A 42,788-nucleotide genomic window follows, 5' to 3' on the forward strand; every position below is an offset into this window, starting at 1 on the left:
GAGCGTCGCATCAGCGGGAGGGACCGGGCGGTCCTGGGCGGTCGGAGGGCCGGGGACGGCGTGAACAAGAGCCCCCGGCGGGGCGGCAGTAGGTGAATATATCCCCGGACTACATGTGCGTATACCCCCTGTATACCGAGGTACGGCGAAAGCGGGGTCTTCTCCGCCCCGCGATACATGTCAGCGCTTCGGCAGGAAGTGAAGAGCGGCGAACGCGTGCGGGAAGAAATTTCTCCGCCCCACGGTACAGGCTCCCAGATGAAGGGCAAAAAACGGATTTTCACCTGCGGGAGGCGGAAAGGGTTCAGCGCGCGTGGCGGGACAGGTATGCCTGGCGGAAGCGTTCGAGGCTCATGCTGTCCAGGTCGTTCTTGATCTCGTTCAGGCGGCGTCTTGCTTTTTCCAGTTCCTTGTATCTCTCCCCGTAGATGAGTTTCTGGCGCCGAAAGTCCCAGACCTCCACCAGGAACCCCTCACCGAAGGCGGCGTCAATAAACCCCTTGCTTATACGGACCTTGAGGGAGCTGTTCGCCGCCTCGCTGCCGTTGCCCCTGAACGGCGACTCACGCCTGTGCAACCTTCACCTTCCTTTCCTCTCGAGTCCCTCGAGGTTCCCGAGACCACAAGGGATATTTTAACACCTGGCGCAAGTTTTAGTGAACATAAATTTAATATGTGTATGATAAGGATGCGTAGCGGGAGCCGCTCTATCGGAGGTGGATTATAATGTTTGGGTCAATGTCCCCGAGTCGCCGGATAGGAGCAAGGGACGGAAAGGCGCATGCATAGCCGTGGTGCGGAATTGAGGCGCATACCCAGGAAACGCCGGTACCTGGCGCTCCTCCTGCCCGTGGCCGCCTTATGTCTCGTGTCGGCCATGCTCGGCTCCGGATGCGGGAAGAAGGGGGAGACGTTGAGCGTTCCCGACTACAGGAAGCGCGTTTCCGAGATACACGACGGTGTGGCCTGGGACCTCAGCTACGTCCTCGAATCACTGACGGAGGTGTCCGGAGACGAGTATTATCACCTCCAGGCGATAGGTGAGGTCTTCTCGCAGGCCCAGGAGATATTTTCCGGCGCGTACCGGTCCCTTGACGCCCTAAACCCTCCTGAGGAAGCCCTCGATCTGCACCTGGAACTTATGCGCTTCTACGCCGACGGAGAGCGGGAGACCGGCGTGGTCATAAATTCCCTGGGGCTGTTCCAGATCCTTCTCCCCATGCTGGTGGACGTCGACAACCTGGCCCTCCCCTCCCTCGGGGAGCAGCCTCAACCCCAGGACATAAGGGCGGCCGCCGAGGAGGACGGCAGGACCATGGAGGAGTACCTCCGTGAACTGGAGGGCATCTCCCCTCCGGAGGAACTGCAGGACTATCTGGAAAGGGCGCGGGGATTGTTCCGGGCGGTAAAGGATATGGTGTCCGGAGTCCTTCAGGCGGCGCCGACGAAGGAACCGGAGTCCCTGGCGGATTTTCGCCAGAGGTTCGCCCCCGTGGCCGGAGAGGCGGCGGACCTTAGGAACACCGTGCAGGCCTACCTGGAGGGGGTGGGGGGGCGGATAGACGAGCTCATCGAACGCGGGAGGGAACTTGCCGCCCGCATAAAGGGGCTTTGAGCGTGGGAGGGCCGGTGCGGCCCCCGGGAAAGGCAAGAACTAAAGACCTTGGCCGGGTGGCCGAGTGGGGAGGAGGAAAGCATGTCCTTGTCCTCGGCGTGTATCCTCGCCCGTTCGCGTGAGTCGTCAGATCAAGCAAAGCAGGCGATATGCTCAGAACGACTGGGAGAGGGAGGAGAGATGAGATCCGGTGAAGCGGTAGAAGCCCTTTTCAACCCCCGGAGCATGGCCGTGGTGGGAGCTTCGAGCAACCCCGCCAAGTGGGGGCATATAATCCCCTCCAACATTCTTCGCGATGCCTATCGCGGCCGGCTGTACCTGGTCAATCCCCGGGGAGGGAGGATTCACGGCCTCCCGGTCCGCCGCAGCCTCACCGAGATAGGCGAGCCGGTGGACCTGGCCATGATCACCATTCCCGCGGAGAGCGTGCGGGAGGTGCTGGACGACTGCGCCGCGGCCGGGGTCAAGGCGGCCATCGTCATCTCCGGGGGGTTCAGCGAGTCCTCACCCCAGGGGAGGGAGATGGAGAGGGAGCTGGTGGAGGCGGCCCATGAGCGCGGCATCCGCATCGTGGGCCCCAATACCATGGGCATCTACTCTGCCCCCTGGAGCCTGACCGCGCTCATGCCTCCGGTACGCCCCCGTCCCGGACACATCGCCTTCGCCGCCCAGAGCGGGAACCTGGGGACCCAGATGCTGGGCTGGGGGTCATATCGCGGCATCGGCTTTTCCCGTTTCGTGTGCGTGGGCAACGAGTGCGACCTGGACTTCGCCGATTATCTGGAATATTTTGCCAATGACGAACTGACCCGGGTGATCCTGCTCTACGTGGAGGGGTTCAAACGGCCGCGGCGCATCCTCGAGCTGGCCCGGGAGATAACCCCCCGCAAGCCCATCGTCATCTACAAGGCGGGAGGCACGGAGGCCGGTAGGAGGGCCGCGGCTTCCCACAGCGCGGCGATGGCCGGCTCGCAGGACATATACCGTGGGATGATCAGGCAGGCGGGCATGATCCAGGCGGAGACCACCGAGGAGATGCTGGACTTCTCGGATGCCCTGGTAAAACTTCCCATTCCCCGGGGTAGGCGGCTGGCCATCCTCTCCTGGGGAGGCGGATGGGGGGTCGTGGAGGCCGACCTCTGTGAGCGACACGGGCTGCAGGTCGCCTCACTGCCCGGCGAGGTGAAGGAGAGGCTCTCCTCCATACTCCCCTCCTACTGGAGCAAGGGGAACCCCGTGGACCTGGTGGGAATCGTGAACCTGGAGGATCACGCGCGGTGCCTGGAGATACTGGCCTCGCATCCCGATTTCGACCTCCTCATCTCCCTGGGGACGGTGAACGCCGCCGCCGCCTTCGGGATGGCGGAGAGGCCGGAGGAGGTCCCTCCCGAGGAGAGGGAGATAATCGCCGTGCGGCGCCGATACGTGAGGGAGGGCAGCAGCCGCTTCGCGGAGAAGGTGGTGGAGCTCATGGAGAGGCACGGCAAGCCCATCGTCACCGTGGGCATGCCTCAGAGGGACGCGGAGACGGCTGAGGTGGCCGACATGCCCCGGGATCGTCTGTGCATCTACACCAACCCGGAACGCGCGGCCCGGGTGGCGGCCATGCTGGCGGAACGGGGCGAGTTCCTGAGGTCCTCGGGGATGAGCCGGGGGATCCGCGATCGGGGGCGGGCATGGGCATAGGGGCGGCTTTGCTTCTGGGGCTGGTGCAGGGTGTCACCGAGTTATGGCCCGTGTCCAGCTCCGCGCACCTTGCCCTCCTCATCCACCTCTTCGGCTGGGGCAAGCCGGACCTCTCCTTCACCGTGGCCCTTCACCTCGGGACCTGGCTGGCGGTGGTATGGTATTACCGCCGCCGCCTCACGTCCATCGTCCACGCGTGCTGGCGTGAGGCACGGGGGAGGGAACGCGGGGGGGACGAAGCCCGCCTGGGCCGGCTCCTCCTGCTGGCCACGCTGCCCGGTGTCTTCCTAGGAGCCGTGTTCGCCGAGTCCTCGGAGGCCATGGAGGGGATGCCCTTGCTCATGCTCGTGGCCCTGGCCCTCTTCGGCCTGGTGCTGTGGGCGGCGGATGCCTGGGGCGGGCGGAGCAGGGGCTGGCGGGAGGCGGGATGGAGGGAATCCCTGGCCGTGGGCGTTGCCCAGGGGCTGGCCCTCATGCCCGGGGTGTCGCGTTCGGGCATCACCATCTCCGTGGCCCGCGCCGCGGGCATTGAGAGGAAGGAGGCGGCGGATTTCGCTTTCCTCCTCTCCATCCCCATCATCGGGGCCGCGGCGGCCTACGAAGGGCTCAAGCTGGCGAGAGAGGGGATACCCCAGGGAGGGATGTGGCCCATGGCCGTGGGTTGCGCGGCGGCGGCGGTCTCCGGTTACCTGGCCATCGGCTTCCTGCTCTCGCGCCTGAAGAGCCGCTCCTTCGCGCCCTATGCCGTTTACCGCCTCCTCCTGGCGGTGGTCCTGTTGCTCCTGCTGGTCATACTGTGATGCGCTTGCGGGGCGTGTGGCGGAGGATACCCCTGCTGAGGAGAGGGTCGAAGTGACGGTGAAAAAAGAGCGGGGGCTTTGGTTCGCACGAGAGCGCCGGAGTAGGGTCTCGGGACGTAGGCGGACGATTCCGGGAGGAGAGGAGAGGCCGGTCGGGGGATGGCACCCGTGGCGCCGGTCGACGTGTTCCCACTCCTACACTCATATATCCGCGAACGGCCGAAGTGCGCCGAAAATTCTATCTGAAGGCCTACGTCTCGACCTCGTATCCCGCCTCGCCCATTTGCCGGCTCTTAAAGAATACAGCCGCTCACTTTCGGTTTGCCCTTGGCGGTCTCATCTCCCGGGTGCCGGTACGGTCAGCCCTTCTTCGCCGCTCTGTTCCTCAACCAGTCTGCCCAGGCCTGGAGGCCCTCACCGGTCCGGCAACTGATCTCGAAGACCACCATCTCCGGGTTCATGCGGCGGACGGTCTCGCGCAGCTCGCCGAGGTCGAAGTCGCTCAGGCCCAGGAGGTCTATCTTGTTCACCAGCAGCACGTGCGACTGGCTGAACATGAGGGGGTACTTGAGCGGTTTGTCGTGACCCTCGGCCACGGAGAGGATCATAGCCCGCAGACCCTCGCCGAGGTTGAACTCCGCCGGGCAGACCAGGTTGCCCACGTTCTCGATGATCAGGAGGTCCAGGGAGGAGAGGTCCAGGTGGCCGAGCGCCTCCCGTATCATGGAGGCGTCCAGATGACAGGCACCCCCGGTGTTGATCTGCACCACGGGGACGCCGTAGGACTTGATCTTCTCCGCGTCCACGCTGGAGGCGATGTCCCCCTCGATGACCCCGATGTTCATCTCCCTCGCGAGCAGCTCCAGGGTGCGGGAGACCAGGGAGGTCTTGCCCGCGCCGGGAGAGGCCATGAGGTTGACGGCCAGCACGCCGTTCTCCCTGAAGAGGGCCTCGTTCTCCCGGGCTATCCTCTCGTTGGCGTCGAAGACGCCTTCCAGAATCTGGATGTCCATTGGTCACCCTCGCCTTCCGACGTTCCTCTCCTTCCCGGGGACGCGGCTCACGGATGGTGCATGAAAGGCCGCTATGCCCCGCTCCTTCCGGGAAGAGTCCACCGCGTCCCGATCATCATTCTATCTCGATGGACTCCACCATGAATTCCCTGCCGGAGATTATATCCGAGGCCACCTCGCCGCACCGCGGGCAGGTGAGGTCGTATTCCTGGATGCGGAATTCCTCACGGCAGTTCTGGCAGTAGGCCACCACGGGGACTTTGTCGAAGTTCAGCTCCGCCCCCTGGGCGATGGTGTCCCTGGTCACCAGGTCCCAGTAGAAACTGACGTAGTGGTCCACTATCCCCGTCAGTTCCCCCAGCTTGATGTTCACCTTTATTACCCGCCGGGCTCCGTTCATCTCCGCGTGTCGAAGGACGATGCCGGCGATGCTCTCCGTGACCCCCAGTTCGTGCATCAGGAGCTCCTTTCCCCTCTCGCCGCTCTCCCCGCCTGCCAGCGCGGGATATGGGGCTTCTCGCGTAGGGCGCGTGCGCCCGCGCAACTTACATGTTACACCCTCCGGACCGTCCGGACGTTGAGGTCGGTCAGAAAGGGCATGTTCCCTTCGGGCGGGCGTTTCGGGTTGCAGAGTGGCCGAAAGGCAACCCTGTCGGCAGGGCGGGGAAAGGTGTTTTGTCGTATCCTTCGGCGCTTTCCGGTTTGGGGTTGTGATGTCGTTTGAGCAGGCGTTTTCGGGTTTGGATAGATGTTTGCGCGCCGCGTCCTTTGGTGGTAAAAATATTAAGGTTATAGATACTGCAGTAGATCTGAAACAGGATTCGCGCTCTGGACGAGGAAACAGATGGAGCAGGGTAAGGAGCAAGCCGGGCGGTCTCACCCCACCACGGGACCGCCTCACCCCCCCGGCTTGAAGGCCTCCGATTTCCCCTACCGTCGCTTGGATCAGACCGGGAGGTAACAGGATGAGCCACGCCAACGACCGACTCTTCGACCACAAACTGGCCCGGGAATGGAAGCTCAAGAAGTCCCGCGCCGAGAAGGACAAGCGCATGACCCTCCAGGAGGCCATCGCCACCCTGGTGGAGGACGGCGATTCCATCGTGGAGACCGGTTTCGCCTACGTGCGCGGTCCCATGGCCGCTTACTGGGAGATAGGCCGCCAGCGCAAGAAGAACCTGGTGGGCATCTTCACTCCCGGCGGCATGAACACCGCCTGGCACGAGTTCGGCGGCCTTGAGGGGGCCCACGTGGCCTACGTGGGGGTGGAGATGCGGGGCCTGATCTCCCCCTTCCGCCGCGGGGTGGAGGCGGGGACCCTCAAGGTCTATTCCGAGTGGAGCCACGGGGCCCTTTCCCTGGCCCTGCGCGCCGCGGAACAGGGGGTGAACTACGTGGCCTGCAAGTCCATGCTGGGCACGGACCTCATGCGCACCAACCCCTACGTGAGAGAGGCCAAAGACCCCTGGACCGGCGAGCCGGTATGCCTGGTGCCGGCCATGTACCCCGACGTGGCCATCTTCCACGTCCACCACGCGGACAAGTACGGGAACAGCCGGATCTGGGGCCCCTCGGTCAACGACACGGCTATCGCCATAGCCGCCCGCAAGGTCATCGTCACCTGCGAGCGCATAGTGAGCCCCGAGGACATCCGCTCCAATCCCTACCAGGTGATCATCCCCCACTACTGCGTGGACGCCGTGTGCGAGGTCCCTTACGGGGCCTATCCCGGGGATATGCCGGGCATGTACTACTTCGACCGCCGGCTGCAGGAGAGAGTGGTTCGCGTGGAGTGGAAGACCAGGGAATCGACCAAGGAGTGGTACGAGAAGTACATCCTGGGCACCAAGGACCATTACGAGATGATCCAGCTCATCGCCGAGGAGGAGGGCATGAACGTCCTGGAATACATGAAGCGCTTGGAACAGCTCTCCTGCGACGCCAGTTACTTCGGGTTGGGGTACTGGGGAGTCGGCGGCGAGAGGGACTGGAAATACGAGGAAGTGGCCAAGCGGGCCATTTAAGGAGGGTTGTGAGATGAGCGAGATTCAATATACTCCCAGGGAGCTCCTGGCCTGCGTGGCGGCCAGGCTTATAAAGGACGGGGAGAGCGTCTTCGTGGGCACCGGCCTGCCCCTGGTGGGCGCGCTCCTGGCCAAGAAGATGCACGCCCCCAACATGATGGCCATATACGAGTGCGGTGCGGTGGACCCCGAACCCCGGGTGCTCCCCTGGTCGGTGTCCTGTTCCTGGACCACCTACAAGGCCCCCATCATCCTCTCCATGTCCTCGGTATTCGGGCACAGCCGGGCGGGCTATGCCGACGTGGGCTTCCTCGGCGGGGCCCAGATAGACATGTACGGGAACATCAACGCCACCTGCATCGGGGATTATGAACACCCGAGAGTCCGCCTCACCGGCTCCGGAGGGGCCAACGACATCGCCTCCCTGTGCGAGCGGGTCATCTTCATGGGACTCCACCTGCCGGAGCGACTCCCGGAGAGGGTGGACTACATAACCACCCCTGGGTACCTCGACGGGCCGGGGGCAAGGGAGCGCGCCGGCTTGGTGGGCGGTGGTCCCTGGAGGGTCATCACCCACCTGGGGGTCATGGGCTTCGACGAGGAGACCTGCCGCATGAAGCTCATCTCCTACCACCCGGGGGTCACGCCGGAGGTCATCCAGCAGTTCACCGGCTTCGAGCTCATCATCCCCGACGACGTGACCGAGACCCCCAAGCCCACAGAGGAGGAGCTGCGCATCCTGCGCGAGGAAGTGGACCCCTGCCAGCTCTTCTGCTTCTGAACCCTTCTCGGGAGAGGGAAGGGGCAGGGACGGTGCCTTGACGAGGGACCCGGATGTTTACCCGTCCCGCGTCCCGGTGAGAGGGGAGGGAATGCGGTCACCGTCGAGAGGCGGCCTAAGCCTCAGGGAGCTTTCCATATCACTTCCACCGTGACCCGGTCCACGGCGACCAGGCGTCGGGGCGGAAGGAGGAGATCGCTGAGGTCCACCCCCTTGGCGGCCAGGGACATCCAGTCCCCCTGCAGGAGCAGGAGCAGCTGCTCGTAGTTCATCTTCTGCAGGGCTTTAACCACCTCTGCCGGGTTCCCCTGCGCTGCCACATCCCTTAGAAAGGCCTGGAATTCCTCCTCGGAAGGGACTGCAGGGTTTTCCTCCCCTCCTTGCCTCGCTCTACCGGTGTCGTCCCCCTGCCTCTCGGAGAGCTCCGCTTCCCGGGGTACCCCTTCCGGGCATGCCGCCGGGGCTGGGAGCTCCCCACCCCGGGGGATGAGGCGGGCGGCAAGCTCCTGGAGGATCGACTGACTAAACTTGAGGCTCTCCTGGCCACCCCGGGTGGCCAGGTGCAGTGCGGCCGGCACCTGGGGGTCGGGGAAGAGCAGATAGTCTTCGGGGCCGCTGAAGGAGAGCAGCCATACCTCCCTCCCCAGCACCCTGGCCAGTTCCGCTCGGCAGGGGAGGAGAACACTCCCGCTCTCGGCCGGGCCGGCGGCGATGGCTCTCCTGAGCTCGTCCGGGTTCAACCCGGCGCGCTCGGCCTGCCGGGCGAGGTCGGCGACCAGCTGTTCCTGCAGTCGTTGTATGAAGGGCGACTGCGTGTCTCCGGCGACGGGATACCAGTATGCGGAGTAGAAGGCCATGCGCGGCCCGATGTCCTCATCGTAGGCCTGGAGCTCCCCGGGGGAATATTCCCTCCCCGAGAGGACCAGCGCGGGCCGCACCACCAGCTCTTCCGCGCTCCCGGGGTAGATCTCCTGCAGTGAGAGGGCTGAGGCCTCCGTAGTTCCCCCGGAAACGGTCTCTAAAGAAGCGGTCTGTTTCTCCGCGGTTTCCACCGCTTTGGGGGTTCTCCTCCCGGAGAGGAAAGTCCAGGTGAAAGCGGCGGCGACTACCGCCGCCAGGCTCGCTGCAGCGGCGGCCCAGCGCAAGGGAAACCTCGATGCACGGTCCGGGTGGGAGGACATCGCTTCCCTGAGATGGGCCTGGAGCCGGGCGGTCTCCGCTTCAGTCGGCCTAACCTGCGGCATCCGGGAGAGCTCGCGGACCAATTCCTTGAGGGATTGAAACCTCCTGGCGCAATCCGGGCATCCCTTCAGGTGGCCCTCGACCCCGGCGGCTGCCTCATGCCCCAGTTCCCCTTCCAGGAGGGGATTCAAGAGTTTTCTGGCCTGCCGGCATCTCATGTCCATGGAACCTCTCTTCTTCTCGCCAAGTTTTAGATGATGCCGTTTCCGACCCTGTTCCCGGGTGCCTCTTTCATCCTTCTTTCACCCTTCACCCCTTCCCCCGTTCCTGCGGCGCGGGGCAAGGGGCCGACGTCAAGCCCGCTTTTCGTTCTCCTCCCACCCATCCGTCGGTTTCCCTCCTTCTCGCCGGAGGCGTGGAAGGCGGTTCAGCGACTTTGTTCCCAGTAGTCCTCGAGTTCCGCGGCCAGACGGTTTCGAGCCCTGTTCAGTCGGGATTTCACCGTTCCCAGGTTGATGCCCAGTATCTCCGCCACCTCCTTGTAATCGTACCCGCTTATGTCGTGGAGGTAGATGACCTCACGGAACTTGAAGGGCAGGCGGGCGATGGCCTCCTGCACCCGCCGGCGCATCTCCTCCCTCTCCATGCTGGACTCCGGGGAATCGGCTCCCTCGTCGGGGAGGCGCTGTTCCATCTCCGGCATCTCGTCGTCCGGGGAATCGGCCAGGGAGACGTGGCGGCGGCTGCGGCGGGCGTGATCGTGGCAGGCGTTCATGGCCACCCTGTAGAGCCAGGTGGAGAACTTGGCCTCTCCGCGGAAGGAATGCAGCTTACGCAGGAGAAGGAGGAATACCTCCTGGCAGACGTCTGCCGCGTCGGTGCGGTTGCCCAACATTCGGTAGGCGAGGTTCATGACCGTGGGCTGATAGCGGTGGACGAGTTCCTCGAATGCCGCCTGGTCTCCGTCCAGGAAGGACATGACCAGCTCCTCGTCGGAGCGTCTGTCATGTTGTCCTTCCTCTTCCCCTCGTCCGGCCATTGCGGAGACCCTCTTTTCGCGCCTCGTCCAGCGCCTAATTCGGTGTAATTTTAGCACAGGGGAGCAGGTGGCCTTCGTGTTATAATGCCCTAAAATCGATGCCGGAAGCGGGGCGCAAGGCCAAGGGGAATCCCGTTTCGGGGGTGGAAGAAAACGGCGGAGGCGGCCTGAAAGGCACGGGCAGCGGGACGGTTGAGGGCATCGGTCTTCCCCGGAAGTTCGAGAGTCACGGCGGGAACGGCTCGAAGGAGGTCCCGGTGCGGTCGGTACGGAGGAGAGAGCTTCTTTCGGGGAACGAGGCCGTGGCCCGGGGGGCTTATGCCGCCGGGGTCCGCGTGGCCTGTGCTTACCCGGGGACTCCCAGCACGGAGATCCTGGAGGAGCTTTCCCGTCTCCCCGGCGTCTACTGTGAGTGGTCTCCCAACGAGAAGGTGGCCCTGGAGGTGGGCATCGGGGCCTGCCTGGGTGGAGCACGGACCCTCGTGGCCATGAAGCACGTGGGCCTCAACGTGGCCGCCGACCCGTGGATGACCCTCCCCTACATCGGGGTGAACGCCGGGCTTGTCCTGGTGGTGGCGGACGACCCGGGCATGCATTCCTCCCAGAACGAACAGGACAGCCGCTATTACGCCCGCATGGCCGGGGTCCCGCTCCTCGAGCCCTCGGACAGCCTGGAGGCTTACCGCATGGTGGGCGCGGCCCTCGAGCTCTCGGAACGCTACGACACGCCGGTCCTCCTGCGCCTGGAGACGCGGGTCAGCCATTCCCGGTCGGTGGTGGAATACGACGAGGAGAGGATGGAGGTGGACCTTCCCTACCGGAAGGACGCCGCCAAGAGGGTGATGATACCCGGACACGCTCGCCTGCGCCACCCGGTTCTCCTGCGTCGCCTGGAGGAGCTGGCCAGGGAAGCGGAGAGCTTTCCCTTCAACCGGGTGGAGATGCGGTCCGACCGGGTGGGCATAGTGACCTCCGGCGTGTGCTACCACTACGTGCGGGAGGCTTTCCCCCAGGCCTCCGTGCTCAAACTGGGGTTCGTCCATCCGCTCCCGGAGAGGACGGTGCGCGACTTCGCCTCCCATTTCCGCCGCCTTTACGTGGTGGAGGAACTGGAACCCTTCCTGGAGGAATCCCTCAAAGCCATGGGTCTGGACGTCATGGGTAAGGCGAGGATTCCCCGGGACGGAGAGCTGGACCCGGACCGCGTGGGGAGATGCCTGGCGGAGATCATAGAGGTGGACACGGGTGTCAAAGGCGGGGGTTGGGAAAAGCCGGAACTCATCACCGTATCCCTCCCCGGCGAGCTCCCGGCGCGTCCGCCGGTCATGTGTCCCGGGTGCCCGCACCGCGGCCTCTTCTACGTCCTCTCCCGGCTGAAGCTGGTGGTCTCCAGCGACATCGGCTGTTACACTCTCAGCGTGCTGCCTCCCATCGAGGGCATCGACTGCCAGGTGTGCATGGGGGCGGGGGTGGGAATGGCCCTGGGGCTGGAGAAGGCCTTTTCCGGGAGCCGGGTGAACGCGGATCTCCGCGGCAGGGTGGTGGGCGCCCTGGGAGATTCCACCTTCATCCACGGGGGCATCACCGGCCTCATAGACATGGTCTACAACCGCACCCCGTGCACCATCATCATCCTGGACAACCGGACCACGGCTATGACCGGTTTCCAGGATCACCCCGGAACGGGAAGGACCCTCATGGGGGAGTCGACCCACGCCCTGGATCTGGAGGCGCTCTGTCGGGCCATTGGAGTGGACTCCGTGCGCGTGGTCGACCCCTGGGACCTGAAGGCGACGGAGGAGGTCCTGCGTGAGGAGGTGGGATCCGACCGCACCTCTGTGGTAATCTCGCGTCGCGCCTGTACGCTCATGACCCGTTCCCGGCACGCCGTCTTCAGGGTGGTCGACGAGGAGTGCACCGGCTGCCGGCGCTGCCTGCGGCTGGGATGTCCGGCTATTGTCTTGCGGGGGGATAAGGCGTGGGTGGACGAGGACCTGTGTGCCGGCTGTTCCATGTGCGCGCAGCTCTGCCGACCGGGTGCCCTGCGGGAGGTGGGGGACCTTGACTGACGTGATACTGGCCGGGGTGGGGGGACAGGGAAACGTGCTCTCGGCTCGCATCCTGGCCGAGACGGCCATGCGCGCGGGATATAGCGTCAAGACCTCCGAGGTGCACGGGATGGCCCAGAGAGGCGGTAGCGTGGTGTGCATGGTTCGCTGGGGGAGGGAGGTGTATTCCCCCCTCATCCCCCGGGGGCGTGCGGATTTCCTGCTGGCCTACGAACTCCTGGAGGGGCTCCGCTTCCTCGAATACCTCCGCCCCGGCGGGACGGTACTGGTCAACGAATACCGCCTCGATCCCCTTCCCGTGTTGAGGGGCGATGCAGCGTATCCCGAGGAGTCCCTGGAGCTCCTCCGGGAGGCGGCGGGAAACTGCGTGGTGCTCCGGGCCCGCGACCTGGCCACGGAAGCGGGCAGCACCAGGGCGGTGGGAACGGTGATGCTGGGAGCGCTCTCCGCGTTCCTCGAGTTTCCGGATAATGCCTGGGAGGAATCCCTGCGGGAAAGGATCCCCCCAAAAGCGCTGGAGGCCAACTTAAGGGCCTTCGTCCTGGGAAGGAAGGCCACCGGAGAACGGTCCGGTAGGTGAGGGGTTGGGAGAATCGGCGGCGGAAGGATGGGGAGAGGGCAGCGAATGCGGGATCTTGTCCGGGTGAGGCGCAGCCGTTCGCCTCGGGTTTTCCGGTGAGAGGACTCAAGGGGGTAGGGCATGGGAAGGAGGCTGGAGACCTGCGCGTGGTCCGAGGGGAACACCTTCCACCACTGCCAGTTCGAGGACCTGGATCGACTGATGGAGCACAAACGCCGGGCGGAAAAGACGGTGAGCGTGTGCCTTCCCAGCCTGAACGAGGCCTCAACCATAGGCCCCATACTGGAGACCATCGTCGAGGAGCTCATGACCCGCGTCCCCCTGGTAGACCAGCTCTGTGTTGTGGACGGGGGGAGCAGGGACGGCACCCCGGAGCTGGCCCGCGAGATGGGGGCGGAGGTCTACCGGCAGGAGGAGATCCTTCCCGGCTTATATTACCCCCAGGGCAAGGGAGACGCCCTCTGGAGGAGCATGTACTGCCTGCGCGGGGACATCATCATCTGGATGGACTCCGACATCCGCAACTTCCATCCCCGCTTCGTCTACGGCATCCTGGGGCCCCTGCTGACCAGGGAGGATATACTTTTCGTCAAGGGGTTCTACCAGCGCCCCTTCCGGGCGGAGCACAGGCTTCTGCCCACCGGCGGGGGAAGAGTGACCGAACTGGTGGCCCGCCCGCTTTTAAGCCTCTTCTACCCCGAGCTCACCGCCCTCATCCAGCCCCTTTCCGGCGAATACGGAGGGAAGAGGTCCCTTCTGGAGAGCATCCCCTTCTTCTCCGGTTATGGGGTGGAGATAGGCATGCTCATCGACATCTATTCCCGCTACGGAATGGGGGTCATCGCCCAAGTGGACCTGGAGGAGAGGCAGCACCGCAACCAGACTTTGCCGGCTCTGGGAAGGATGGCCTTCCAGGTCATGCAGGCGGTGCTGGTACGCCTGCAGGAGGAGGGAAGGCTCACCTTTTCGGAAGGTTTCCGGACGGAGATAACTCAGGTGGATTACCGGAACGGGGAATACATCCTGGACAGCAGGCGGCTGCCGGTGGAGGAGAGGCCCCCCATCGGCCAGCTCGAGGAATACCGGGCCCTGTTCGGAGGTCGAGGATAGGTGGAGAAAGGCGCATCCCCCGGGGATAGCCTCCTGGAGCGCGCCCTCAGGGAATACGGGCCGCAGGCGCGTTGGCCGTCCCTTAAGGAAAAGATGGGGCGGGTAAAGGTGGTCTACACCGACCTGGACGGGACCATGATGGGGCCGGGAGGATGTTTCTTCCGCAACCTGGGAGGAGGTTACACCCTCCGTCCGGCGCGAGCCCTGGTGGAGGCCCTGCGCAGGGGGGTGGACGTGGTCCCGGTCTCCGGGAGGAGCGCCCGCCAGCTGCGGGAAGACGCTCGCCTGCTCGGCCTGCGTAACTACATCGCCGAGCTTGGGGTGGAGCTGGTGTACGACCTGGGAGAGGAGGTGGTCCTCAACACCGGGGGCCTGGAGGGGGCATGCGGGGACCTATACAGGGCGATAATGGACAGCGGGGCCGTCGATTTCCTCCTGCAGGCCCATAAGGGAAGGCTGGAGTTTCACACCCCCTGGTCCAATTACCGTGATTGCACCCCCATCTTCCGCGGCCTGGTGGACCTGGCGGAGGTGAACGGCGTTCTGGAGGAGAGGTATCCGGGGCTGGAGCTGGTGGACAACGGCGTCATCCCCAGGAGCTATCCCGGCCTGGAGGTGTCCGAGGTGAGGGCCTACCACCTGGTGCCCAAGGGTGTGAGCAAGGAGAAGGCGGTGGCCGAGGACATGAGGAGGCGCGGTTTCCGGCGCCGGGAGGCCGTCGCCGTAGGGGATTCGGAGGCCGATCTGGCCCAGAGCGAGGTGGTGGGCGTCTTTTTCCTGGTCCGAAACGGCCTTCTGGGCAATCCGCACCTCGAACCGCGCATCGCCGTTACCCCCAACGTGGTGGTCACCGAGGGCTTCCTCAACGAGGGTTGGGCCGAGGCCCTGGAGCTGGCCGTCCTGGAGGATTGAAAGGGGCTCTCCCACATCTTCCATGTATCTGACCCGTAGCGCCGTTGCTTTATTGGCATGTTGGTTCTGTTCTGTGGACCCGTTGCTTTACTGGCAAACCGGGGGTTCTTTGCGCGCGGTGTTTCGGGGCTTCGACCTGAGCTGGAGGCGCTTGCGGCTTTCCCCTCCCCGCCTTTGAACCCCGAATCGCTACCGCATACTGGCCGTTAATCGCCGTTCAAGGAAATCCTTTAGGTAAAGGCCCCTTTAGACGATAAATTAAAAGATTAATGAGAACCACAAGAGCACGGGACACGCGCTATCCCTCTTCGGAGGGTTGTGCGGTAGCGGTGTTTTCAAGAATAAATCAGAGCAGACGCAGGACGGCCTCGGTCACAAAGACGGGACATCGAGGGGTGCGGCCTTGGACCTAAAACGCAAGATCGTCCTCTTCACCAGGATCATCCGCATCGTCGTATATCTCTACGTGCTCGTCCAGCTACTCATCTCCAGACAGAGATTCGACCAGTCCATCGTGATCCCCGTGGTGGCTGGGATGGGCGTCTTTTACGTGATCGTCGACCAGATCGTCTTCCGCGTTCCCGAAAAGAGGTTTCGCCTGGCCTGCCTGAGCTTGATGCCCTTCGAGATGCTCCTCATCTCCCTCCTCATCTATTACACCCGCTCCGCCCCCATCCCGGAGTTCGATTTCCTTTATGCCCTGCCGGTGGTGAATATGGCCCTCTGGTTCGGCCTCCGGGAAGGCATCGGCTTCGGCGTCCTGGGCAGCCTCCTCTTCGTGCTAACCGCGGGGCTCTCCGGCCGCCTGTCCGGGCTGGAATCGGCGGGCATGGTCCTTTTCCGCTGCGGTTTCAACCTCCTTAGCGCCCTCGTCACGGGATTCATGTCCGAGTTTGCCGAGAGTGAGAGCCGGGAGAAGGCCAGGAGGATGGTGGAGCTCACCGCCCTGTCCGGCTTCGCCACCCTCTTCGACTCCACGCTGAGCGAGGAGAAGGTCTACGAGAACCTCTGTGAGGCCGTCTCGCGGAGCATCAACCCCGACGTTGCGCTGGTCTTCAGGCTGGACTCCGAGGGGGAGCGCCTGTGCGTGGTGGCCTCGGAGGGGGTGAGTTCAGGCGAGGCGGCCATCGTCCTTCCCCGGGATTACGGTCTGGTGGGAAGGGTTTTAGAGTCCCGGGAGCCCATGATGGTCAGGGACACGGACTTAGAATGGGGTTACCGGCAGTTCCTGGAAACGCATCGCATTCGCTCCGCCATCTATTCGCCCCTCAAGTGGAGGGATGAGGTATACGGGGTGGTCTTCGCCGGGAACCATCTAAAGGACAGTTTCACCGACAACGACCTCAACCTGATGTCCGCCCTCTCCGTTCAGGCGGCGGTGGCGGTGCACAACTCGCGGCTCTACGCCGACCTGCAGAACCGCATCGGAGAGCTGCATGCCATATTCGAGATCGATAAAGCCATCACCTCGGCCATTGACCTGGAGACCGTCCTGCAGCAGATAGTCCAGATGAGCCTGGTGCTACTGAACGCCAAGACCAGCTCCATCATGCTCTTGGACGAGGAGAGCCAGGAGCTGGTCGTGGCCGCCGCGCACGGCCTTTCCGAGGATTACCTGAGCAAGGGTTCCATCAAAGTGGGGGAGAGCGTGGCCGGAAGGGTCATCCAGGAGGGAAGGCCGATCGCGGTGCGGGACATAAGGACCGACTCCCTCCACGCCTATCCGGAGTATGCCCGACGGGAAGGGCTGTGCTCCCTGCTTTCCGTGCCCCTCAGCCTGAAGGACCGGGTCATAGGGGTCTTGAACCTCTATACCGAGGAACCGCGCAATTTCACTCCCCACGAGATAAACCTCTTCACCAGCCTGGCCAGCCAGGCGGCCATCGCCATCGAGAACGCCCGCCTCTTCGAGAGCCTTGAGGAGATATACATCGAGGTGATAACCGCCCTGGCCAACGCCATCGACGCCCGGGATGCCTATACCCACGGCCATTCCAACCGGGTCATGGAATACTCGGTGGCCCTGGCGGAGGGGATGGGGCTCTCCCCCGAGGAGGTGGACGTCATCCGTCACGCCTCCATCCTGCACGACGTGGGCAAGATCGGTATCCGGGAGAAGATACTGAAAAAGCCCGGCCTGCTCACCGAGGACGAGCGGAGGGAGATGGAATACCACCCCTTCATAGGCACACGCATACTGCAGTCGGTGAAGCTGCTCGAACCGGTGATGCCCCTGGTCTACCACCATCACGAGAGGTACGATGGCACGGGGTATCCGGACGGGCTGAAGGGGGAAGAGATCCCTTTGGGTTCCCGCATCATCGCCGTGGCCGACGCCTTCGAGTCCATGACCTCCGACCGCCCCTACCGCAAGGCCCTCCCCCTGGAGGAAGCCCTTGCTGAGCTGAGGAGGGGAGCCGGGAGGCAGTTCGACCCGCGGGTGGTGGAGGTGTTCCTCCGTCTGGTGGAGGAGGGGAAGATCCGGGTGAGATGGAGCGACGGCCGGGTGATCCCCATCACCGAGCACCTCGGGAAGGCGGGCATGAGCTGAACCCGACCAGCTTCCGCCCCTCCCTTGAGTCCTCCTTTGCTGCTCGTCCCCATGGGGCAGACCACGGGATCACAGCGGTCCCTCCCTCTGGGCTTGTGAAGACGCTCAAGGGCGGGTCATGTTGATGGACAGCCGGCCTTCCTTTTCGGGGCCTGCACCGGCGGCTACCTCGCCAGCTCCCGTGGACACGGAAAGCCTTGTCCTTCCGTTTCCCGTTTCCGTGCACGCAGGGATAAGCGCATGGCACCGAGCCGGGTGAGCGTATGCATTCTCGAGGTTCTCGCGAGTCCGGTGCATACCGATCCCCGGTCGATGGGAGCACGAATCCCGCCTCATTTCGTACACGTCCGGGTGGAGGGCAGGATTCAAGCCCGAGAGATATGCAACCGTAGAAGTCGCCGGATGCTGCACCGGGATCGGGAATTCTCGGTCCAGGGCTCCAATTACCATATCCTGCCGTATTTACCGTGTTCTTCGCGAGAAGTTCGCAATGTGGCGCACATGCGCCGCGTTCGCCTCCCTCATGCGGGACGGCGGGGAAGGTGAGGGGCGTGTAGATGAGGATAAAAGACGCGCCTCTCGAAGGAAAAGTCAAGATGAGGGCGGCTCAGGCCGACTTTGAATAGGTGTGAGCGCGTCGAGGCCATAGTGACGGGAGCAAACCGGCGGACGCGCTTCACCGGTTTGGCGGAAGCCGTGTTTAGGCCCGCCCATGCCCATGTCGGGGAGTTGGGAGGGGTTGCCAAGGAGCGGTTGGGGTGAAGGTTTTTGGGGTTAAGGCGCTGGGCAATGGAATCATGGAAAATAAGGAACGGGGGAAGTTGACGAGGGGAAGAAGCCGGGCCTCCGGGAACTCCAGGAGTGCGGCGAGGTCAACGGGGTGAGCGGCGTGCATCATACCCGGGGCGAAGGAGAAATGGTATCCGGCGCGGACATCCTGGTGGTGGATGACGAGCCGGAGGTGGCCCGGATCATGGCCATGAACCTGGAGTTCGAGGGCCACAGGGTCCGTGTGGCCCACGACGGCTTGGAGGCCCTGCGGGAGGTGGAGGAGAAGAAGCCGGACTGCATCCTCCTGGACATCATGATGCCCAAAATGGACGGTTTCGAGGTCCTGAAGCGCCTGAAGAAGGACCCGGAGACCTCGGACATCCCGGTCATCGTGGTCACCGCCAGGGACACGGACATGGACCGCCTGAAAGGCTTGGGCGGCGGTGCTGTGGAGTACGTGGCCAAGCCCTTCGATCTCGGAGAGCTCAAGGCGCACGTCTCCCGCGCCCTCTCCGTGAAGGACAGAGGCCTGGAGGAGCAGGCCAGGCAGGAGCGGATACGCCGGCTGCAGCTCTCCACCCTGCGGGACATAACGGAGAAGCTCATCTCCACCCTGGAGCTGGAGGAGGTCCTGGAGACCATCGGGGAGAAACTACGCCATCTCTTCGAACTGGACGTCTGCGCCATCACCCTCCTGGATGCCGCCGGCAGGCGCTTCTACCCCGCTTCCGTGTGTTCCCGCTTGCCGCTGGGGGAGAGGGAGCGGAACAAGTTCCACATCCCCTATGAGCGGCTTCGGGAATGGACCGAACAGGAGGGCGCGTACGATTCCGGTGTCCAGCCTCTGCCCGCTTCCGTCCTCTCCGGAGATGAGGTGGCCGGGGTCCTTGCCGGGCTGCGCTCCCTTTACCTTCTGCCCTTGAGGGCGAAGGGAAGGTTCATCGGGGTGATCTTCCTGGGCAGGGTGAAGGAAATGGAGCTGAGCCCCCAGGAGGTCGAGCTACTGGCCGCCGTGGGCAACCAGGCGGCTCTGGCCATCGAGAACGCCCGCCTCTACGAGGAACTGCGCTACGACGAGGAAATACACCGCCAGCTCCTGCAGCGGGTGATCAACGCCCAGGAGGACGAGCGGAGGAGGGTAGCCATGGAGCTGCACGACGGTGTCATCCAGAACCTGGTAAGCGCGGTTTTCCGGGTGCAGTTCGGGGAGGCGCGCCTGGAGAGCGACCCGCAAGGGGCCCGCCGCGCCCTGCGCGAGTCGCAGGAGATAATCAACCAGGGCATCGACGAGATGCGCCGTATAATCGCAGGGCTGCGCCCCACCATGCTGGACGACATGGGGCTTGTGCCCGCCCTGCAGAAGTACATCCGCCGCGTGCAGGAGGAAGCCCCCTGGGAGTTGAAGATTGAACTGAAGGAAGGAGAAGTGCCCCAGCTCACCCCGGAGGCGGAGACGGCCCTTTACCGCATATGCCAGGAAGCCCTGCACAACGTGGTCAAGCATTCCCGGTGCCGCCGGGCGGAGGTGGAACTGAGCAGCGAGGGAGAGGAGTTGGTGCTCCGGGTGGAGGACGACGGCGTGGGCTTCGAGTTCCCGCCCTCTCAGAGGAGGCAATCGCGGGGATTCGGGCTGGCGGGGATGCGGGAAAGGGCCGAGTCGCTGGGGGGTAGGCTGAGGGTGAAGAGCGCGCCGGGGGAGGGAACACTCGTCGAGGCCAGGTTCCCCCTCTACGCGGTGAGCAAGGAGGGTTGAGGATGGCTCGTGAGCCTTTGAAGGTCCTGGTGGTGGACGACCACCGCCTGGTCCGGGAGGGGCTGGTGAGTCTCTTGCGCTTGAACCCGGAGATCGAGGTGGTGGGAGAGGCCTCGGGGGGAGACGAGGCGGTGGCCAAGGCTCGAAGCCTCAAACCCGACGTGGTCCTCATGGACATCAGCATGCCGGGCATGAACGGCATCACGGCGACCAGGCTGATAAAGAAGGACCTCCCGGAGACCAAGGTCATAATGCTCACCATGCTGGACCAGGAGGGTTACGTCTACGAGGCGGTCAAGGCGGGAGCCACCGGGTACCTCCTCAAGAACACGGGCATGGAGGAACTGGTGAAGGCCATAAAGGAGGTACACAAGGGGGGCGCCACTCTGCATCCCGAGGCCCAGGCGCAGCTGCTCAAGGAGTACGTCTACCTGGCCCAGAGCAACCGGGAGACATACGGCCTGAGCGAGAGGGAGTTGGAGATACTGCAACTCCTAGGGGACGGGCTCTCCAACAAGGAGATTTCGGACAGGCTTTTCATCAGCATCCAGACGGTGAAGACCCACATCACCCACATCTTCGAGAAGCTGGGGGTGAAGGACCGCACCGAGGCCGTGGCCACCGCCCTGCGGCGCGGCCTCATCTCCTGAGGGCGGGCGTGCCCTTCCGGCCTTCGATCACGTTCCCGCGGAAGGCCGTTTCGACTCATGCCGCCGGCACCGGCCGGTCCGGTTCGTATCCGCGGCTGAAAAGGAAAGCTCTATGGGTAGGAGGGATGCGCTGCCGCGTATCCTCTCAAGACCATGGATGGGGTTCCGTCGGGGGCGCCCCCTCATGCCCGATGCGCCGAAGGCTTCGCGCGCGGCGAAGGGGGGCCGCATACGTACGCCCCGCCGTCTTCCCCGCCATCACATCATGGTAAGATGTCCCCATGAGTATCTGGGAGAGGATAAAGAGATTCTTCCGGGGCACGCGCTTCCTGTGCGACACATGCGCCTACGATTACCCCGCGGCCTGCTCCCGCCCCGAGAGGCCCAATGCCACCTCCTGCCCGGATTACCGCAGGAGGTTCTAAACCGCCCCCATGGATGGGTTATAGGCGAGGCGGAAACGGCGGGAAGGTGGTCGGAACCGGGCGCGCAACAAGGGACGGGGCCGGTCCCCGAAGCGGCGTCATTTCAGCCGATGGGCTTTAAGGCCGGGAGTGGATCCGGAGATCCGGGTCAAAGACTGGTAAGGTAGCGTGGCCCGAGGTATAAGTCCGCCTTCTCCAGGGCCGTCTCCACGGCGGCGAGCATCTTCTCCCGGTCCTCCGGCAGGTGGCCGTAGATGGGCACGTAGTTGGAAACGTGATCGGAGAGGAACCAGGCGCCCTCCACCTCCAGCCGGTTGAGGAGCACCTGCAGCTCGCGCATGACCGTCTCCCCGGAGGCCTCCCGGAAGCGTCCCTCCTGGGCGTCCCGGTAGAGGGGTGTTCCCGGAAGCAGGTATAGGGTGCGGGGGCGGATGTATTTGGGCCGCATGGCGTTGAGCGCCCGGGCGGTGTTCTCCGCGTGCTGCTCCCAGCGGTCCTCGCCCCCCAGCCCCAGGAGGATGTACACGGAGAGCTCGATCCCCGCCTCCCTCACCCTGCGGGCAGCTTCGATCATCCCCTTGGAGTCCACACCCTTGTTCACCATGGACAGTATCTCGTCGTCCCCGCTCTCCAGCCCGAAGTAGATGATGTCCAGCCCGGCCTCTTTCAAGGCGCGCAGGGACTCCACGGATTTTCCCTTCAGGAAGCGCCCTCCGCCGTAAGAGGAGATGCGTTCGACCTCCGGGAAGAGCCTGCGGATGTAGCGTATGATCTCCGCCAGCTTGTCGGAGTTCATGGCCACCGTGTTCCCGTCGGCCAGGAAGACCGAGCTCACGTGGCGGTAGAAGAGGCGGGCCCGCCGCAGGTCGGCCTTCACCTCCTCGGGGTCGCGCACCCGGTATCTCTTCGTCTTGTACATGCCGCAGAAAGAGCACCGGTTGTGCGGGCAGCCCAGAGTGACCTGCACGATGAGGCTTTCCGCCTCGCAGGGTGGGCGGAAGAGAGGCTCCTCGTAGCGCATCACCTGGAACATACCTTTATTATAGCCGGAGTGTCACAGGGTTTTTCCTCCGCGGCCCGGCCGGGTGTTGATGCGGCCCTGCCTGCTCCCGGGCTATTTCGAGTCATATGTGGCGGCCGGTTCTCAGGAGTCCGTCCCCTATGCCGAGACTTTCACCCGGAGGCCGCCCCCTTCCCCGGCCTCCCACTCCACCCGGGAGTCCACCCCGTGGAGCGCCTCGAAGAGGCCCTGGGCCAGCCCGGCGAGCACCGGGTGGAGGCAGGCGTTCTCCATCTCCAGGAGCAGCCCTTCCGGCCCCAGCTCCAGGTGCTGTAGACCGCCTAGGCCGCGCAGGGAGAGCACGGTCCGCAGCTCCTCCGTAAGGTCCCCTCCTGCGAGGGAATAGAACCCGTCCCGGGTCAGCCTCCGCTGTGCCTCCACCACCGCCCCCGGTATGGCCTCGCCCAGCTCACGTTCCAGTTCCCCGAAGATGGCCTCCAGGACGGAGGGGGCGAAGAAGACCATCCTGCGCCCCGTCTCCCGATGCAGGATGAGCCCCTCCTCCAGCCGCCATTCGTATTCCCCCAGGAGAAGCGGGGCCTCGCATCGGGGGCAAGCCTCCAGCTGGATATTGCCTTCGGGGTAAGCGTACCTCCTCATGGTCAGCCTGCCCTTGAACTCCTCGGGATGGGGGGAGGGGAAAGCGCGGATCTCGTAGGTATCCGGGCCCGCCGCATCGTAGGAGAGCCCCATCTCCCTGCCCACCAGCGCCTCGAAGGCGGCCACCGGGTCAACGCAGCCAAGGGTTATGGAGTAGGGGCGGTGCACCCGCACCAGCAGGTAGTCCTGGTCGTCCCCTTCCAGTCGGGAGTCCAGCACCTCGAACCTCCCGTAACCCAGGACATGGCCTATCCCCACCATGCCCTGGACCACCGGGCCCACGTCCAGGTTTCCGCTCCTGACCTGCTCTTTGAGGGACTCGGGAATCACGCGGTCCATGTAGGCCTTGGCGGCGCGGCGCCGGGTGTCGACCACGATGCGCTCGATGGACACCCCCAGTATTCCCTCCAACTCGCGGAGCAGGAAGTCCAGGTTTTCGCTCTCCATGAAGATGAGGATGTGCCGCGCGTCCCTGCGCTGGACGATGAAACCGCTCGGGTGCCAGAGGTGTTCCGCGGTTATGTAGGCGGGCACGCCGCAACGAGGACAGGTTTCAATCCCTTCCATCGAGACCCCCTTTACCGAATATTCCCATCCCTTAAGGGCCAATACGCCCTTTCGGTTAGTATTTTTCGGAAAAAATCCCCTTGGACTGAAGGGAACTGCTGCCGGAGCAGAAAATCCGCTTCGACTCGCCATGCACGGCCGTATGGCGCGGTCAGGGCGGATCGACTCAAGGGCCGTGGCGGGAAGGGCGAGTCCGGAGGCCCTGATCTCGACCCCTCGCTCCGGGAAGGGATAGGCGGATCCGCGGGACGACGGTTCGGAGGCGCGCGCTCTTGCTCTTCTTGGGCGGAGATTGCAGGTCGATGACCGGACGGGGTGGAGGCCGTCTGGAAGCTCGTGATTGCTAAAACGTTCCAATGTAAAAGGTGCTGCAAAACCGGCCGGCGGGCTCGTTCATACGGAGGCGCGGAGCTTCTTTATCTCCTCCACCGAGGCGTCGTGCAGGGCTACGCGGTAGGCGAAAAGCCCCATTCCCGTGGCCAGCAGTCTCTCGCGGATCGGCCCCTGGAGCTCCTCGAGGGTTATCCACCTGGCCTCCCTTATCTCGTCCTCGTCCAGCTGCCCAATCCGCCCGCTCTCCATGAGGGCGGTGAAGACCAGGCTTCTCCAGTCCTCCACCACCGGCCCGCAGGTGAAACGGGCATGGATATGGAGGATGAAACGGTCCAGGCTTATCTCCAAGCCGGTCTCCTCACGCGCCTCCCGGAGGGCCGCTTCCTCCAGGGGCTCCCCTGGATTGGCGGCCCCGGAAGGAGCCCGGTAAGCGCCCACGGGGAACATGTGTTTGGCGATGGCCGCGAATTCCCGGTATCCTCGGTCGCGAAAGATGAAGATAGTGAGGTCGTGGTTGCGGTCGTGCTTCTTTGAGCTCTGGAGCATGTTCATCTCCGGAGGCCCTATCTCGAAGGAGAGGTGTAGGTGGCGCGGCCTTCCGTATTTCCTCTCCATCTCGCGTATCATCTCATCGGACACATAGGCCATGGCCTTATCTCCGTTTCCGGCCGCCGGGGCTCCGATTGAGCCTGTCCGCCGGCTCCGGTGACGTCCCATATGCTTCCTTTTCTTCGGCGGCGAGCCCCTCGCGGGGAGAGGTGCGGGACGGGACTCTCCGCGGCCATCATCCTCCCTCCTTCACGGTCTCCCCGCGGGAAGCTCCTCGCATCGCCGCCCCGAATGAGGGGCCGCATCGCGGTAGACCCGCGCGGCGATCCCTCACCGTGCCTTTGTCCAGCCGAGTCCCTTTTCCGGCTGCCCGGATCCTGCCAACATCTTAAACCCTGTTGCCCGCGAGTTGAAACCCAGAAGCCCGGGGGCTCCTGCCTGCCGTGCATCCGGGCTTTCCAAGGCGGCAGGAGGCGTCCGCCGTCCCCCGGCGGACGGGTGGTCTGGTATATAATCCATGACATGAGAAGGATATATATGGATCATGCCGCCACCACCCCGCTCCATCCGGCGGTCACCGAGGCCATGCTCCCTTACCTCGGGGAACGTTTCGGCAACCCCTCCAGCGTGTATACGGAGGGGCGGGAAGCGCGCAGGGCCGTGGAGGAAGCCCGCGCCAGAGTGGCCGGGGCGCTGGGGGCGGACCCCTCGGAGGTCTTCTTCACCAGCGGGGGGACGGAGGCCGACAACCTGGCCATAATCGGGGTGGCGCGCGCCCTTCGGGAAAGGGGAGACCACGTCGTCACCACGGCCGTGGAGCACCACGCCGTGCTCGAGCCCTGCCGCTATCTGGAAAAAAACGGCTATCGGGTGACTTATCTTCCGGTGGACGGGACGGGTATGGTGGACCCGGACGAGGTGCGCAGAGCCATCACCCCGGGGACCATCCTGGTCTCGGTGATGCACGCCAACAACGAGGTGGGCACCATCCAGCCCGTGGAGGAGATATCGACCATATGCCGGGAGGCCGGGGTGTACTTTCACTGCGACGCCGTGCAGACGGTGGGCGCTCTGGAGGTGAACGTGGACCGGCTGGGAGCGGACCTGCTCTCGGTGTCCGCGCACAAGCTCTACGGGCCCAAGGGGGTGGGCTGCCTCTACGTCAGGCGGGGAACGGAGATCACGAGCCTCCTCCTGGGAGGGGGACAGGAAAAGGGGATGCGTTCGGGAACGGAGAACGTGGCCGGCATAGTGGGCTTCGGGGTGGCCATGGAGCTGGCCGCCGCGGAGTGGAGGGAGCGCTCGGAGCACGTGCGACCCCTGCGGGACCGACTCGTGGAGGGAATACTCGGCAGCATACCTCGCTCCAGCCTCAACGGTCATCCGGAGAGGCGGCTACCCAACAACGCCAATTTCATCTTCGACTTCATCGAGGGGGAGGCCATCTGCCTGCGGCTGGATTTTCTGGGAATTGCCGCCTCCACGGGTTCCGCTTGCAGCTCGGAGAGGGGGGAAGCCTCCCATGTCCTCCTGGCCCTGGGGATTCCTCCGGAGCGTGCGCACGGCAGCCTGCGCCTCACCCTGGGGAGGGAGAACACGGAGGAGGACGTGGATTACCTCCTGGAAAACCTGCCCAGAGTGGTGGAGGACCTCCGGGCCATGTCCCCACTGGCCTGAGCCCCTTTCTTATTGGCAAAATATGGCTTTTTGATAGAATAGCGTGCGGAGGGGATGGGGATCAGGCCTTACGCTTGCCCTTGAGGCGTTTCAGCCGGTCGAGGGCTTCCCGGCTGTCCGGGTTCAGGCGCAGGGCGCGGCGATAGTCCTCCCGGGCCGATGCGAAGTCCCCCTCGTCGTAGTGAAGGTCTCCCCGGAAGATGTAGGTGACCGCGGAGCGAGGCTCCAGGGCTATGGCCCGGTTGAAATCCTGCCTGGCCTTCTCCCGCTCGCCCTTGCAGTGGTATAGCTTGCCGCGGTTCAGATAACACAGGAAGAGGTCGGGATCGAACTCCAGCACCTTGGTGTATTCCTCGATGGCCGCGTCTATCCTGCCCTCCGCGGCGTGGATGGAGGCCATGCTCAACCGAGTGATGGCCAGGCCGGCGTTGAACAGCTCTATGTCGAACAGGTCATAATCCTCGTCCATGTGCATCTATCGTCTCCCGCCTCACGTGTTTCTTCTAGAATCCAGTATAGATTCCATCCCCTGCCGAAGAAAAGCGGCGGAATGGCCCGGCTGAGAGGCCGCGAGCTCCCCCGGCCGTTTCCAGGCATGCCTCGGCGGCCGGCCTCGCGATGAGCCGACCGAGCCGCTTATCCCCTCTTTGGGAAAGGAAAATCGGATGATACGCCGGTCGTGGTCGTGTTATAATTCACTCGCTTCGGAGGGAAAGAGCACGGTGTGAGGCCTCGTCCGCTTGTGTGCGTGGAAAAGGGGGTGATGCACCGGAAGGCGAAGGCGTGCTCTGGATTCGGCGGCGTCGGACCTACAAGTCCATGGATGCAGGGAAGGAGGTAAACTCATGGACGAACACTGGAAGCTCGAGTACAACCTCATGCGCCGCATGAACATCGGCGACCTCCCCAAGCGCACCGCGGCCCGCTGTCCCGACAAGGTGGCCCTGGTGTATAAGGACCGCAGTATAACCTTCCGGGAGCTCAACGAGAACTGCTGCCGCATGGCCCACGTCTTCGAACGGTTGGGCGCCCGCAAGGGGGACCGCATCACCTTCATGACCCACAATTGCCTGCAGTACATCTATTCCTGGCTGGGAGCCTGCAAGATCGGATGCGTCATCAACCCCCTCAATTTCATGCTCAAACCTCACGAGATAGAGTATATCGTCAACGATGCCGAGTCCCGGCTCTTCTTCGTGGAGGACATCCTCATACCCCAGGTGCAGGCGGCTGCGCCCAACCTGAAGACGGTAGAGAAGTACGGGGTCATCCACATCAACGCAACGGACACGGAGATTCCCGAGGGCTGGGTGAGCCTGGACCGGCTCTTCGAGGAGACGGAAGACACCTCCGAACCCTTGGTGGAGACGGACGACGAGGACATGTGCTCCCTCATGTATACCAGCGGTACCGAGTCTCTCCCCAAGGGGGTCATGAACACCCACCGCAACTTCTTCCACACCCTCATGAGCGGCATCGCCGATCTGAACATACGCAAGGACGACGTGGCCCTGCTCTCCATCCCCCTCTACCACGTGGCGGGGAAGTACCTGCTCCTGGAGTTCATCAACGTGGGGGCCAAGCTGGTCCTGGAGTACGCCCCCAACCCGCTGGAGATACTGGAACTTACCCAGAAGGAGAAGGTGACCTACTGGGTTTATCCGCCCACTCTTTACCAGGTCCTTCCATCCATGCCCGATTTCGGGAAGTACGACCTCTCCTCGCTCAAGAAGTTCATCTCCTTCGGAGCGGTCATGCCCGTGCCCCTGCTGAAGCAGTGGAAGGAGATGTTCCCGGACTCGGAATGGAGGAATTATTACGGACAGACGGAGTCCACTCCCCTGGGCTCCACCCTGCAGCCGGAGGACTTCGAGGCCAAGATCGATTCCATCGGCACCCCGCACACCGGCGTGGAGATCAAGATATTCGACGACGACGACAACGAGCTGCCCGTGGGTGAGGTGGGGGAGATCGTGATGCGCAGCCCCTCGGTGATGAAGGGGTATTACAAGATGGAGGAGAAGACCGCTGAGACCCTGCGGGGAGGCTGGCTGCACACCGGGGACCTCGGCCGCTTCGACGAGGACGGCTTCCTCTACTTCGTGGACCGCAAGAAGGACATGATCAAGTCCGGCGGCGAGAACGTGGCCTCCAAGGAGGTGGAGGACACCATCATCGCCCACGAGAAGGTGATGCAGGTGGCGGTGATCGGCCTGCCCGACGAGTACTGGATGGAGGCGGTAACCGCCGTGGTAGTCCCCTATCCGGGAGTGGAGGTCTCCGAGGTGGAGATCATCTCCTACTGCAAGGAGAGGCTTGCCGGATACAAGGTCCCCAAGCGGGTCTTCGTCATGGCCATGGAGGACCTGCCGGTGCTCCCCAGCGGTAAGATCCTGAAGCGCGAGTTGCGCAGGATGCTCTCCGAGAAGAAGGAATAGCCGGATTCACGCTACTGGGAAGGCCTGTTGCCACGGCCGGGACCACGCGTCCCGGCCGTTTTTCATCCCCCGGTTCCGCGACCTCCTCAGAGCAGGGATCGGATGCCGTGCGGCCATCCCTTGAGGCGCGTGATCTTGGGTGGGGGTGTAACGTATTGCCTCTCATGCGGTTTGGTCCGGTGGAGGGCTCCATGCCGTATGCCGAAGGCCTTCCGGCCTTTGCGCCGTTTCCCATCGGCGTGGTCGCATGCGCCTCAGGGACGTCTCCCGGTAGCAGGCCACGGGAAGCTCGTAAGTGATGGCCACGATGCAGCGGTTGCAGGATGTGCATGAGGCTCCGCTGGCCCGGCCCTGGCGAAACTTCCGTACCAGGTCGGGTTCCCGGATGAGGGGCCGGCAGAGGGAGACGAAATCGGCCTCGCCTTCTGTCAGGAGTTCCCGTATCCGTTCCAGGGTGCGCAGGCCTCCCACCAGGATGAGCTTGCCCCGTCCCAGGAAGGGCCTCACGGCCCTCGCCGCTTCCAGGTTGTAGGCCTCCACCAGGTCGTGTCTCCCCACCTCGCGGCGCATGAGGAGATAAGCTGGGAATTTTTTCCACCAAGGAGATATGTACACCATCTCCCGCAGGGGGACCTCGCCGCGCAAGGTCTCCAGGAAGTTGAACCAGCCTCCGCGGCTTATCTCCACCGCGTCCACCCCCATCCCACTCATCCATTCCACGTACCTGGCCGCGAGGGATGGCGTGATGCCTTCTTGCGGCGTGCAATCGTCGGCATTCAGCTTGACCAGCAGCGGACGCTCCGGGGGCAGGATCTCCCTGACGGCTCTGATGATCTCCCCGAGGAAACGGAAACGCCTCTCGTCATCCCCGCCCCAGGCGTCATCCCGGCGGTTGAAGAAGGGGGAGAGGAACTGGTTCACGAGGTAGCCGTGAGCGGCGTGAATCTGCACCCCGTCCGCCCCGGCCTCCACCGCCCGCCGGGCTGCCTCCCGGAAGGCAGTGAGGACCTCGAGAATCTCCGCTTCGGTCATCCTGCGGGGTTTGACCAGGAAAAGGGGATCCCTGCGATGATCGGAGGGCCCCATGGGCCGGGATGCGATCAATTTCCTTGTGGTTTGCCTTCCGGCATGGGAGATCTGGAAGACTATTCTCCCGCCTTCGCCGTGAACCTCTTCCACAAGCCTGCGGAGGCCGGGTACCAGCCCGTCCGCGTAGATTCCGGTCTGGAAGGCATGCGCCTTGCCCGAGGGTTGGACGTACATGTGCCCGGTGATGATCAACCCCACTTCGCCGCGGGCAAGGCGGCGGTACCTCTCCACCAGCCGGTCGGTGACCTCGCCCGAGGATGTAGCCATGTTCTCGCAGGTGGCGCTGTGCACGAAGCGGTTGGGCAGCTCCAGCCCCCCAATGTTCCCGGGACGGAAGAGGTCCCTTTCGCCGGTAATGCTCTCGGTCATGACCACCACACCTCACCGGGCATGCATATGCCCGGAGGCCACCGAAACACCCAGAGTACCTTATCATAGCCGAATCCCTTCAGAAAACCTGGAGACGGCTATGCTGTGATGGCAGGCGGTGACAGGGGTCCACACGGATTGTCGTGGACCACAGCTCGGTTCCTCGCCGGGCTCGCGGGAGGGGTTCCGGTACGGCCCGGTGTTCAGGGCCTGCCGAGATTGAGGACGCGCCACCTCGGCTCGCCGAAGCGCGGCCTGACCACCAGGCGGTCGATGACCCGGCTGAGGAGATTCCAGTTGAGTATGGCCACGGCCACCGCTTCCGGATGGAAATCCATGCTGCGCAGCACGGCAACGGTCACCCCGATGCCCAGGGCGTAGATCCACACCCCGTCGTTGTTCATGGGGCTGGTGACCCAATCGGTGGCCATGAAGAAGGCCCCCAGGACCAGGGCTCCGCTGAGCAGCTGGTAAAGGGGGTCCCTTCCGGCCGCCAGGTTGAAGAGGGTGAAGGAGGCCAGGATGCCCACGGGGATGCGCCAGTTTATGGTCCCTCGCCAGATCAGATAGAGGCCTCCAAGGACCAGGGCGAGAATGGATACCTCCCCGATGCTCCCGCTCCTGAGGCCCAGAAAGAGCGAGAGGGAGGTCGGCCTGCCGGCGGGAGTGAGCCATACGGCGCCCACCGGAGTGGCCCCGGTAACGGCGTTCGACAACCGGCCCGCATGGAGGAGGGAAAGGGGGGTGGCGGCGTTCACGGCATCGAGCCTCACTCCGGAGAAGGTCCGGTAGATGACGGCTCCGGCGGCGCGGTCGACGACGTGTGTGCTCACAGGGGTGAAGAATCCCACCTGCCTCCAGAAGAAGGGTTGCGCGAATTTCGACAGGTACACCGAGAGCGGGGTGAACATGATGATCACCCGGGCGAGCAGAGCGGGGTTGAATACGTTGTTCCCCAGCCCTCCGAAGAGTTCCTTCCCAAGGGCCACGGCCAGGAAGGCTCCCGCCGCGGCCACCCACAGCGGCGTCGTGGGGGGGAGCAGGAAAGCGAAGAGCAGGCCGGTCACCACGGCGCTGAGGTCATAGAGCGTTATCCTGCGCCGCGGGAGCGCGCGCAGGAGCAGCTCCGTGAGCACGGCGGCCACGATGCTCACGGAGACCAGGTAGACGACGTTCATGCCGAAGACCACCGTCGCCACCGCCAGAGCGGGGAGGAGGGCGACGATCACGTGCAGCATGGCGCGGGGAATCGAGCTCCCAGCTTTGTGCAGATGGGGTGGTGGGCTTGCTCCACCGCTCAACGCTCCACCTCGTCCTTTCTTGAATGGCGGCGTCCGCCGGCGCCCAATCCCACGAAGTTCATGGCGAGGATTCCAAGGAGCGGCGCCAGGTAGAGGAGGGCTGAGGTCTTACCTTTCCCCTCCTTTGGCGGCTTCGGGTTCGGCACATCGTCCTCCTCCTTCTCATCGTCCTCCGGTTTCGGTGCGGGGGGTTTCGTCTTCCCCGTTCCGGGGGCTGGTGAGGGCCCGGTCTCCGTGTCCGGGGATGGGGTGGGCGCCGGGTTTGGCGGCGGCGCAGGAGAGGGTCCGGTCTCCAGATCCGGCGGTGGGGTAGACCCCGTGCCCGGGGCAGGTGCTGGCGAGGGCCCGGTCTCCAGGTCAGGAGGCGGAGTGCTCCCCGTTCCGGGCGCAGGTGAGGGCCCCGTGACCATGTCGGGGGCTGCATTTGTTCCTCGATGGGCCGCAGGAGACGCGCCGGCGTTCATGTCGGTCGCGGTACCGCTCTCCGAGAACCCGAAGATCGGGGAAGCCGAGGCCAAGAGGTCCGGCTCGCTTTCCCCGGGAGCGGGTGAAGCGGCGGTGGTCGTGTCCGCGACCGTCTCGCTTCCCCCCGGAGGGGACGCGGAGGAGAAAGTATCCTGCCCGTTTTCCTTCGTCCCGTTTCCGTGGTAGCGGCCTCCGACGGATACACCTAGGGTCACCGCTACGATTACCGCATAGGCGAAAAAGCCCGCCAGGAACCTTGTTTTGGCCGACCTTTTCAAGATTCCTCCGATCCACGAGTGAGATTTTATAAAATAATCGAGATATTCACCTGAACCTCCATGACGATTGTCAATTTCCGTGGATATCGACAGATCCCGCTTATGGAATCTGGCGAAAGGGCGTGAAAACGGTGTTGATGCTTGTGTTATAATATGCACCAGAAAGGGCGGGTCTAGCTCAGTTGGCAGAGCGCGAGCTTCCCAAGCTCGAGGCCGCGGGTTCGATCCCCGTGACCCGCTCCAGAGCATTAGCTGGAGGCGAGTGGCTCCAGCTTTACTTTTTTCCTGCTGCAACGCCCTCCATTTCATTAGCCCCTCCCTTCTTGCCGTTTTCCGGGAGTCGCGGGCGCGTAGTGGTTGGGTAGCGCACGTGACGGCGGGTCAGGGCCGACGGCGTGGTGCCCGGTTCCGTGGATCGGCAACCGTGCCTCCCGCTCTTCTCTTCATGTCTCCCCAGTTGGTGGGGTCGGCATCTCCATGTCCGAAACCGCGGCGACGGGAAAAGGGCAGCCGGGCAGCGCCGAACCCGGGAGGAAGAAGCCGCTTTGAAGAGGGCACATGGGAGCGAAGGGCGCAGAGGATTCCCGGGTTTCCCGCCGGCGGGAAAACCTGCAGCCTTCTCCTCCCGTTCCGGCGCCGCGCATCCCGAGTCGGGCGAGCTCCTCTTGTTGCGTGTGAGCTTCGCGAATTCATGTTTTTTCACGGGATATGTAAAATCTGGTTGGGCGTGGCCTATCCGGCCGGAGGACAAGGATGGTGTGCGGATGAGGCGGAAGTTCTCGGAGATATCGGGGACAGAACCGGTGACCGTTGGCCTCATGGCTACCGACGAGGCCTCGAGAGGACTGATGGAGGAGTTCCTCCCCCATATCCTGGCCGAGTTGAAGACTCACTTCCCCGAATTTACCTGGAAGGTGGAGGTGGCACCAGACACGGCCCTCGTGGCCGGATCCTTGAGTCCCGTGAAGATGATCGACCTCGCCTACCTGGAGCTTCTGGAAAGGCGGTGGGACTTCTGCGTGGTGATGACCGGGGGGAGGTTGGATTCCCGGGAGAGCCCGTCTGCCTGGCTGATGGCCTCCGTGAGCCACTCCTCCGCGGTCATCTCCCTCCACGGGCTGCAGTCACTCCCGGGTGGCAGGGAGGCGACCAAGACCCTCTTCCTCAACCTTTTCCTAGAGGCATTGGCCAGGTTGAACGGGGTGAGGAGAGCCGAAGTGCCCGCGTTGCTGCGGGAGGAGAAAGTGCTCCCGTACGATACCCGGGCGATGGAGAAGATTTCCATGCACCTGAGGGAGCTCGTCGAGGCAGTCCCCCGGGAGGAGCTGCGGGAGATGTCGAGGCTGGCCTGGTACCTGAGGATCGTGTTCAGACATCCCGTATGGGTGGCCAGGTCGGTGACGTCCCTCCGACCATGGGCCATGGTCTACCGTTCCACTCGCCTCCTCTTCGCCTCGCTGGCCACCACCATCCTCTCCCTGATGACCATCGAGTTCTGGGACCTCGGGATGGGCCAGAACATCTGGAGAACGGCCCTTCTGGCCGTCGGGCTGATACTTCTGGCCACCCTTTTCGTGATCTGGAAACACCGCCTGTTGTTGCGGAGAGAGGGGGAGATGCTCAGTGTGCACGCAGCGGTTTTCGACGTGGCCACCCTCATCAGCGTGTTCTTGGGCTTCGCCCTCCTCTTCGCCTTACTCTTCGCCTTGAACGTCTTCCTCTCCATGGCCCTCTTTCCGCGCGCCCTTGTGAGCAGGTGGCTGGCCCTGGACACGGAGAAGGTCCCGCTCTCCGCCTATTTCCGGGTCTCCCTCTTCGTCAGTTGCTTGGCGTTGATCGTGGGAGCCCTGGGGGCCGGCCTGGAGGACAGCGAGTACTTCCGCTTCATGCTCTACGGCAGCCGCAAGGGATGATCTCAAACCGGCCACACCCAGATAGCCGGTCCATCCCCGGGAGGGCGTGACTCTGCCGCCGCCCGACGACGTTGAGGGAGATTCCAGGCGCCCCCTTCATGGAGGGCCTTGAACGCTCAGGCGAGGGCGGCTTTCCTTCCTCTCGGGTATCTGTGGCTCTTTCCCCTGGGTCGGCGGTGACTATGGGACGAGAATCCCCGCTCCTGCCTTTCCCCGACGCGGCTTTTGAGTCTCGGAATCCCCGCCACCCCGTTTGCCCTCTCCTATGGAGGGAATGCTTGGAAGAAGCCTTCTTTACGCCGCTCTTTCTCGAAACCTCACCTTGAGCCGTGGACTCAGGGCCGGGCTCCGAAGAAGCGGTGCAGTATCCCTTTCCTCCAGAGGAAGCGGAAGAGAGCGTGGTACAGTTGAGGGGAGATGCGTTTGAGGACATACTGCGGCCCGGAGTGCGACCAGGGGACGAGCATGATGCCGATGTCCTTCTCCAGGGCTTTCAGTCCTGCCGCCGCCACGACGGAGGGGTCCACGCCCCGCGTGGCGTAGAACCTCTCGATCTCCGGTTTGGCGCTCCTCCCCTGCGAGTTGTAGAGGTAGATCCTCCCGTTGCGGATGATGTTGGTGTTGATGAAACCGGGACAGAGGAGGCTCACCCGGATGCCGTGCTCGTAGAGCTCCATGCGCAGGGTCTCCCCTAGGCCCACCACCCCGTACTTGCTGGTCTGGTAGGCGGCCATTCCCGGTATGGAGACCAGCCCGGCGTCGCTGGCGGTGATCAATATGGAGCCGCTACCGCGCTGGATCATATGGGGGACGAAGGCATGGAGGGTATAGATGCATCCCCAGAGGTTGACGCCCAGCACCCATTCCCAGTCCTCGAGAGAGGTCTCCACGAAACGGCCTCCCAGGCCCACGCCGGCGTTGCTGCACAGGATGTCCACGTAGCCCCAGTCGGAGAGAAAGCGCTCGGCGAACCTCTTCACCTCCTCCCAACGCGAGTGGTCCACGCGGTAGCCGCGGGCCTGGACGCCCTTCCCCTTGAGTTCCTCCACAACCTGGCCTATGCGCTCGGGAACGATGTCCGTTATGGTCACCCGGCATCCCGCATCCCCAAGGGCGTGGGCCAGCGCCCTCCCGATGCCGGAACCGCCCCCGGTGACGATGGCCGTCTTTCCCTCGAAGAATCCCATCTCCGACCTCCTGCCATAAGACCGTTTCCTTGTCCTGCCCGGTCGGCCGCGAGGTTTCTTGCCTCCCGCGCATGTGCCCTCAAGGCCAGCCCAAGATCCTCATCCCATACCCCCAAACTTTAGAGCCTTGAGGCAAGGATGGCAAACCTCTCCTCCGCAGGCAGGGTGACGGGGTTGTCCTTGAGAGAGGTTTCCTCGGCCAACCGATGCAGGTCCTTCTCCTCGATTCCGAAAGCCGAAAGCCGGGGTATGCGCATTTCCTCCGACCACTTCTCGAGCGTATTCAGTAGGACACGGCAGCCTTCCCGGCCGTCCTTTACCGCCTTCCCGGAGAGCACCTCCCCCGCTTTAGCATATTTTTCCAGAAAACGGCCCGGCTCGCCGGAACGCCGGGAAAGGGCCTCCACGTTGGCCCTGGTCACGGCGGCGAGAAGGCCTTCCCTCACCTTCTCCATGCCGCTGAGCGCCAGGGCGTCGGTAAGGGGTCCGGAACGGGGTGAGAGAAATGCCTCCAGGAGTTGGGTGAGGGCGTCCATGCCGCAGGCGGCGGTGAGTTCAGCGGGGCAGGTCAGGGTCAGCTCGGGGTCCACGAGGGCCAGGTCGGGAAAGAGGGAAGGGTGGCGGAGAGACCTCTTGAAACCATTTTCCCCCACCCGGCTGATGACCGCGTTGTTGGTGGCCTCGCTTCCCGTGCCCGCCGTGGTGGGCACGGCGATGAAGGGGAGACGCTTCCCGGGGTGCGCCGCCTTCCCAACCCCCTCCAGGTAGTCCTCCACCGGGTCGCCCAGTGGGAGCATGGCGGACACCGCTTTGTCGGCGTCCAGCACGCTTCCTCCACCCACGGCCACAACGAGGTCGATGCCCTTACCGCGGTGCTCGAGGACCGCCCGGTCCACCGTTTCCGGGGAGGGTTCGCCGCGGACCCCAAGGCGGTGAACCTCCAGGGACCTTCGCGACAGTTCCCGGAGCATCTCGTCCAGGCGCCCGGATCGCTGCAGGGAGGAAGCGCCGGTCACCAGGAGCACGCGCCTTCCGAGGAAAGCCGCCTCCTCGCCCAGCCGGCGTAAAACGCCCGGCCCGAAGACCACGCGCGGAGACCTACCGAATTCCCACCCAGCCTTCAAGGGTGTCACCCCCCGGGATGCCGATCCTTTTCATGAAGGCAAACCCTTCTCGCCGGAGCGACGGGAAGCGCGGTTTATTTCCAACATCGCCACCAAATGCCCATGGGTGGACTTCATGGGACACTTCGACCATCACCACATACGCAGAGCCGCTCTTTAAAGAATTTTAATATGCCCGCAGTGGAATGGATGACTTTCGTGGGATTCCATGGTCAACGTGCGCAGGCCACCTCGATTTCTCCATCCCCAGTACGGAACTTGCATGCGTCGAAGACGTTCACTGGGCTATAGGGCAGGGATGACAGGGCGGGATCTGCCCGAGTGGAAGGGAAGGCATATGATGTGGCGGCTTGCCATACGAGAAAACGGTCCATCATCCGCCGCTTCATGGGAGGATGCCGTGCCCAACGTTCACCCTGCTCCTCGTCCCTGTAAGACCTGAACATGCGGGCCTATCCCTGTACATCAAAGGGCATGACCGAGGTCGATCGTTTCTGGCGAAGGGTCCCCTTCCGCGATCCGTCCGGCTACAGCTTCTTTCTGCCCTGGTGTGAAAGGGAATGGATATGGAAATAGGAACAGGCCTGACACAAAAGGGTTGCATTGTTCTGCCGGGCGGAGACTCTCTCCGGGCGGTTCGGCCTCTATGCTATAATCCTCTGGGTCGGGGAGATAAGAGGTGGCCTGCGGAAGGCCGTGCGGAAGGAGGGACCAGGAAATGAAACCCAGAATCGCAGTATCGCTCTCAGCCGTCTTCCTCGCCGCCGTCCTTGCCCTAACCACAGCGGGGTGTAAGGTGGGGGGTGGAGCCGCCGAATATCGGGATCCTTCCGTGCCCATAGTAGTTGAGAAGGGTGAGGAGTTCACCATCGTCCTGGAATCGAATCCCTCCACCGGTTACCGCTGGCAGCTTGGGAAGGAGTTGGACGAGAAGGTGGTGACCCTCCAGAAGGTGGAGTTCGAGGAGCCGGAGGCGGAGCGTCGGGGACTGGCCGGCGAGGAGAGATGGACCTTCAAGGCCGCAGGGCTGGGACACGCGGAGATAGTTCTGGAACACGTTCCCTCATGGGAGAAGTTTCCTGTGGAGGAAGCACCTGAGGGCAAAGCGGAGGGAGCGGGGTTTGGAGAGGAACCAAAGGGCGTCAAATCCGGGGAGACGGGCGCTGCCACTGCGCCCAAGGAGTGGAGTGCTCCCACCTCGGTGACGGAAGGAGCTTCCGAACACGCCGGGAGCGAGGAGGTGGTCGCGCCTAAAGAGTGGAGCGCACCCACCTCCGCGAAAGCGGGTGAGGTTCCAGAGGGAATTTCAGCCGAGACGTTGACCTTCTCGGTATGGGTCAAGGAGAAGGGCGCCCGGGACAAGGAGCCCAAGAAGTACAAGGACCCCGCGGAGATCGTGAAGCTCAAGGAGGGTTACAGGTTTTCCGTGATCCTCGAATCCGACCCCACCGCCGGACGGCGTTGGGAACTGGCCGAGCCCCTTGACGAAGGGCTGCTCTCCCTGGTGAGCGTGACCTTCGAGGCCAAGGGCGGGAGTCACGTGGAAGGCGAGGAGGAGACGGGTGCCCCCGGCGAGGAGACCTGGACCTTCGAGGCCCTTCGCCCGGGAGAGACGAGTGTGGCTCTCAAATCCAGGGAGGGGGAGAAGAGTGGCGAAACGCTGGTGTTCAAGGTGGAGATAGAGGGGGTCGGAAGCGGAGAGTCCTCCGCTCACTGAACGGCGAGAGTCAACGACTGGTAAAGATTGGCAACAAGGCCCGCACGGAGCGGGCCTTTTTCTTACATTTTAAAGCAGGTTGTTCAGGCGATTCCGCTTACGATGCTCTCGCATTTTTTGCCATATCAAGTTTACAAACATTGAACGGGTGAAATAGAATAAATGACGTAGCCGACCGGGGAGAAAAGGAATGATGGGAGAAAATCATACCTTATGGTATGCGGATATATGTTGTGTTTTTTATTTTTAAGAAAGGGAGGTGGGATCCTTGGCGGCACAACGGATAAGAAGGTCCATGGCGGTTATCGCCTGCCTGTTCCTGACGTTGAGTGTGGTGTTCTTGCTCGTTCCCATTGAGAGATCTCGAGCCGCAAACGGCACGAGCCTGAAATTCACCATCCTGCACACCAACGACGAGCATTCCGAGCTCATACCCTACGGGCCGGCCATCGATTATCCCGACCATCCCACTAAGGGAGGCTTCGACCGCGTAGCCCATGAGATCGCCTCCATCAAGGCGGAGAAGGCCGCAGCGGGAGAACCCGTGCTCACCCTGAGCGGGGGCGATTTCTCGCAGGGCACCCTCTTCGCCTGGCTGGAGACCATGGCCGCGGCGGAACTCTCCCTCATGCAGGCTGTGGGCTACGACGCCGTGGCCCTGGGCAACCACGAGATGGAGCTGGGGCCGGCCTACCGCGCCGCCGCTCTCAACGCGGCCAAGGCCAACGGCGTGACCCTCCCGATTCTCTGCGCCAACATCGACTTCGACGAGGCCAACCCCGCCGACGACAGCCTCGCCGCCCTCTTCTCGGAGACGGACAAGCAGGGAACGGAACTGGCCATCCAGCGCTATACCGTCAAAGAGTTCCCCAACGGGCTCAAGGTGGGCATCTTCGGCCTTTTGGGGGTGGAGGCTGAGGCCCTGGCCCCAGCCGCCGCGCCGGTGAAGTTCGGGAACGTGACCGGCAACCCGGAGGACCCGGTGAGCTTCATCAACCGCGTTCTGGTGGCCCAGAACATGGTGAACACCCTCCGCGCCCAGGGGTGCCAGGTGGTCGTCGCCCTCTCCCACTCCGGAACCCGTGAGGAGACGGAGCTCCCCAAGTGGGTCACGGGCATAGACGTCATCGTGGGCGGCCACAGCCACGACCTCAACTACCCGCCCATAACGGTGGGAAATACGATCATCGTGCAGGCGGGGGCCTACACTTCCCATCTGGGCGTGCTGGAGCTGGAATATGACGGGAGCAAGGTCTCCGTGCGCTCCGCCCAGGCCATCGAGATGAACGACAGCGTAGTCGTCCACCCCGGGGTTGAGGCGGCCATCAACGCTTACAAGGCGGCCCTCAACGGAGCCCTGGGCTTCGACATGCTTGCCCCTTACGCGGAGACGGATTTTGGCGGCAACGGTGGGTTCTACATCAACGATGGTCCTCCCTTTGTGGAGACGAACCTGGGCGACCTCATCACCGATGCCTACCTGCAGACGGCCGCTGCACTCAACCCCGCGGAGCCCCCGGTCCTGGCCTTCGAGGCCAACGGGGTCATAAGGTCCAACATCCCACCGGGGGCGCAGGGCCGCTTCTCCTTTTACGATCTCTACCGTTCCCTTCCCCTGGGAGGCTCGCCCTACGATCCCACCAAGATGGGCTATCCCCTGGTCAGCTTCTACCTCTTCGGCCAGGAGATATGGGGGGTGCTCAACGCCACCCTGGACATGGGCGACAACCAGTTCTTCGTCCAGCTCTCCGGGGGTAGGTACCGGTTCAGGCCCGCCGGGCCCAAGTTCGACAAGACGGATTCCGCAAGGGGGAAGGTGGACTACCTGCTGATAGACGGCGTGGGCCCCATCAACCCCACGGGGCTCTACAAGGTGGCCACCAACTTCTACACCGCTTCCTTCCTTGCCTTGTTCGGCGTCAAACCACGCAACAACGTAGGGGCCCAGGTGGATATCGGGACCACCCGCGTGGACAAGGACCCCGGGACCCCGGGCATTCAGGAGATAAAGTGCTGGGAGGCGCTGGCGGGATACGTGGGCGGGATGCCCGATCTGGACGGCGACGGCCTCAAGAACCTGCTTCCGGATTACCGTTATACGGCCGGCAGGATCAGCACGCCGGACTGGTATCTGGCCGAGGGGGCCACCGCCGGGGGCATGGAGACCTACATCCTGGTCCAGAACCCGGGCGACGACGAGGTGCACGCCCGCATCAAGTTCCTGACCGGGTCGGGAGAGTTCGCTCCCGCCGACCTCCAGGACGTGGTCATTCCCGCCAAGTCCCGCCGCACCTTCCCGGCGAAAATGTGGGTGAGCGGCTACGACGTCTCCACCGTGGTGGAACCCATATCCCCGCGCGGGGCGCAGCTCGTCTGCGAGCGCGCCATGTACGGCAACGGATGGAACTGGGCCCACGACTCCATCGGCGTGACCGGCCCCTTCGAGCCGGCGCCGGAATGGTACTTCGCCGAGGGGTCCACGGGTGGGGACATGGAGACCTGGCTGCTGGTGCAGAACCCCTACGGATCCACCATCCACGTGAACATCACCTTCCAGACCGGCTCGGGGGAGGTGGCGCCCGAGGACCTGAGGAACGTGCCCATCCCCGCAAGGTCGCGCCGCACCTTCTTCGTCAACAGCTGGGTGGACAGCTTCGACGTCTCCATGCGGGTGGAGGCCCTGGACGGGAACGTCATCTGCGAGCGGGCCATGTACGGCGGGGATAGGGCGTGGGCCACGGAGTCCAAGGGGAGCAGCGTTCTCTCCGGTAAATGGTACCTTGCCGAGGGTGCCACCGCCGGGGGCATGGAGACCTACATCCTGGTCCAGAACCCGGGCGACGACCCGGTCCACGTGAACATCGCCTTCCAGACCGGCGGCGGGGAGGTGGCCCCCGCCCAGCTCCAGAACGTGGAGATACCGGGCAAGACCAGGCGCACCTTCCGCGCCAACGACTACGTGACCGGTTATGACGTCTCCACGCTGGTGACCTGTGCGGACGGGGCCGTGGTCGTGGAGCGGGCCATGTACGGTGGCGGTTGGCAATGGGGCCACGCCTCCATCGGCATGGCCGGTTACCCCACGGCGCCTTCGTTATGGTACCTCGCCGAGGGTGCCACCGCCGGGGGCATGGAGACCTACATCCTGGTCCAGAACCCGGGCGACGACCCGGTCCACGTGAACATCGCCTTCCAGACCGGCGGCGGGGAGGTGGCCCCCGCCCAGCTCCAGAACGTGGAGATACCGGGCAAGACCAGGCGCACCTTCCCGGTGAACATGTGGGTCACCGGTTACGACGTGTCCACACTGGTCCAGTGCCTGGACGGCAAAGTAGTGGTGGAGCGCTCCATGTACGGCGGCGGCTGGAAGTGGGGCCACTGTTCGCTGGGTTATTATGCGGGGGGATGGAAATAACTTAGCGAAGAGGGTGGAAATAGACCGACAAAAGGGCCGGGCTCTTTCCCTGCGTGCGGCGATTCCGGAATTCCGGGGGGAAAGCCCGGCCCTTTCCATTACGCCGACCGGCTTGGTTTGCGCAAGAATGCTCCGCTGCGCCTGGGATACGGAGGGCTTATCCGGACACGGGAGGAGCTTCGGGATATCGGCGGAAGCTGCCGGGATCTTCATGAGTGTGGGCCCAGTTCCTGCGTAGGAAGAGCGGTGAGGGTAGCGGTTTCGCTATGAGCTTTTCACGTCCTTACCCGGATGAACTTTTGGTTTAAGATGCCGGTTCGCCGGCTGTGGCCTACCTCCGGCCTTCCCGGCTCCTGAATCTCCTGGAGAATAACGAAGGGCGGTATGTGGAGCCCTTCTCACGGGACGTCCTAAACACGGGCGAAGGGAAGTACGTCGAAGATGCCGCTTTGAAGCAGTCAACGGCCGGATCCCTTCCTCGCTTTTAGTCCGGGTTGATATACAATGACTCTGGCCCTTTCATGTAGATTTTCCCGAGGAGAAGACGGCGTCTGGGATCGACTCTCTCTATCGTGGCCCATGCCGGTTCGAATGAGGTAAAGCATTGCTGTTGGTGCGGGTTGATATACAATTGTCGTGGTCGATCCACAAACATTTTCCGAAGGGAGAAAGCAGCGTCTTGATCGATTCCCCGTGCTCGTTGCACGTTCCGGCACGAAGGAGGTAAAGGTGAGGATCAAGGGTCTGGTACGCGTGATGGCGGTCCGGGCGGCCGTTTTTGTGGTCCTGGCCTCTCTGGCCCTCTCGTTTCTCGCCTGCGGACCGCGGCCGGGAGGGAACCCGCCCTCCGGCGACGGGGATGGGAAGCCGCCGTCGAGCCCGGACATCAGGGGGTACGTCACTCAGGTGGCGGTGCCCATGCCTCCACCCCCGGGCGCCTCGGACACCATGGTGGGGAAGGTCCTGGTGGAGGGAGAGCTGGAGGAGGACACGAGGTACGACAGGGCCTGGGTGACGGTGATGCCGGAGACGCGCATCTACCGCGTTTCGGACGGGAGTGGCGTTTACTTCAACGACCTCGAGAAGGGGGTCAAGGTGGAGGTGTTCTTCACTGGCCCGGTCATGGAGTCCTACCCCGTTCAGGCCACCGCCTCGGAGATCCGCATTCTGGATTGAAATGGTTGCCCCGGCGTGCGCGCGATCATACTCCGGGATACTCAGGAGAGCGGTCCACCCACCGGGTGCGGTGGAGCGTACGGCACAGACCCAAGGACGCGCCTTTCCCGGTCTCCTGGACTTCAACGCCGGCATGTGAGTTCGAGGCGAGAGGGATGATTAAGGATAGCCTGTGGTTGCTACCTTGTCCTCCGAGCATCAGCCCGAAACCAAACGTATCTTCCCACCGGCAGCCTGGACCGTGGATCACGTGGAACCTCATGTGTCGGGGGAGGCTTGTGCACATGGATGGAGTAATGCCCACTGGGAGCAGGAATTCTCGTACAAACGAAGGTTCTCCGGCAGCACGGTGCTTTCGTCGCAGGCCCTTTTCGTCCCTTCCGCTGCTCTTTATCCTCTTCGCCTGCCTCGTCGCTTCCTCCTGCGGCGGGGTAGCGGAAAGCCCTGTCCCTCGCGCGGGGGACATCGTGTGGGCGAAAGAGCTGGGTTCCTCCCTGCAGGAAAGGGGCTATTGCGTTAAGTCAGTCCCGGACGGGGGGTATGTCGTTCTGGGGGACCGGTGTCAGCCG

Annotated in this window: 32 protein-coding genes and 1 tRNA gene; 20 read left to right on the top strand and 13 right to left on the bottom strand. The window is 63.7% G+C overall.

Annotation, left to right across the window (positions count from 1 at the left end):
* Positions 1-304: 304 nt before the first annotated feature.
* Positions 305-577 carry a hypothetical protein gene (locus H7007_RS12475; RefSeq protein WP_287155642.1) on the bottom strand — a complete coding sequence of 91 codons (273 nt, stop codon included), beginning with the start codon at positions 575-577 and terminating at the stop codon, positions 305-307.
* A 204-nt stretch (positions 578-781) separates the two neighbouring features.
* On the opposite strand from H7007_RS12475, the gene H7007_RS12480 reads away from it, so the two are divergent.
* The 3 genes from H7007_RS12480 to H7007_RS12490 all read left to right on the top strand — a co-directional run bounded on the left by H7007_RS12480 (position 782) and on the right by H7007_RS12490 (position 4,101).
* Positions 782-1,615 carry a hypothetical protein gene (locus H7007_RS12480; protein ID WP_287155643.1) on the top strand — a complete coding sequence of 278 codons (834 nt, stop codon included), beginning with the start codon at positions 782-784 and terminating at the stop codon, positions 1,613-1,615.
* Positions 1,616-1,795: 180 nt separating this feature from the next.
* Entirely contained in the window at positions 1,796-3,301 is a 1,506-nt protein-coding gene (locus H7007_RS12485) for an acetate--CoA ligase family protein (protein WP_287155644.1), read from the top strand.
* Positions 3,292-4,101 carry an undecaprenyl-diphosphate phosphatase gene (locus H7007_RS12490; protein WP_287155645.1) on the top strand — a complete coding sequence of 270 codons (810 nt, stop codon included), beginning with the start codon at positions 3,292-3,294 and terminating at the stop codon, positions 4,099-4,101. Before H7007_RS12485 ends, H7007_RS12490 begins: the two co-directional genes overlap by 10 nt.
* A 359-nt stretch (positions 4,102-4,460) precedes the next feature.
* Here H7007_RS12490 and hypB read toward each other — a convergent pair whose 3' ends face one another.
* Positions 4,461-5,114 (bottom strand): hydrogenase nickel incorporation protein HypB, encoded by a 654-nt coding sequence (gene hypB / locus H7007_RS12495; RefSeq protein WP_287155646.1) that lies wholly within the window; start codon positions 5,112-5,114, stop codon positions 4,461-4,463.
* A 115-nt stretch (positions 5,115-5,229) separates the two neighbouring features.
* Positions 5,230-5,571 (bottom strand): hydrogenase maturation nickel metallochaperone HypA, encoded by a 342-nt coding sequence (gene hypA, locus H7007_RS12500; protein WP_287155647.1) that lies wholly within the window; start codon positions 5,569-5,571, stop codon positions 5,230-5,232.
* 508 nt (positions 5,572-6,079) lie between these two features.
* Here hypA and H7007_RS12505 point away from each other — a divergent pair.
* Together H7007_RS12505 and H7007_RS12510 are read left to right on the top strand one after the other, a co-directional pair.
* Positions 6,080-7,138 carry a CoA transferase subunit A gene (locus H7007_RS12505; protein WP_287155648.1) on the top strand — a complete coding sequence of 353 codons (1,059 nt, stop codon included), beginning with the start codon at positions 6,080-6,082 and terminating at the stop codon, positions 7,136-7,138.
* A gap of 13 nt (positions 7,139-7,151) precedes the next feature.
* The gene (locus tag H7007_RS12510) at positions 7,152-7,919 is read left to right on the top strand and encodes a CoA-transferase subunit beta (protein WP_287155649.1); all 768 of its coding nucleotides are present in this window, start codon (positions 7,152-7,154) and stop codon (positions 7,917-7,919) included.
* Positions 7,920-8,041: 122 nt separating this feature from the next.
* Here H7007_RS12510 and H7007_RS12515 read toward each other — a convergent pair whose 3' ends face one another.
* Together H7007_RS12515 and H7007_RS12520 are read right to left on the bottom strand one after the other, a co-directional pair.
* Positions 8,042-9,325 (bottom strand): anti-sigma factor family protein, encoded by a 1,284-nt coding sequence (locus tag H7007_RS12515; RefSeq protein WP_287155650.1) that lies wholly within the window; start codon positions 9,323-9,325, stop codon positions 8,042-8,044.
* Between the two features lie 203 nt (positions 9,326-9,528).
* Positions 9,529-10,080 (bottom strand): RNA polymerase sigma factor, encoded by a 552-nt coding sequence (locus H7007_RS12520; protein ID WP_287155651.1) that lies wholly within the window; start codon positions 10,078-10,080, stop codon positions 9,529-9,531.
* Between the two features lie 317 nt (positions 10,081-10,397).
* Here H7007_RS12520 and iorA point away from each other — a divergent pair, with 317 nt between their 5' ends.
* The 8 genes from iorA (at position 10,398) to H7007_RS12560 (ending at position 20,961) form a co-directional block, all read left to right on the top strand.
* On the top strand, positions 10,398-12,209 hold the full coding sequence (gene iorA, locus H7007_RS12525; RefSeq protein ID WP_287155652.1) for an indolepyruvate ferredoxin oxidoreductase subunit alpha: 1,812 nt from the start codon (positions 10,398-10,400) through the stop codon (positions 12,207-12,209).
* Between the two features lies 1 nt (position 12,210).
* Positions 12,211-12,789 carry an indolepyruvate oxidoreductase subunit beta gene (locus tag H7007_RS12530; RefSeq protein WP_287155749.1) on the top strand — a complete coding sequence of 193 codons (579 nt, stop codon included), beginning with the start codon at positions 12,211-12,213 and terminating at the stop codon, positions 12,787-12,789.
* Between the two features lie 120 nt (positions 12,790-12,909).
* Positions 12,910-13,899, top strand: coding sequence for a glucosyl-3-phosphoglycerate synthase (locus tag H7007_RS12535; RefSeq protein ID WP_287155653.1), 990 nt, complete (start codon positions 12,910-12,912; stop codon positions 13,897-13,899).
* Positions 13,900-13,992: 93 nt separating this feature from the next.
* The gene (locus tag H7007_RS12540) at positions 13,993-14,811 is read left to right on the top strand and encodes an HAD family hydrolase (RefSeq protein ID WP_287155655.1); all 819 of its coding nucleotides are present in this window, start codon (positions 13,993-13,995) and stop codon (positions 14,809-14,811) included.
* A gap of 403 nt (positions 14,812-15,214) precedes the next feature.
* Entirely contained in the window at positions 15,215-17,362 is a 2,148-nt protein-coding gene (locus H7007_RS12545) for a GAF domain-containing protein (protein ID WP_287155657.1), read from the top strand.
* Between the two features lie 916 nt (positions 17,363-18,278).
* Positions 18,279-19,886 carry a response regulator gene (locus tag H7007_RS12550; protein WP_287155658.1) on the top strand — a complete coding sequence of 536 codons (1,608 nt, stop codon included), beginning with the start codon at positions 18,279-18,281 and terminating at the stop codon, positions 19,884-19,886.
* Between the two features lie 2 nt (positions 19,887-19,888).
* Entirely contained in the window at positions 19,889-20,536 is a 648-nt protein-coding gene (locus H7007_RS12555) for a response regulator transcription factor (RefSeq protein ID WP_287155659.1), read from the top strand.
* Positions 20,537-20,817: 281 nt separating this feature from the next.
* Positions 20,818-20,961, top strand: coding sequence for a hypothetical protein (locus tag H7007_RS12560; RefSeq protein ID WP_287155660.1), 144 nt, complete (start codon positions 20,818-20,820; stop codon positions 20,959-20,961).
* Positions 20,962-21,109: 148 nt separating this feature from the next.
* Here the strand turns inward: H7007_RS12560 and H7007_RS12565 are convergent, their stop codons facing one another.
* The 3 genes from H7007_RS12565 to H7007_RS12575 all read right to left on the bottom strand — a co-directional run bounded on the left by H7007_RS12565 (position 21,110) and on the right by H7007_RS12575 (position 24,169).
* The gene (locus tag H7007_RS12565) at positions 21,110-21,982 is read right to left on the bottom strand and encodes a B12-binding domain-containing radical SAM protein (RefSeq protein ID WP_287155750.1); all 873 of its coding nucleotides are present in this window, start codon (positions 21,980-21,982) and stop codon (positions 21,110-21,112) included.
* A 138-nt stretch (positions 21,983-22,120) separates the two neighbouring features.
* On the bottom strand, positions 22,121-23,188 hold the full coding sequence (locus tag H7007_RS12570) for a hypothetical protein (RefSeq protein ID WP_287155661.1): 1,068 nt from the start codon (positions 23,186-23,188) through the stop codon (positions 22,121-22,123).
* A 393-nt stretch (positions 23,189-23,581) separates the two neighbouring features.
* Positions 23,582-24,169, bottom strand: a complete 588-nt coding sequence (locus H7007_RS12575; protein WP_287155662.1) for an NUDIX hydrolase — start codon at positions 24,167-24,169, stop codon at positions 23,582-23,584.
* A 438-nt stretch (positions 24,170-24,607) separates the two neighbouring features.
* On the opposite strand from H7007_RS12575, the gene nifS reads away from it, so the two are divergent.
* The gene (nifS, locus tag H7007_RS12580; protein WP_287155664.1) at positions 24,608-25,747 is read left to right on the top strand and encodes a cysteine desulfurase NifS; all 1,140 of its coding nucleotides are present in this window, start codon (positions 24,608-24,610) and stop codon (positions 25,745-25,747) included.
* Between the two features lie 61 nt (positions 25,748-25,808).
* Here nifS and H7007_RS12585 read toward each other — a convergent pair whose 3' ends face one another.
* Positions 25,809-26,222, bottom strand: coding sequence for a tetratricopeptide repeat protein (locus tag H7007_RS12585; RefSeq protein ID WP_287155665.1), 414 nt, complete (start codon positions 26,220-26,222; stop codon positions 25,809-25,811).
* A gap of 370 nt (positions 26,223-26,592) precedes the next feature.
* Between H7007_RS12585 and H7007_RS12590 the strand changes: the two genes are divergently transcribed.
* On the top strand, positions 26,593-28,185 hold the full coding sequence (locus H7007_RS12590) for a long-chain-fatty-acid--CoA ligase (RefSeq protein WP_287155666.1): 1,593 nt from the start codon (positions 26,593-26,595) through the stop codon (positions 28,183-28,185).
* Positions 28,186-28,347: 162 nt separating this feature from the next.
* On the opposite strand, the gene H7007_RS12595 is transcribed toward H7007_RS12590, so the two are convergent.
* On the bottom strand, positions 28,348-29,643 hold the full coding sequence (locus tag H7007_RS12595; RefSeq protein ID WP_287155668.1) for an NADH:flavin oxidoreductase: 1,296 nt from the start codon (positions 29,641-29,643) through the stop codon (positions 28,348-28,350).
* 203 nt (positions 29,644-29,846) lie between these two features.
* Complete coding sequence (locus tag H7007_RS12600; RefSeq protein ID WP_287155669.1) at positions 29,847-30,944, bottom strand: RnfABCDGE type electron transport complex subunit D; 1,098 nt, start codon at positions 30,942-30,944, stop codon at positions 29,847-29,849.
* Between the two features lie 910 nt (positions 30,945-31,854).
* Here H7007_RS12600 and H7007_RS12605 point away from each other — a divergent pair.
* Positions 31,855-31,930: transfer RNA gene (locus H7007_RS12605), tRNA-Gly, on the top strand.
* 521 nt (positions 31,931-32,451) lie between these two features.
* Entirely contained in the window at positions 32,452-33,600 is a 1,149-nt protein-coding gene (locus H7007_RS12610) for a hypothetical protein (RefSeq protein WP_287155670.1), read from the top strand.
* Positions 33,601-33,935: 335 nt separating this feature from the next.
* Here the strand turns inward: H7007_RS12610 and H7007_RS12615 are convergent, their stop codons facing one another.
* Entirely contained in the window at positions 33,936-34,787 is an 852-nt protein-coding gene (locus H7007_RS12615) for an SDR family NAD(P)-dependent oxidoreductase (protein WP_287155672.1), read from the bottom strand.
* Positions 34,788-34,906: 119 nt separating this feature from the next.
* Positions 34,907-35,911 (bottom strand): iron-containing alcohol dehydrogenase, encoded by a 1,005-nt coding sequence (locus H7007_RS12620; protein ID WP_287155673.1) that lies wholly within the window; start codon positions 35,909-35,911, stop codon positions 34,907-34,909.
* Positions 35,912-36,629: 718 nt separating this feature from the next.
* Here H7007_RS12620 and H7007_RS12625 point away from each other — a divergent pair.
* From H7007_RS12625 to H7007_RS12635, 3 genes are all read left to right on the top strand, one after another.
* Positions 36,630-37,628, top strand: coding sequence for a protease inhibitor I42 family protein (locus H7007_RS12625; RefSeq protein WP_287155674.1), 999 nt, complete (start codon positions 36,630-36,632; stop codon positions 37,626-37,628).
* Between the two features lie 295 nt (positions 37,629-37,923).
* Positions 37,924-41,043 (top strand): 5'-nucleotidase C-terminal domain-containing protein, encoded by a 3,120-nt coding sequence (locus tag H7007_RS12630; RefSeq protein WP_287155675.1) that lies wholly within the window; start codon positions 37,924-37,926, stop codon positions 41,041-41,043.
* 729 nt (positions 41,044-41,772) lie between these two features.
* Positions 41,773-42,219 carry a DUF3221 domain-containing protein gene (locus H7007_RS12635; RefSeq protein ID WP_287155676.1) on the top strand — a complete coding sequence of 149 codons (447 nt, stop codon included), beginning with the start codon at positions 41,773-41,775 and terminating at the stop codon, positions 42,217-42,219.
* Positions 42,220-42,788 lie beyond the last annotated feature (569 nt).

It is taken from the genome of Candidatus Solincola tengchongensis, assembly GCF_015711935.1.
Lineage (GTDB): Bacteria > Actinomycetota > Geothermincolia > Geothermincolales > RBG-13-55-18 > Solincola_A > Solincola_A tengchongensis.

Excerpts from the sequence above, each read along its gene's own strand:
- H7007_RS12585 (WP_287155665.1), bottom strand. The coding sequence starts at position 26,222 with ATGCACATGGACGAGGATTATGACCTGTTCGACATAGAGCTGTTCAAC.
- H7007_RS12485 (WP_287155644.1), top strand. The coding sequence starts at position 1,796 with ATGAGATCCGGTGAAGCGGTAGAAGCCCTTTTCAACCCCCGGAGCATG.
- H7007_RS12570 (WP_287155661.1), bottom strand. The coding sequence starts at position 23,188 with ATGGAAGGGATTGAAACCTGTCCTCGTTGCGGCGTGCCCGCCTACATA.
- H7007_RS12520 (WP_287155651.1), bottom strand. The coding sequence starts at position 10,080 with ATGTCCTTCCTGGACGGAGACCAGGCGGCATTCGAGGAACTCGTCCAC.
- H7007_RS12515 (WP_287155650.1), bottom strand. The coding sequence starts at position 9,325 with ATGGACATGAGATGCCGGCAGGCCAGAAAACTCTTGAATCCCCTCCTG.
- H7007_RS12480 (WP_287155643.1), top strand. The coding sequence starts at position 782 with ATGCATAGCCGTGGTGCGGAATTGAGGCGCATACCCAGGAAACGCCGG.
- H7007_RS12560 (WP_287155660.1), top strand. The coding sequence starts at position 20,818 with ATGAGTATCTGGGAGAGGATAAAGAGATTCTTCCGGGGCACGCGCTTC.
- H7007_RS12540 (WP_287155655.1), top strand. The coding sequence starts at position 13,993 with ATGGGGCGGGTAAAGGTGGTCTACACCGACCTGGACGGGACCATGATG.
- hypA (WP_287155647.1), bottom strand. The coding sequence starts at position 5,571 with ATGCACGAACTGGGGGTCACGGAGAGCATCGCCGGCATCGTCCTTCGA.
- H7007_RS12590 (WP_287155666.1), top strand. The coding sequence starts at position 26,593 with ATGGACGAACACTGGAAGCTCGAGTACAACCTCATGCGCCGCATGAAC.
- H7007_RS12550 (WP_287155658.1), top strand. The coding sequence starts at position 18,279 with ATGGTATCCGGCGCGGACATCCTGGTGGTGGATGACGAGCCGGAGGTG.
- H7007_RS12595 (WP_287155668.1), bottom strand. The coding sequence starts at position 29,643 with ATGACCGAGAGCATTACCGGCGAAAGGGACCTCTTCCGTCCCGGGAAC.
- H7007_RS12625 (WP_287155674.1), top strand. The coding sequence starts at position 36,630 with ATGAAACCCAGAATCGCAGTATCGCTCTCAGCCGTCTTCCTCGCCGCC.
- H7007_RS12535 (WP_287155653.1), top strand. The coding sequence starts at position 12,910 with ATGGGAAGGAGGCTGGAGACCTGCGCGTGGTCCGAGGGGAACACCTTC.
- H7007_RS12490 (WP_287155645.1), top strand. The coding sequence starts at position 3,292 with ATGGGCATAGGGGCGGCTTTGCTTCTGGGGCTGGTGCAGGGTGTCACC.
- H7007_RS12610 (WP_287155670.1), top strand. The coding sequence starts at position 32,452 with ATGAGGCGGAAGTTCTCGGAGATATCGGGGACAGAACCGGTGACCGTT.
- H7007_RS12505 (WP_287155648.1), top strand. The coding sequence starts at position 6,080 with ATGAGCCACGCCAACGACCGACTCTTCGACCACAAACTGGCCCGGGAA.
- nifS (WP_287155664.1), top strand. The coding sequence starts at position 24,608 with ATGGATCATGCCGCCACCACCCCGCTCCATCCGGCGGTCACCGAGGCC.
- H7007_RS12630 (WP_287155675.1), top strand. The coding sequence starts at position 37,924 with ATGGCGGTTATCGCCTGCCTGTTCCTGACGTTGAGTGTGGTGTTCTTG.
- H7007_RS12565 (WP_287155750.1), bottom strand. The coding sequence starts at position 21,982 with ATGCGCTACGAGGAGCCTCTCTTCCGCCCACCCTGCGAGGCGGAAAGC.
- H7007_RS12615 (WP_287155672.1), bottom strand. The coding sequence starts at position 34,787 with ATGGGATTCTTCGAGGGAAAGACGGCCATCGTCACCGGGGGCGGTTCC.
- hypB (WP_287155646.1), bottom strand. The coding sequence starts at position 5,114 with ATGGACATCCAGATTCTGGAAGGCGTCTTCGACGCCAACGAGAGGATA.
- H7007_RS12575 (WP_287155662.1), bottom strand. The coding sequence starts at position 24,169 with ATGGCCTATGTGTCCGATGAGATGATACGCGAGATGGAGAGGAAATAC.
- H7007_RS12555 (WP_287155659.1), top strand. The coding sequence starts at position 19,889 with ATGGCTCGTGAGCCTTTGAAGGTCCTGGTGGTGGACGACCACCGCCTG.
- H7007_RS12510 (WP_287155649.1), top strand. The coding sequence starts at position 7,152 with ATGAGCGAGATTCAATATACTCCCAGGGAGCTCCTGGCCTGCGTGGCG.